Origin of the sequence: Plantibacter sp. CFBP 8804 (assembly GCF_014841225.1) — a bacterium.
Taxonomy (GTDB): Bacteria; Actinomycetota; Actinomycetes; order Actinomycetales; family Microbacteriaceae; genus Plantibacter; species Plantibacter auratus.
This window is the reverse complement of sequence record NZ_JACYTU010000006.1, coordinates 112556-168965: the sequence shown is the minus strand read 5'-3', so window position 1 is coordinate 168965 and position 56410 is coordinate 112556. Positions and strand designations below refer to the sequence as shown.

Below are 56410 nucleotides of genomic sequence, written 5' to 3'. Positions count from 1 at the left end.
ACATCGACTACTGGATCGACCTCGCCAGACTCCTCGAGCGGGGCACCTTCGACGCCCTGTTCATCGCGGACGTCGTCGGCATCTACGACGTCTACCGTCACTCCTCCGCGCCCGCGCTCATCGACTCGGCGCAGCTGCCCGTCGGCGATCCGATCATCCAGGTGTCGGCCATGGCGAAGGCGACCGAGCACCTCGGCTTCGGCGTCACCGTCGCGTCCACCTACGAGCTGCCGTACGCCCTCGCCCGCCGCTTCTCCACGCTCGACCACTTCACGAAGGGTCGCGTCGGCTGGAACGTCGTCACCTCCTACCTCGACTCCGCCGCCCGCAACCTCGGCCTCACCACCCAGATCAAGCACGACGACCGGTACGGGATCGGCGAGGAATTCCTCGACGTCACCTACAAACTGTGGGAGGGCTCCTGGGAGGACGACGCGGTCGTCATCGACCGGGAGAACGGCGTCTACACCGACCCCACCAAGGTGCACCCCATCAACCACCGGGGCGAGCACTTCCAGGTGCCCGGCATCCACCTCTCGGAACCGTCGCCGCAGCGCACCCCCGTCATCTTCCAGGCCGGCGCCTCGGCGCGCGGTCGCCAGTTCGCCGCCACCCACGGTGAAGCGGTGTTCATCAACGGCCTCGTCCCGGAGCTGACGCGCAAGACGACCGACGACATCCGCGACCGCGCCGAGGCCCTCGGACGCCCGCGCGACAGCGTGAAGATCCTCACCCTCGCCACGGCGATCGTCGCCGAGACCGACGAGGAGGCGCAGGCGAAGTACGAGGAGTACCAGCAGTACATCTCGCTCGACGGCGCCCTCACCCTCTACGGCGGCTGGTCCGGCCTCGACCTCTCGTCCTTCGACCCCGACAAGCCGCTCAAGTACGTCGACACCGACGCCGCCCGCTCGGCGCTCGCGATCTTCACGCTCGCCGACCCGGAACGCGAGTGGACACCGCGCGACATCGCCCACTACATCGGCATCGGCGGCATCGGGCCCGTGTTCGTCGGCAGCGCCGCGACGGTCGCCGACGAGATCGAGCGGTGGATCGACGTCGCCGGAACCGACGGTTTCAACCTCGCCTACGTCATCACGCCCGGCACGTTCGAGGCCGTCGTCGACCTACTCGTACCTGAGCTGCGTCGCCGCGGCCGGGTCTGGGACGAGTACCCGGAGGGGACGCTGCGCGGCCGACTGAACGGCACCGGCTCCCCCGTCGTGCCCGAGTGGCACCCGGCCCACCAGTACCGCGGCGCCTACGTCGGGCAGCCGTCCGCCGCCGACGACACCGCACCCTCCCTCTTCGACACCGACAACGCCGACGAGACCAACGCCTACGCCCCAGAGGGAGCCTCAGCATGAGCATCGACACGATCAGCACTTCGACAGGCTCAGTGACCGGGCAGCCGGTCCCCGAAGGGCGCACCCACTGGTCCGGCACCGCCGACGACGCCGAGCTCGCGCACTGGGACGCCGTCGCCTCCGAGGTCGCCGCCAAGCTCGCCGTCGACGTCCTCGAACGCGACCGCGCGAACCTCGACCCCACCACTGAGCTCGACCTCCTCCGCGAATCGGGCCTCGTCAACCTGCTCGACCCCGCCGAGTTCGGTGGCGGTGGCGGCCACTGGGAGAGCGCCTTCCGGGTCGTCCGCATCCTGTCGCGCGTGGACGCCTCCATCGGCCAGTTGCTCGCCTACCACTACATCAACGCGGGCAACATCGGCTTCACCGCCGACCCGGCCACGCAGGCCGAGTGGCACCGCAAGACCGTGGAGGGCCGGTGGATCTGGGGCGACTCCGTGAACCCGACGGACCCCGACCTCTCGCTCACCCAGGACGGCGACGCGTTCCGCCTCAACGGCCTCAAGCGCTTCTCGACGGGCGCCTCGGCCGGCGACGTCATCCTCGTCAACGCGGTCGTCCGCGGTGGCGACCACGACGGCACGATCTTCCAGTTCGTCCTCGACCACGACCGCGCGGGCATCACCTACCTCGGCGACTGGGACGCGCTCGGCCAGCGGCTCTCCGCCTCGGGTTCCGTGCGGTTCGAGGACGTGCTCGTCGAGCAGGCGGACATCCTCGGCACCGTCGGCGACGAACCGTTCTCCTCCCTCGTGACGCCGGGCATCCAGCTCGTGTTCGGCAACCTCTACCTCGGCATCGCGGAGGGTGCGCTCGCGCAGGGCACGGAGCTCGTCCGGGCACGGAAGAACGCCTGGTTCCTCAGCCGCGCCGAGACCTACCGCGACGACCCGTTCGTGCAGCGCGTCGTCGGCGAGTTCGTGTCGTCGATCGCCGCCGTCGAGGCGCTCGCCGACCGCACGAACGCCCGCTTCGACCGCATCATCGAGCGGGGAGCGGACGTGACCGCGGAGGACCGCGGCGCCATCGCCATCGAGATCGCCAAGCTCAAGGTCGTCTCCACCGAGCTCGGCATCGAGGTCGCGAACCGCATCTTTGAGGTCACCGGCTCCAGCTCGGCGAAGGCCTCCGTGGGGCTCGACCTGTTCTGGCGGAACGTGCGCACGCACTCCCTCCACGACCCGGTCGACTACAAGAAGCTCGAGGTCGGTGCGAACCACCTGAACGGCGAGCTGCAGCCGATCTCGCTGTACACCTAGGCCTTCGCGCCACTCCCGCCCTTCGACAGGCTCAGGGACCAGAACTCCCGCTCAGGGACCGAACCAGCCCTCGGTCACTGAGCACCTCCACCGGTCCCTGAGCACCTCCACCGGTCCCTGAGCCTGTCGAAGGGCCAACCACACGACCAGCCCACCGCCGCCTCCGGAACGGAACCAGATGACCTCCGCACCCTCCACCACCGCCCGCCCGGTCGGCTTCGCGGCCGCCCGCGAGCTGCTCCTGCCGCTGTTCGCCGAGATCCAGGCCGGCGCCGTGGAGCGCGAGCTCGAGCACCGGCTCCCGCGGGAGGAGGTGCGGAAGCTCGCCGCCGCCGGCTTCGGCGCGCTTCGGGTCCCCGCCGAGTTCGGTGGTTCGGGGCTCACCTTCCCGGAGTTCACGGAACTCCTGATCGAGCTCGCCGCGGCGGACTCGAACCTCCCGCAGATCTTCCGCGGCCACATCGCCCTCGTCGAGGACCAGCTGGTCGCGGCCCCCAGCGATCGACGCACCGCCTGGCTCGAGCGGTTCGTCGCCGGTGAGATCGTCGGCAACGCCTGGAGCGAGGTCGGCTCGGGCGCGCTCGGCGTCTCCGGAACGGTCGTCACCGAGCGCGACGGTCGCTACGTCGTGAACGGCCGCAAGTTCTACACGACGGGCAGCATCTACGCCGACTGGACAGACGCCACCGCGCGACTCGTCGTCGAGGGCCAGCCCGACACCGAGGTCACCGTGCTCGTCCGCACGAACCAGCTGGGCGTGACGATCGCCGACGACTGGGACGGCTTCGGGCAGCAGCTCACCGGCACGGGGACGATCGTGTTCGAGGACGCCGTCGTCGACGCCGACCAGCTGCACCCCTTCACCGACCGGTTCCGATACCAGACCGCGCTCTACCAGCACGTGCTCATCGCCGTGCACGCGGGGATCGCGGCGGCGGTCGAGCGCGACGCCGGGGAGCAGATCCGTGCGCGCACCCGCGTGTACACGCATGGTCTCGCGCCGCTCGTGAAGGATGACGGGCAGATCCAGGCGGTCGTCGGCGAGATCTCGTCGATCGCGTTCGTCGCGAAGCAGACCGTGCTCGGGGTCGCCACAGCGATCGAGCGGGCATCGGAGACCGCCGCCGACCGGGATTCCGCGGACGACCTACAGGCGAACATCGAGGCCGAGATCCGTTCCGCCCAGGCGCAGGTGGTGCTCTCGGAGCTCGTCCCACGGTCCGCGACGCTGCTGTTCAACACGCTCGGCGCCTCAGCCGTCAGCCGCACGAGCGCCCTCGACCGCCACTGGCGCAACGCCCGCACGGTCGCGTCGCACAACCCCGTGATCTACAAGACGCGCATCGTCGGCGACTGGTCCATCAACGGAACGCCGCCGCCCTTCGTCTGGGCCGTCGGTACGGCCAAGCCGCAGTAGCCCGCCGCGGCACGAGACCAGGGCATCGGCCCGAGAGCAGGACATTCCGCGTCGAGACGTACTGCTCTCGGGAGGATGTCCTGCTGCCGAGCGGGTGCGGGTCAGCGGCCGGCGAAGGCGCCGCGGTAGGCGCGCAGCGGGTGCGTCTCCGGGAGGGTCGGCTCCGCCCCGAAGAGCTTCTCGCGGAGCGTGCCAGGCGCGTACTCCCGCTGGGCGAGCCCACGCTCCTGCAGCACCGGCATGACCTCGTCGACGAAGACCTCGTAGGAGTCGGGGATCATCCAGTTGGCGACGTTGATCCCGTCGATCCCGGCCGCTCGCCACTCGGCCAGGTGGTCGGCGATCTGCTCCGGCGTGCCGACGACGCGACCCCGCAGCTTCGCGGTGAGCTTGGCGAGGTCGCGCACGGTCGGCTCACGGTCCGGCGAGAGGGCCTGCAGCGCCTCGAGCATGCTGTGCCCGCCCTGGGTCTCGACGTCCTTCAGCGGGGTGTCCGGGTCGATCGGATTCCCGGTCGCCTGGTCGGTGCCGAGGTTCGAGTGCGCGAGGAACGCGTCGGCCGACAGGAGGTCGTCGTACTCGGCCTCGATGCGCTTCGCCTCCTCCTCGGTGCTGCCGACGATGAACGACATCGCCTGCCAGAACTTCACGTCGCGCGGGTCGCGGCCGGTCTCGGCGACGAGCGCGCGCGTCGACTCCGCGGACGCCCGCGCGGCCTCGATGCTCGGCGCCATCATGAACTGCACCTCGGCGTAGTTCGCGGCGAACGCCTTCCCCGCACCGGACGAGCCGGCCTGGAACAGGAGCGGCGAGCGCTGCGGCGACGGCGACGACAGGTGCGGGCCTTCCACGCGGTACCGTTCGCCGACGTGGTCGATCCGGTGCACCTTGGTGGGGTCGGCGAAGACGCCGCTGGCCTTGTCGGCGAGGAGCGCGCCGTCGTCCCACGACCCCTCCCAGAGCTTGCCGACGACCGCCACGTACTCCTCGGCCCACGCATACCGCTCGTCGTGCTCGACGAGGCGGTCGAGCCCGTAGTTGCGCGCCGCGTTCTCGAGGAAGCTCGTGACGATGTTCCAGCCGACCCGCCCACCGGACGCGTGGTCGATCGTCGAGATCTTCCGGGCGAAGGTGAACGGGTGCTCCTGCAGGATCGACGAGGTGAACGCGAGGCCGAGGTGCTCGGTGCTGATCGCGAGCGCCGACAGCAGCATCGACGGGTCGTTGCTCGGCAGCTGCATGCCCTCGCGGGCGTTCACGTCGAAGGACGCCCCGGCACCGCCGTAGACCCCGACGACGTCGGCGAAGAAGATCGTGTCGAACCGACCCCGCTCGAGCGTCTTCGCGAGGTCGACCCACAGGTTCACGTCGTCGAAGGTGTGCTGCTTCGCCTCCGGGTGGCGCCAGAGGCCGTGCTGCATGTGGGAGCCGGTGTTCATCACGAAGGCACCGAACTGGAGGCGGGAGGGCTGAGCGGCGGTCATCCCCTCACGCTACCGGCAGGGGCTCAACCGAAGGTGCCCTCCAGGTAGACGTCCCCCTCGGGGCCGGAGGTGTGGATCTGGTAGTCGGCGGGGTACCCCGACGGACTCGTTCCGGCGAGCGCCGGGTCCTGCAGGATGGCGACGATCGCTGCAGCCTCCTCCGGGGTCACGTCGTTCACGTAGAGCTTCGGTTGGGCGTTGACCTCGATCTCGACACCGGGATAGGCCTCGACGACGGCGAGGATGGCGTCGACCATCGGCACGCTCAGCTCGGCCGGGTCGTCCGCCATGGAGAAGCGTTCCGGCACACGGTAGTGCGCGCCGTCCGGGTAGATCCCGCGGAGTTCCCGGACCGCCGCGGGAAGGGCGTCCATGGAGAAGACGGTGATGAGCGGTGCCCCCTCCGTGACGGCGATCGACACCTGCAGCCGCTCCGTCAGCATCAGCCGCTGCAGTTCGTCGGCGATCTCATCGATGCTCTGATCGCTCGGCACGAGCTGCACCCGCCACGGTCCCCGTGGTGGATCCTGTTGCTGGGCGGCCGACGTCGGGTCCGGCTCGCGCTGGATGACGACGATCGCGATGCCCTCGAGGTCCTCCCCGGCACGCTTCGCCGCGTCCGCCGCGCCGAGCACCTGCCCGACGCCGGCATCGAGCGACATCGTCACCGTCGCGCCGTGACCGACGACCTCGATGTCGGCGATCCCGTCGATGTCCGCGAGCGCCCGAGTGAATCCGTCCTCGGCTTCGGACCGTTGCGCCGCGGCGACCTCACGCGCGGGCGGCGGGCGGAACGCACCGGTCGACGCCACGATGACCGCGACGACGACGAGACCGGCGAGCACCGCAGTTACGACCCGCACCCCTCGCCGGCCGATGGCGAAGGAGAGGAGCATGATGAGCGCGGCGACGATCAGCACGGGGGCACCGTAGACGACGAGTCCGAAGACGAGTATCGCGAGTGCTGATCCGAGATTGCTCACCAGCCCACCAGCGGCTCCGCTGGCGAGCAACCCCACGGGCGGTATCCCGAAGACCACAAGGAGACCGAAGCCGATCCCGGCGACCATGACCGCCGTCAGGCCGCTCACGTAGGCGAGCCCTCGCGAGGGGGTCCTCCGACGGACGACCTCCATCACCGGTTGGACGATCACGAGCATGACGCCGACGGCGAGGAGGATCCACCCGCCGAGCGAGCCGAGCATCTGGTACCAGAGCTCCGCCCCCGACGGCCCGCCGAGCACGAGCGGCGCGTCGGGGCCGTACGACCCGGTCGACTGATCGACGCGCATGGCGGTGCCGACGATGTTGAAAAGCGTCATGACGACGCCCCCGATGGCGATGATGAGGACGGCCGAGACGACGAGGTCGACGGAGCGGATGAGATACGCGATCAGGAACGCGACTCGGGGCGACCGGCGGACAGGATCCTGGGGATCCGCGGATGCGTCGTCGGGGTCGGGCGAGGTCGCCACGGTCGAGGTCGCGTGGACGGATCCGGCGGCGCTGGCCTCGGCGTCATCGCGCTCAGGCGATGTCCCGGCTGCGCCCCCGTCGCTCATGGCTCCCCGCTTCCGATGCGTCTCGATGACGCTCCCCCGGTCGTCAGTCTGGCACGACCCTTTCGAGATGCTGCCGCGACCGGGCCCGTCCCGGGTCAGCGCGCGTCGAGCGCCCGGAGCTGCCGCTGGAGGGCGACCTGCCGGTACGAGGTGTCGATCAACTCAGCGATGAGTGCCCAGTCGACGTCGTCGAGCGTGCGGCCGTCGTCGCCGTCGAGACCGGCGTCGAACGCGAGCTTGCCCGACGGGCCGTCGTACTTCGGCGACCAGAACCGGTCGTCCTCGAGCCAGGCGCCGCGCTCCTCCTCGGCCGGCGTGAACGTGATGCTGTGCGGGATGCGCATCTCCGACCCGACGGTCACGAACACGCGCTTGCCCGCCTTGAACCGCGGGCGTCCGTGGCCGAACGTCTCGACGGCCTCCGGATAGGCGAGGCACAACCGCCTGACGCGTTCGACGAACGGGTCGTCGGGATCATGCACGATCGGATGCTCCATGCGCCGACGCTACTCCGCGCGGGCGTCACGCGACAGTGCTCACCGGATGCGGTGCCCCGGGTGGGCGGCGTCGTACGCCGAACGCGACGCCGCGATCACCGGCCGCTGCTCGAGCGACCAGTCGACGAGCGTCTTGATCAGGTGGGAGAGCCCAGCACCGGACGAGGTGAGCGCGTAGGACACCTGCGCGGGAACCGTCGGGTACACGGTCCGGTCGACGAGGCCGTCGCGTTCGAGGCGGCGGAGGGTCAGCGTCAGCATGCGTTGGGAGATCCCGTCGATCGCCCGCTGGAGTTCGCGGAACCGGCGGTCGCCCGACGCGAGCTCGACGACGACGAGGACCGACCAGCTGTCGCCGATGCGGTCGAGGACGTCCCGGATGCCGCAGTCCGGGTGGTCCTCCTTGCCGCAGGGTTCGAGGTCGGCGGTTACCGCGGTGTGCGTGAGTGACATGGAAGTGCCTTCTTGTGGGGCCGGAACAGGGGACGCAGACTCGTCCGAGTCATCAGTCCGAACACCGAAAGGCCCTGAAATGATCCTCGTCACCGGAACCACCGGCCAACTCGGCAGCGCGATCCTCGATGCGCTCACCGCCCGTGGGGCTGCACCGCTCGCGAGCAACCGCAGCGGACAGGACGGCACGCGACGGATCGACTTCGACGACCCCGACACCGTCTCCTTCGTCGGGGTCGACACGCTCGTCCTCGTATCGGCGGGTGAAGCCGAGGACGACGTCGTGATCGCCCGACACGAGACGGCGATCACCGCGGCCGAGCGGGACGGGGTTCAGCATGTCGTGTACACGAGCCTCACCTCGGCCGGAGACCACCTCGCGTTCGCGCTCCCGCACCGGTGGACCGAGCGTCGGCTGCAGCACAGCAGCCTGGCCTGGACGATCCTGCGGAACGGCCTCTACGCCGAACTGTTCGGGTCGCTCCTGGCGTGGTCGGGCGACTCGCTCGGTTCGGCATTCGGCGACGGGGCGCTCGCCGCCGTCGCACGAGCCGGCCTCGCCGAGGCCGCGGCCGTCGTCGCAGAGTCACCGTCGGACCACGTCGGTCGCAGTTACGACCTCGTGGGCGAACCGATCACGGCCGCGCAGGTGGCCGATCGCTTGGCCGTTCCGCTTCGCAGCGTCTCCCTCGCCGAGCAGCGGTCGACGCTGGCTGAGGCCGCGCTCAAGCCATTCCAGCCCGCCATGCTCATGTCGATCTTCACCAGCGTCCGGCACGGATTCCTCGACGGCACGGGTGACGACCTCCGAACCCTGCTCGGACGCGAACCAGCGGACACGGTCGCGGTCGCTGCCGCCTCGCTCCCGCCCCGCTGAGTCGCCCGGATCTGCACGAATCCGAGCCGAAACCGTGCAGTTCCGGGCGACTCAGCGCTCAGGCGGCCGGCAGCGCAGCACCCCGCAGCGGGACGGCGCGACGCCAGGTGGCCATCCGCCAGACCCACTCGACCGGCCCGTAGCGGAAGTGTCGCAGCCAGAGGCGGCTGAGTACCGACTGCACCGCGATGAGCGCGACCGCTGCGACGCTCACCGCGGCCAGGTCGTCGATCTCCCGGAAGGGGACGACCAGCCCGACGACCGCGAACACGGCGCTCGCGGCGAGGTAGTTGGTGAGGGCCATGCGACCGAGAGGTTCGAAGACGGCCGCGAGCACCCGACGCACCGGCGTCTGCCAGAGCAGCGCGAATCCGGTGACGTACACGACGGCGAGGATCCCGCCCGCGATCCCTCCGGCGGTCGTGAACCGTGGGTCGCCGGGTTCGGTGGTCTGCCAGACGACGGCCGGGAATGCGAGGGCCGCCGCCACGAGGAAGGTGATCCACACGGGCCGCCGCCCGGCGTCGAGCACCTTCGGCAAGCCGTGCGCCGCCGCCCCCGCACCGGCGAGGAACAGTCCGGGCAGGGTCGCGAGGCCACCGCCCGTGAGCGCGTAGGCGGCGATCGTGAGCACGACGCCGGACCCGAGCAGCGCCCAGCGCGGCAACCACAGCATGAGGGGGAGCATGAGGATCCCGCAGATCGCGTACTCGCGGAGGATCTCCCCCGGGTACAGGAACCCGTGCGCGACACCGATCAGGAGCAACGCTCCGAGACGCAGCAGCATCGGGACGAGCGCGCCGGTGCCGCGACGGCGGGCGCCCTGGATCACGAGCATCGCGCTCAGCCCGAAGAGGAAGGCGAAGATGGGGACGAACCGCGTCTGCACCGCGAACTCGAGCACGGTGTCCATGAGCGTGGACTGTCGCTGGTCGAACGGGATGTCGCTACCGAGCCGGGTGATGTCGGGGACGTTGACGAAGAGGATGCCGACGAGTGCGAACCCGCGGAGGGCGTCGATGAGGTGCCAGCGACGCGAGGTGGCGTCGCCGGTGGACGGGACCGGCGGCGTGGAAGAAATGTTGACCTGAGGCATATCACCAGTTCAGCAGGCGTGGCGGAAGCCCGCATGCACCTGGAGGATGACGTCCTGCCATCCGGGATGGAGATCGCCCTCAGGCGGCCGGCGCCTTCGGGCAGTGCAGCTGCGTGCGCGGGCCGGTCGTGCGATCGACGATGTGCTCCGACATGGCGTGGCCGCAGATCGGGCACCCCGACTGCGCGGCCGGCGGCAACGGCTCCTCGTTGTAGGGACCGAGGGGCGGCGGACCGAGCACCTTCCACATGCGGCCGTTCACCCAGCCGTACAGACCACCGGCCTCGCGCACGGACTCCCGGAAGGATCGTTTCTCGCTCATATTGATGAGTGTACTAATCATTTGGGTACGATGGGACCGTGACCGCCAACGAATCCACCACCGTCGCCACGGCCGACGACCTGCTCCAGCTCGAGAACCAGGTCTGCTTCGCGCTCGCCGTCGCGTCGCGCAGCGTCATCTCGCTCTACAGGCCGATCCTCGAACCGCTCGGTCTCACCCATCCGCAGTACCTCGTGATGCTCGCCCTCTGGCAGCACAGCCCGCGCTCGGTCAAGGACCTCGGCGGAGCGCTGCAGCTCGAGCCGGCGACGTTGTCCCCGCTCCTCAAGCGCCTCGAGACCGCCGGGCTCGTCCGACGCGACCGCAGCCGACTCGACGAACGCGTGCTCGACGTCTCACTCACCACCGCCGGCCGTGAGCTGCGCACTCAGGCGGAGGCCATCCCGCACCGGGTCATGAACGAGCTCCGGATGGACGCCGAGCATCTCACCCAGCTCCGCGAGATGCTCCACGCGGTGATCGGGGCGGCCACCACCGCGCCCGCCGTCACGGGTGTCGATCCGCTCTGACCGAGGGCTCGCCGCCAGGCGACAGCGTCAGGCCGGCGACGAGGTCGTCGTCTCCGGCGCGGTCGCGGTCCGCGGGTTCCGGATACCGACGAACGACACCACGCCGCCGACGAACATGAACACGGCGGTCGCCAGGACCACCCGCGGGAACCCGTCGACGCCGAGCGCGCCACCGGCGATGATGCCGACCAGGGCGATCGAAACCAGGCCGGCCACGCGCGACACCGCGTTGTTGACCGCCGATCCGATGCCGGCATGGGCCGGGTCGATCGATCCGAGGATGCCCGCGGTGAGCGGCGCGACCGTGATCGCGAGGCCGAGACCGACGAGCAGGATGCCCGGGAACAGCTGCACCCAGTAGTTCAGGTCCTGCTGCGCACCCATCATCAGCAGGAAGCCGACGCCGGCGATGATCGGCCCGACCGTCATGAACAGCCGCGGTCCGTGCTTGCCGGCCAGCTTGCCGAACCACGACGACAACGCGAGCATGACGAGCGTCGGCGGCAGCGTCGCGATGCCGGCCAGCGTGGCGCTGAAGCCCGCCGTCTGCTGGATGAAGACGGCGATGGCGAAGAAGCCGAGCGAGAGGGCGCCGTAGATGAAGACGGTCGCGATGTTGCCGTAGCCGAAGTTCCGCACGCGGAAGAGCGACAGCGGCAGCATCGGGTCGGGGTGGCGGCGCTCCCACCAGAGGAACGCGACGAAGGACACGACCCCGCCGATGAGCGGCACGAGCAGCATCGGGCTCGACCAGCTGTAGCGCTCCTGCTCGATGAGCGCGAAGACGGGACCACCCAGCCCGACGGCGCCGAGCACCGCACCGACGACGTCGATCCGCGGGCGGTGTTCGGGCTCGGGTACGCGGTCAGTACGCATCATGAGCCACAGGGTGACGAGGATCGGGATGATGTTGATGGCGAAGATGAGGCGCCAGGACAGCGTGTCGACGAGCACCCCGCCGAGCAGCGGGCCGGTGATGCCCGCGGCCCCCGTCCATGCCGTCCAGGTGCCGATCGCCTTGCCCTGCGCGACGCCGCTGAACGTCGAGATGATGATGGCGAGCGAACTCGGCACGAGCAGCGCGGCCGCGCCACCCTGGAGCAGCCGGGCGATGATGAGCACCTCGGCGGTCGGTGCGACCGCGCACAGGATCGAGGTGACGCCGAAGCCGATGAGCCCGATGCGGAGGATGCGGATGCGCCCGAACGCGTCGGAGAGCGAGCCCGCGAGCAGGATGAGCGAACCGAGGGTGATCAGGTAGGCGTCGACCACCCACTGCTGCACGATGAGGCCGCCGCCGAGTTCCTTCGTCATCGCGGGGAGCGCGACGTTCACGACCGAGCCGTCGAGGAACGCCACGAACGAGGAGAGGATCGCGATCGTGAGCACGAGGCGCTGCTGGCGGGTCATGGGTTCAGGGTAGCCCCGCGGACCGACGCGTCGAACGCGATCCCGAGGAAGCTCGACAGGCGTCGAAAAGCCGTCGACGCCCGACGCCCGACGCCACGTCCTTCCCAGCCGATCCCCGCTCCGCGTTCGTAGACTGGAGCCCATGGACGACCTGTGGTGGCTCCCCTCGCTGATCGTGTTCGGGGGCGTCGGCATCATCGTCTGGTTGCTCGTCACCCTGCTGCGTCGGCGCAACCCGAAGACCCCTGTCGCCTCCATCGACGACCTCCACCGCCGCGCGGGCATCGCCCTCGTCCGCACCGACGACGCGGTCCGCGAGGCCGAGGACGAGGTCGGATTCGCCGAAGCGGAGTTCGGACGCGAAGCCGCCCGAGGGTATGCGGCCGACGTCGCCTCGGCACGCTCGGCGCTCGGGGAGGCGTTCCGGCTCCGTCAGTCGCTCGAGGACGAGATCGCCGACACGGAGGCGCAGCGCCGCGCCTGGAACGAGCGGATCATCAGCGTCTGCGAGGACGTCGAGCGCACGCTGAGCGCCCGGCTGCGCGGCTTCGACGAACGCCGTGGCGCGGAGCGATCGGCGCCCGAGCTCCTCGACCAGCTCGAGCGACGCATCGACCGCGCGCGCGAACGACTCACCACCACCGGCCTCGCGATCGCCTCGGCCGCCGATCGCTATGCGGCGAACGCCGTCGAGGACGCCCGGGTGCTCCGCCGGACCGCGCAGGACGCAGTCGACCAGGCGACGGCCGATGCGGCGAAGACGAAGGATCGGATCGACACCGCCCAGCCGGCCGCCGCGTCACTGCACGCCCTGGGGCGCGAGCTGCAGCAGGCGGAGGACCGGCTGGACGCCGTCGAGCGTTCGCTCGCGGGCATCGCTGCAGCGGAGACCGAACTCGCCGCAGCGGGGCGGGAGCTCCGCACGGTGATCGCCGAAGCGGAGGCATTGGGCGCGACGGTGGAACGCGCGGAGACGGCCGCCGTCATCGCGGCTGCCGTCGAGCGGGCGAACCGCGCGCTCCTGGAGGCGGAGTCGACCACGTCCACGGACGGCGACCGCGTCCTGCCCGATCCGATGCGACATCTGGAGGCGGTTCGCGCCGCCGACATCGATCTCGACGCGGCCCTCGCGACCGCCCGGAGCGCACAGCAGCGCCTCGACAACGCACGCGAGGCGATGCGCGGGGCACTGTTCACCGCGGACAGCAACATCCGCGTCGCCGTCGACGTCATCTCCGCGCACCGAGGGAGGGTGGGTGCCGACGCGAGGACGCGCCTCGCCGAGGCACAGCGGCAGCTCGCGCTCGCGGAGGCGGCAGCGGTCGACGATCCGGTCGAGGCGCTCGACGCCGCCCGCCGGGCATCGCGGATCGCCCAGGACGCCGATGCATTGGCGCGATACGACGTCGGGTGACGGTGGCCACCTGACAGGTGGCGGCCGACACTCAGCATTCATGTTCTAGAATACGGGCACTGCTGTCGCGACGTACTCACCGTGATCGCGAAGCCCTCGCCGCCGACTCCCGAGAGGACCCCGTGCCCAGCTCGTCCGCGCGCCCGCCGCGCTCCGCGTCCCCGATCTTCACGACGCTCACCCACGGGTTCGACGCGCGGGCGGCGTCCTCTCCTCCGGAACAGACCCCTCTGGCCGGAGCACCGACCCACCACGGGTCGCCGATCCCCTCACCCGACTGCCCGATCTTCGATCAGCTCGCGGGCCGACGCCTCGCCCGCCGCCGGAGCAACGTCGTCCACCCCGCCTGACCCCGCCCTTAGACAGGCTTAGGGACCGGTAGAGGCGCGCGGGGCACCCCGCCGCTGAGCGCCGGATTCGGTCGCCGAGCCCCAGCTCCGGTCATTGAGCCCCGGCCCCGGGCGTTGGGCCCCGGGCGTTGAGCCCCAGCCCCGGTCTATGAGCCCCAGCCCCGGCCACTGAGCCTGTCGAAGCACCGCGGGAGGTGCGGAGCGCCGGTCGACGTGCCGCAGTGTAGGGACGATCGCCCGCCCGTGCAGCGCGTTTACGTTTCATCTCGAACGGTGACGGTCCGCGGTAACGCAACGGGCGTCCCTCCGCACGCCTGTGGAAACTGGCTCCGTGCACGCACCAGTGCACCCACAGACAGAGCCGAGGACCATCATGAGTGAGCACACGGGACCAGAACCGAGCGAATTGCGGGCGTCGATCGCCTCCGGCAAACGGAAGCGCCGGAACCTGCTGATCGGCGGTGTCGCGGTCGTCGCCGTCGCCGCGATCGCCGTCGTCGTCTCGGTCGTGGTCGGTGGCCAGAACGGTGCCGCCGACGCGGCGACCGGTTCCGACGCACCCGCCGAGCGCCTCAGCGTGAAGATCGCGGTGTCGGAGGACACGCAGTTCCAGGACGCCGTCAAGGAGGTCGCCGCCGAGAAGGGCCTCGACGTCGAGTGGGTGAACGTGAAGGACTGGGTCCTCCCGAACACCGAACTCGTCGCCGGCACCGTCGACGCGAACGCCTTCCAGCACATCCTCTACCTCTCGGCCTTCAACGCGGAGAACGACGCCGATCTGACGCCGGTGTTCTCGACCGTCATCACGCAGTGGGGCGTCTTCTCGAAGACGCTCACCGACGTCAAGGACCTCGCCGACGGCGCGCGCATCGCGATCCCGGACGACCCGTCCAACGGCGGCCGTGCCCTGAACATCCTGGCCGCGGCCGGACTCATCGAGATCGCAGCGGACGCGGGGAACTTCCCGACCGTCGAGGACGTCACCGCGAACGACAAGAACCTCCAGTTCGTGCCACTGCCCGCGACGAGCATCCCGCAGCAGTTCGACGACCCGTCCCTCGCGGCCGTCGTCGTCGGGACCTCCTACTTCGACCCGAGCCAGGGCATCACGAAGGACGACGCGCTCTTCCTCGACGACTCGCTCTCCGAGAAGAACCTCCCCTACGTCAACGTCATCGCCACCCGCGAGGAGGACAAGGACAACCCGGCCTGGAAGATCCTCGAGGACACCTACGCCGACCCGCGCGTCGCCGAGGCGCTCGACGACGAGTTCGCCGGGAACTCGATCCTCGTGAAGGTGCCGGTGAAGGACCTCCGCGACAAGCTCGCCGAGCTCCAAGCCGAANCCGTCCGGGGTCTCCCGGACGGCCCTCCCGCGAGAGGAGCAGGTGATGAACACAGCAATCGTCTTCGAGGACGTCAGCAAGACGTTCGAGGTGAAGGGCCGTGCCTTCGAGGCGCTGCGCCACGTCGACCTGACGGTCGAGCGGGGTGAGATCTTCGGCATCGTCGGGTACTCCGGCGCCGGGAAGTCGACGCTCCTGCGCACCGTCAACGCCCTCGAGCGGCCGACGAGCGGGCGGGTGGTCGTCGAGGGCCTCGAGATCTCCGCGCTCGCCGGGCAGGCGCTCTACGCCGCCCGTCAGCGGATCGGCATGATCTTCCAGCAGTTCAACCTCCTGGAGTCCCGGACCGTCTACAAGAACATCGCCTACCCGCTCAAACTCGCGAAGGTGCCGGACGCCGAGATCCTCGACCGCGTCGAAGAGCTCCTCGCGTTCGTCGGGCTGAGCGACAAGGCGCTCGCCTACCCGTCGCAGCTCTCCGGTGGGCAGAAGCAGCGGGTCGGCATCGCCCGCGCCCTCGCCACCCGCCCGGAGATCCTCATCTCCGACGAGGCCACCAGCGCCCTCGACCCGCAGACGACCGGCGAGGTCCTCGAGCTCCTCCGGCGCGTGAACGAGGAGTACGGCGTCACGATCCTGCTCGTCACCCACGAGATCGACGTCATCCGCGAACTCGCCGACCGGGTCGCCGTCATGGAGGACGGCGAGGTGGTGGAGCAGGGCAGCGTGTACGAGGTGTTCTCGGCACCACGCACCGCGACCGCGCGACGCTTCGTCTCGTCGGTGCTCCACCACATCCCCTCCGACGAGGTGCTCGCGAAGATCCGGGCCGTGCACCACGGGCGCCTCGTCCAGCTGCACGTCGAGGACCGCGACACCAACCACCCGTTCCTCTCGCGGGTCGCCCGCGACAACGACATCGACTTCAACGTCGTGTTCGGCGGCGTCGACGAACTCCAGGGCCGACTGTTCGGCAGTCTCACGGTCGAGCTGCTCGGACCGGACGACCGCGTGGACGCCGCCATCGCGGGGCTCCGAGCCACGGCGACCGTCACCGCGATCGACCCTGCGCACGCCCTTCGACAAGCTCAGGGACCGGGCGTGGGGCAACACGGACCGATCGCCGCCGGGCACGAACCGCTCGCCGAGGACCCCGACTCCCTGAAGGAGCACACCCATGCGTGACTTCGATCCCGACGCGTTCTTCCCGCGTCTCCTCAAGGCCATCGGGGAGACCGGCCTCATGGTCTCCGTCTCCTTCGCCGTCGCGACGGTCATCGGGATCCTGCTGGGCCTCCTGCTCTATGCGAGCCGGCCCGGCAACCTCCTGCAGAACCGCGTCGTGTTCGGCGTCCTGAACTTCATCATCAACGTCATCCGACCGGTGCCCTTCCTCATCGTCGCGATCGCGCTCATCCCGCTCACGCGGCTCGTGTTCGGCACCGGCCTCGGACCGCTTCCGGCGACGATCCCGCTCATCCTCGTCGCGAGCGTCGCCATCGGGCGCGTCTCCGAGTCGAACCTCGTCGCCGTCTCACCGGGTGCCATCGAGGCCGGCGCGGCCATGGGGGCGAGCCCTGTGCGAGTGCTGTTCACGATCGTCGTACCCGAGGCGCTCGGCCCACTCATCCTCGGACTGACCTACATCCTTGTCGCCCTCGTCGATGCGACGGCCGTGGCCGGGGTGCTCGGCGGCGGCGGCCTCGGTGACCTCGCCATGACCTACGGCTACCAGCGGTTCGACTGGATCGTCGTCGGACTCGTCGTCGTCACGCTCGTCCTGCTCGTGCAGCTCGCCCAGTTGCTCGGCAACGTGCTGGCGAAGCGGGTGCTGCACCGATGAGCACCGACGATTTCGACTCGTTCCTCTCCTCCATCCGCGGCGGCGCCGTGTCGCGTGAGGCCGACCGGCGCCTCCTGTTCGACGAGGTCGCCGAGCTCAAGCACCTGGGCTTCGCCGCTGCCAGAGTGCCCGTCGCGTCCGGCGGCGGCGGGCTCACGCTCGAGCAGCTGTTCGCGCGGCTCATCGCACTCTCGGCGGCGGACTCGAGCCTCGGGCACGTCTGGCGCGGACACATCCTGTTCGTCGAGGCGCTGCTCGCTTCGCCCGACGCCGCCTATCGGGAGCACTGGTTCGCCCGGCTGAGCGCCGGCGACCTCGTCGGGAACGCGCAGTCGGAGCGGCACGCGACCGCACACCTCGAGACCGTCCTCGACCGCGACGACGAACTCCTCACGGTGACCGGCACGAAGTACTACACGACCGGCAGCATCTACGCCGACTGGATCTACCTGTCCGCGCTCGACGGGACCGACCGCGTCGCGGTGACCGTCTCCGCGCACGATCCAGGCACCCGCTCGGTGGACGACTGGGACGGCTTCGGACAGCCGTTGACGGGAAGCGGGACGACCACCTTCGACCGCGTGCCGGTGGACCCGCGCGACCTCGTCGTTCACAGCAGCGACGCGGCGGGGTGGCACCGGACGGGCGCCCTCCAACAGCTCATCCTGCTCGGTGTGGTGGCGGGCATCGCGCAACGTGCCCTTGAGGACACCGTCGACTATGTGCGCGCCAGGCGACGGACCGTCGGCCACGCGGGCGAGCACCTGCCACGCGAGGATCCGCTCGTGCAGTCGATCGTGGGCCAGCTGAGCAGCGTCGTGCACACGGCCCGCGCGCTCGTCCTCGCGTCTGCTCGGACCCTGGAGGAACCGGCCACCGATCCCGACGCCGCGCGTTCGGCGCTCCTGGAGGTCTTCCGCGTCCAGCAGGTCGTCCTCCCGCTCGTCCTCGATGCCCTCAGCCGCCTGTTCGAGGTCGGTGGTGCCTCCGCCGTCGGCCGGTCGACCGCGCTGGACCGGCACTGGCGGAACGTCCGGACGATCGCCTCCCACAATCCCGCCGTGCAGCGTTCGGCGGCACTCGGGCAGTTCGAACTCAACGGCACCCTGCCCGAGTGGCAGGCTCCGGGGGCGCGGCCCGAGACCGAGCCCGTTCCGGCGGATGGAGAGCAGGCATGAGCGAGACGGCGACGATCGACCGGGACCTGGCGCAGCGCTTCGCACCGCTCTTCGACGAGCTCGGGCGGGACGCCGTCGAGCGGGAACGCGAGCGCCGGCTGCCGTATGCCGAGGTGGAGGCGCTGCGTGAAGCGGGCTTCCCCCGCGTGACGCTGCCGCGACGGTATGGCGGCGAGGAGGCCACGCACGGCGAGCTGTTCGAGCTGCTCGCCGAGCTGGCCAGACGCGACCCGAACCTCGCGCAGCTGTTCCGATCCCACTTCTCCTACATCGACCGCACCCTGCACGCGCCGGCGTCCGCGGACCGCGAGGCGCGCCTGGCCCGGCTGGCCGACGGAGCCATCGTCGGCAACGCGAGCCACGAGCGGTCGACCGCGAAGGTGGGCTCCCTCGCCACCCGGCTCACCGAGACGCCGGGCGGTCTCCGACTGAACGGGACCAAGTTCTACAGCACGGGGACGCTGTTCGCCGACCTCGTCGGGGTCGCCGCCGAGCAGGACGGCGAGTTCGTCTCGGTGCTCGTCGAGACGGAGGCCGCGGGTGTCGATCGGATCGACGATTGGACCGGGTTCGGACAGCGGCTGACGGGCAGCGGCACCACCGTCTTCACGGAGGTCGCCGTCGACGCGTCGGCGGTGACCCGACGCGAGCCGGAACGCCCCTCGCACGGCGGCGCGTTCGTACAGTTGGTCCTGCTGGCGGCGGTGACGGGCATCGGCCGCGCAATCGTCGACGACGCCGGTGCGTTCGTCCGGACGCGGACCAGAACCTACAGCCACGGTGCGGCGTCGACCGCCCAGGCCGACCCGATCGTGCAGGAGGTCGTCGGTGAGCTGTCGGCGAAGTCGTTCGCCGCCGACGCCGCCCTGGCCGCCGCGACGACCGCACTCGGTCGTTCGAGCGCGGCGATCCTCGGTGCCGACCCGGATCTCGTCCAGGAACGGATCGCCGCCGTCGAACTCGCGACGGCGCGCGCGCAGCTGGTGATCCTGCCCGCCGTGCTCGACGCCGCGACCGCCCTGTTCGACGTGGGCGGTGCGAGCGCCGTCGAGACGCACCGGGCGCTCGACCGGCACTGGCGGAACGCCCGCACGATCGCCTCACACAACCCGTCCCGCTTCAAGGCCAGGGCGATCGGCGACCACGTCGTGAACGGGACGCCGATCGCCTCCTGGTGGAGCACCGGCGAGGCGTGACGCCCCGCCGGTCACGCCCTTCGACAAGCTCAGGAACCGGAAGCAGCGCAGAGACCCGGTCACTGAGCTTGTCGAAGTGCTACTTCAGCCCGGAGAACGCCAGCCCGTCGATCACCCGGCGCTGGAGCACGATGAACAGGATGAGTACCGGTGCCATCGCAAGGATCGACGCCGCCATCATCACCGGGTAGTCCGTCGTCTTGTCACTCGAGAGCGTCGCGAGACCGGCGGCGAGCGGCATCGAGTTCGCGTAGGTGGACACCACGAGCGGCCAGAGCAGTTCGTTCCACGACCACAGCACGGTCGTGATCGCGAGGACGCTGATGCTGGGCCTCGCGAGCGGCAGCATGATCTTCCAGAAGATCTGGAACGGCCCGGCGCCGTCGATCCGTGCCGCCTCCTCGAGCTCGGTCGGCAGGTTCAGGAACGCCGTCCGCATGAGGAAGGTGCCGAACGCGCTGAAGAGGCCGGGTGCGACGATGCCGAGCGTGGTGTTCAGCCAACCGAAGCCCTGCACGATCTGGTACTGCGAGATGAGGTACGCCTGCGAGGGCACCATGAGGATCGACAGCGTCACGGCGAGCAGCACCGCGCGCCCCCGGAACCGCATCCGAGCGAACGCGTACCCCGCCATCGTGCAGAGGACGATCTGCGCGAGCGTCCTGATGACCGTGATGACGATCGAGGTGCGCAGCTGATCGAGGAACGGGAGGCGCTCGAACACCGCGGCGTAGTTCTGCCACTGCAGTTCGGCCGGCCAGAACGTGGGGACCACGCTCTGCATCTCCGCGTTCGTCGACAGCGACATGATGATCTGCCAGATGAACGGGAACGCCATGATGAGGCCACCGACGCCGAGCACGATGTGGGCGACGACGTGCGACCCGCGCCGCTGGCCGGGCCGACCGGCGTCGCGGCGTCGCGCGGACGCGGCGGACGGACGACCCGAACCCGGAACGGTGACGGCACGGGTGGTGAGCGGTGCTGTGGCCGTGAGTTGCTCAGTCATTGTTGACCCATCGTTTCTGGAGCCGGAACTGGAGGAGCGTGACGAGTCCGATGATCAGGAAGATCACGATCGCGATCGCCGCCGCATACCCCTTGTCGTTCTGGACGAAGCCCTGGTCGTAGAAGAAGTAGACGAGCGACATGCTCTTCGGGAGCACCGGGTTGGTGCTGCCGAGGATCGCGTACAGCAGGTCGAAGAGCTGGAAGCTCGAGATGACCGTGATGATCGTGACGAAGAAGATGCTCGGGGTGAGCAGCGGCACCGTGATCGAGCGGAACTGCCGCCACCGGGTCGCGCCGTCGAGCTCCGCCGCCTCGTACAGCTCCGGTGCGATGTTCTTGAGCCCGGACGCCAGGATGATCATCGAGAAGCCGAGAGACGACCAGAGGCCGACGATCGCCACGGCGAACATCGCGGTGCCCGGCGTACTGATCCAGTAAGGGCCGTCGACACCGACGAGCGACAGCGTGTAGTTGAGGATGCCGAAGTCACCGTTGAAGATGATGCGCCAGACGATGGCCACGGCGGTCGGCATCGCGACGTACGGCAGGAAGAAGAGCACCCGGTAGAAGCTCGCGAACCGGAGCCCCGGGAGGTTCAACAGGCTCGCGAGGTAGACGGCGATCGGGATGCCGAGGAGCACCACCGCCGTGTAGATCAGCGTGTTGCCGAGGGAGGAGTAGAGCCTCGGATCGGCGAACAGCCGGACGTAGTTCTCGACGCCCGTGAAGGTGGTGCCGCCGAACACGCCCCACTCGGTGAACGAGTAGTAGGCGGTCTGGATCATCGGCCAGATGAAGAAGACGCCGATGCCGGTGAGGAGCGGGAGGACGAAGACCCACGGCCAGGCACCGTCGCCGCGGGCGGCACCCCGCCGGGCCGCTCTCGGTGAGGAGAGCGGCGCCGACGGGGTGCGCAGCACGGTCTGACCGGTCACTTCTTGGCCAGCGCGGCGTTCATCTGCTCGGCGAGATCCTTCGCCACGTCGGCGACCGGCTTGTCGCCACTGAACGCGTCGGGCAGGAGCTCGACCTCGAGCGCGTTCCACGCGGCGGTGTTCTCAGACACCGGCAGTGGCTTCGCGTAGTCGAGGGCGTCGAGGAAGACCTGCAGGTTCATCGTCGGGTAGGAGTCGACGAACGACTGCTGCGTGCCGGTGAACGCGGGGATGACGGCGCCGAGGTCGCCCTGCTGCTGCTGGGCCTCCTCGCTCGCCAGGAACACCTGCAGCGCCTGTGCGGCCTGCTTGTTCTTGCTCGCCGATGCGACGACGTTGGAGACACCGTGGATGACCGTCGCCTGCTCCTCGCCGGTCGGCAGCGGGAAGGCCTGGGCGGTGGCGGCGACGTCGGACTCGCCGACGAGCGGACGCAGCCAGCTGCCACCCCAGTACATGGCGAGTTTGCCGGAGGTGAACCACTGGTCGGCCGGCGTGTCAGTCAGCTGTTGGATGCTGGGTGATGAGCCGTTCGCGATGAGGTCGGTCCAGAACTGGAGCCCTTCCTGGGCCTCGGGGCTGTCGTACTCGGACTCGGTCTGGTCGTCGTTGATGACCTCGCCGCCGGCCTGCAGGATCGTGTTGTAGTAGGTGGTCTGGCCGTCCATGCCGCCGGCAGCGCCGTAGACACCCTGATCCTTCAGCTTCGTCGAGATCTCCTGCGCGGCGGTGTCGAAGTCGTCCCAGGTCCAGCCGTCGGCGGGCAGCGCGACGCCGGCCTGCTCGAAAAGGGCCGTGTTGACCCAGACGCCGATCGTGTCGAAGTCCTTCGGCACGCCGTACTGGGTGTCGTCGAGCGAGTACAGCTCGTTCAGTGCCTCGGGGTAGTTCTTCGGGTCGATGTCGCCCGCCTTGACGGCGCCGGTGATCGGCTCGATCTTGCCGTTCGCCGCGTAGACCTGGAAGTTCGGGCCGTTCAACCAGAAGAGGTCGGGCAGGGTGTCGCTCGAGGCCTGCGTCTGGAGCTTCGACCAGTACGAGGCCCAGGGTGTGACGTTCACGTTGACGGTGATGTCGGGGTAGACCTTGTTGAAGGCCTCGATGTTGGCGTCGATCGCCTCGACCTGGGCCTGGTCCCAGACGCCGTAGGTGATCTCGGCCTTGAGGTCCTTCGGAGCGGCGGCGTACTCGCCACCGGTGGCGCCCCCGCCACCGGTGCTGCAGCCGGCGGTGAGCGCGGCGGCGGCGAGGAGGCCGATGCCGCTGAGGACGGCACGGCGGCGGTTGCGACCGCCGGGTGCGGTGTTGCGGTTCATGAACGGCGAAGGCATGACTGGAGTCCTTTCGAGGTGCGCTACCGGGCGGCGGCGTCGAGGGAGTGCGGTGCGGTGCTGGCGGTGAGGGAGGAGAAGTACTCGACGAGTGCGGGGTCGAGTGGCGGGATGTCGAGCGGGATCGAACCGTTGCGGAGCGAGTGGGCGGCGAGGGCACCGGCGGCGACGGCCTGGCGTGCGGCGACCGGCGACAACGTGGTGGGGGTGCCGTCGGCGACGAAGGCGAGGAACTCGTTCATCGTGTCGAGGTCGGCGTCGGCATGGCCCTCCTCGACGCCCGCGATCGGGTACTCGACGTCGCCCTCGGTGCTCCAGGTGCGACGACGGTTCCAGACCTTGACGGTGCCACCTGCGGTGTCGCCGATGTTCTCGAGCCGACCGTGCGTCCCGATGACGGTGTAGTTCCGCCAGTAGTCGGGAGTGAAGTGGCACTGCTCGTAGCTGGCGGTGATCCCGTGCTCGAGGGTCATGAGCATCATCGAGACGTCCTCGACGTCGACCACGGGGTTCAGGCCGCGCTGCGCCTCGGGCGGCCAGTTGTCGTAGGAGAACCAGTCGGCCATGGTCTGGCCGCTGCGGTCCTCGTGATCGTCGATGTCGCCGTAGACCGCGAGGTCGCCCATCGCGACGACGCGCTGCGTGTACGCGCCGGCGAGGAAGTGGACGACGTCGATGTCGTGGCTCGCCTTCTGCAGGAGCAGGGTGTTCACGCGCGAGCGGTCGGCGTGCCAGTCCTTGAAGTAGTAGTCGCCGCCGTTGCCGACGAAGTGACGCACCCAGACGGACTTGACCGCGCCGATCTCGCCGCGCTCGATGACCTCATGCATGAGCCGGACGACGGCCGCATGCCGGAAGTTGTGCCCGACGTAGAGCGGCGTCCGCGACTCGTAGGCGGCCTGGAGGACCGCGTCGGCGTCGTCGAGCGTGATCGCGAGCGGCTTCTCCAGGTAGACGGCGATGCCGGCGCGCAGCAGGTCGACCGCGATCTCCTTGTGGGTCCAGTCGGGCGTCGTCACGATCGCCGCGTCGATACCGCCCTGCGCGATGAGCGCCTCGTGGGAGTCGAACACCTCGATGTCGTCGCCGAACAGCTGCCGTGCCCGACCGCGACCGATCTCGGTGGTGTCGACCGCCGCGACGACCGATGCGGACGTGGGGCTCGTGGCGACGTGTTCGGCGATGTAGGCCCGCTGGCCGGTGCCGATGACGGCGACCCGGAGGCCTTCTGGGGTGGTGGCTGGTGCAGTGCTCACTCGATCACATCCGCTTCCTTGCGTGAAGTTGATTCATATGATGCCAAAACGATCATGAAATGACAATAGGCGATCACAGCGCTGACGCAAGTGCGGAGCGGCCGATGTGGAGAGGTTTTACCGCGCGGAAACATGGGGAGCGGGGTCGCACTTCGACAGGCTCAGTGACCGGGAGGGCGGCTCAGTGACCGGAAGGGCGGGTCAGTGACCGGAAGGGGGATGGCTCAGCGGCCGAGAGGAGGGGTCAACGACCGGGAGGGTGCGGCACTTCGACAGGCTCAGTGACCGGAACGCGGCTCAGTGACCGGAAAGCGGCTCAATGGCCGGAGGGGGCGACTCAGTGAACAGCAGGGCGACTCGCCGGTCGGCGACCGCAGAGGACTCAGGCAGCGATGATGAGCTCGACGCCGGCCGCGGCCAGGGCGTCGGCGAGCGTCGGATCCACCGGCTGGTCGGTGACGAGCACGTCGATGCGGTCGAGCGGGCAGATGCGGGCGAAGGTCGCCTTCGTCATCTTGGTGCTGTCGGCGACCACGATGACCCGCTTCGCGACCTTGACGAACTCCTGACTCACCGAGGCCTCACCCTCGTGGAGGGTGGTGGCGCCGAACTGCGCGCTCAGGCCGTCGACGCCCAGGATCGCGACGTCGAGGGCGATCTCGGCGAGCGCCCCAGCGACGAGCGAGCCCACGAGTTCATAGGACTGGCGTCGTGCGACGCCACCCGTCACGACGATCTTCACGTGCGAGCGCACGGACAGTTCGAAGGCGATGTTGAGCGCGTTCGTCACGATCGTGACCGAGGCGTCGCCGTCCGAACGGACGAGGTGCTCACTCCGCCCGATCACGCGCGCGACCTCACTCGTGGTGGTACCGCCGTTGAGTCCGACGGCGTCGCCGACGTTGATCAGGGCGGCCGTGGCCTTCGCGATGGCCATCTTGGCGTCGGCCTGGCGGGCGATCTTGTACTGCAGCGGCAGCTCGTAGCCGGTGCCGAGGGCGGCGGCACCGCCGTGGGTCCGCGTGACGAGTCGCTGTTCGGCGAGTGCCGTCAGGTCGCGGCGGGCGGTGGCCGCGGAGATGCCGAGCGCTTCGCCGATCTCCGCGATCGTCACGTTGCCGCGTTCGCTCACGAGCTCGAGCAGGGCGTTGAGTCGCTGTTGCTGCGTCATCTGTCCTGCTTTTCCGGTCGGGTCGGGCGTACTGTGACCATCATATGGGCGCTCAGCCAGCGCCTGTCTGATTGATTCTGACGATTTGCACTGGTATCGATCAGATTCGATCCGGTATGGTTGCGGCAACGCATCGCCACGCTGCGATCGCGTCCCCTCACGTGAAAGGCACGTCATGCCCGAGACCTTCGTCGCCGCCGAACTGGCGTCGCAGCCCGAATCCTGGCGCACCGCCGCCGCCCTCGTGCCGGAGGCCGCCGCCGTACTGCCGCAGCCAGGTGAGCGCGTCGCGGTGGTCGGGTGCGGCACCAGCTGGTTCATCGCGATGAGCTACGCCGTGCTGCGCGAACAGGCGGGGCTCGGCATCACGGACGCGTTCGCGGGCTCGGAGTTCCCCGGCGTCCGCGACTACGACCGCATCGTCGCCATCTCACGCTCCGGCACGACCACGGAGATCGTGCACCTGCTGGAGGCGGTGGGCGACTCGGTCACCACCGTCCTCATCACCGCGGTCGACGACTCCCCCGCGACCGTTCCGGCGGCACACGTCATCGCCCTCCCCTTCGCCGACGAGCGTTCCGTGGTCCAGACCCGCTTCGCCACCACGACGCTCGCGCTCCTCCGCGGCTCGCTCGGACACGACGTCGAGGCACTCGCCGTGGAAGCCGAGCGGGCGCTGCAGATCCCGATCGACGAGTACCTCGCCGCCGACCAGGTCTCCTTCATCGGACTCGGGCACGCCGTGGGCCTCACCTTCGAGGCCGCGCTCAAGACCCGGGAGGCGGCACAATTCTGGGCGGAGTCCTACCCCGCCATGGACTACCGCCACGGTCCTATCGCGATCGCGCAGCCCGGCCGACTCGTCTGGTCCCTCGGCCCGACACCCGCCGGCCTGCCGGAGGACGTCGCGGCCACCGGAGCGACCTTCGTGCAGCACGACCTCGACCCCATCGCCGGGCTCGTCGTCGCCCAGCGCTTCGCGGTCGCGTTGGCTGAGGCCCGCGGCCTCGATGCTGACCACCCCCGTTCGCTCACGCGCTCCGTCATCCTGACGCCGTGACCGAGCGGGCGGTCCTCGGCATCGATGTCGGCGGGACCGGGATCAAAGCCGCACTGACGGATGCCGACGGCACGGTCCTCGGGCGCTGGCGCGAGGCGACGCCTTCGGGCGACACCTCGGGTGTCCTGACTCGCGACATCGTCCTCGGACTCGTCGCCGCCGCGAGCCGCGTCGCGGCCCCAGCGGCCGTCGGGGTGGTCGTGCCCGGCGTCGTCGACGAGGAGCACGGCGTCTGCATCCACGCGGTCAACCTCGGTTGGCGCGACCTCGCCTTCCCCGAGCTCCTCCGTCCCGCGCTCGACGTCCCGCTGGCCTTCGGGCAGGACGTCCGCGCCGGGGCGCTGGCGGAAGCGGTCTCGGGCGCTGCAGCCGACGTCACGGGCACGATCGCGTTCGTACCGGTCGGAACCGGTCTGGCCTCGGCGCTCGTCATCGACGGCGTCCCCTTCGCCGGCGGCGGCTGGGCCGGCGAGATCGGCCAGCGCGTGATCCAGGACGGCCCGCATCGTGGGCTCCGGGTCGAGGAACTCGCCTCAGCGGGCGGCATCGCACGACGTGCGGGCGCCCGCGACGCGAAGACCGTCGCCGACGCCGTCGCCAGTGGTGACGCCGCCGCGATCGCCATCTGGAACGACGCCGTCGATGCACTCGCCGAGGCCCTCGCCGGCATCACCGTCGTCGCCGCACCCACCGCCATCGTGATCGGCGGTGGGCTCGCCCTCGCCGGAGCCGCCCTCTTCGAACCGCTCGAGCACGGACTCCGCGAGCGGCTCGACGTCGTCCGTGTCCCGCAGCTCCTGCCCGCTCGTCACGGCGACGAGGCGGCCACGGTCGGTGCGGGGATCCTCGCGCGCCGACTGGTGGCAGCCCGATGACGACCACGCCCGCGCCGCGTCGCGTCGTGGTCGTCACGCCGAACCCGGCTGTGGACATCACCTACACGGTCGCCGAGCAGCAGCTCGGGGTCACGCAACGCGTCCAGTCCGTCGTGCGGCGTGCCGGCGGGAAGGGCGTGAACGTCGCTCGCGTCCTCGAGACACTCGACGTCCCGACCCTGCAGGTGCTCCCCCTCGGTGGCGCCTCCGGCACCTGGCTCGCGGACGCCCTCGCGGCCGACGACCTCCCCACCCGGGTCGTGGAGCTCCGCGCCGAGACACGCTCGACGGTCGCGGTCGTCGACGGCATCCACCATCCGACCCTCTTCGCCGAAGCCGGTCCGGTCGTGACACCCGAGGAGTGGGCCACCCTGACGACCGAGCTCCGACGCGCACTCCACGACGCGAGCGCACTCGTCATCTCGGGCTCGCTCCCGCCGGCCACGCCCGACGCCGTCGTCGAAGCCCTCGTCCGAACCGGGCACGACGCCGGCGTCCCCGTGATCGTCGACGTCAGCGGCACGGCGCTCCTCGCCGCGGCCCGCGCCGGTGCGACGATCCTCAAACCCAACCTCGACGAGGCCCTCGAGGCGACGGGCGCCGCCGACCTCGCATCGGCTCGCGCGGCACTCCTCGCGCTCGGCGCCCGCGCGGTCGTCATCTCCCGTGGGGCCGACGGCCTCACCGCCGGCGACGCCGATGGCGCCCACGAGGTCCCGGCCGTCCCCGGGGTGAGCGGCAACCCGACCGGTGCCGGCGATGCCGCCACGGCCGGCCTGGTCGCAGCACTCCGCGCGGGAGCCACACGTCCCGAGGCACTCCGCACGGCGGCGGCGGCAGGCGCGGCGGCCGTGCTCGAACCGATCGCCGGCGCGATCGACCTCGCCGCCTTCCACCGATTCCTCGACGCACCCGCCGCATCCGACCCCATTGGAGCAACCGAATGACCACCGCCCTCGACTTCACCGCGCTCCTCGCCAACGCCTCGGCCTCGAACGCCGGCATCGCGGCGTGCAACGTGGTCCTCCTCGAGCACGCCGAGGCGATCGTCGCCGGCGCCGAGGAGGCCGGGCTGCCGGTCATCCTGCAGATCAGCGAGAACTGCGTGCGGTACCACGGGTCGCTCGCCCCCATCACACTCGCCTCGCTGGCCATCGCCCGCGCAGCGACGGTCCCGGTCCTCGTCCACCTCGACCACGTGGAGTCGGCCGAGCTCGTGCGCGAGGGCGTCGAGCTCGGCGTGGACAGCGTGATGTTCGACGCCTCGACCCTGCCGTACGACGAGAACGTCCGCGCGACGAAGGAGATCGTGGACTTCTGCCACGCGCGCGGTGTGGCCGTCGAAGCCGAACTCGGCGAGGTCGGCGGGAAGGACGGCGTGCACGCTCCGGGTGCGCGCACGGTGCCGTCGGAGGCCGTCGCGTTCGTCGCAGCGACCGGCGTCGACGCCCTGGCCGTGGCCGTCGGCACCTCGCACGCGATGACGAGCCGAGAGGCCGCGGTCGACCACGCGCTGATCGCGCAGCTCCGACGCGAGGTGCCCGTCCCGCTCGTGCTGCACGGCTCCTCCGGGCTCCCCGACGACGAACTCCGCGCGGCGGTCCGTTCCGGGATGACGAAGATCAACCTCTCGACGCACCTCAACGGCTTGTTCACCCGGGCGGTGCGCGACGTCCTCGACGAGCAGCCGAAGCTCGTCGACCCCCGCACCTACGTGCGGGCCGGTCGCAGTGCGGTCGCGGCCGAGACTGCGCGGATCCTGCACCTCCTCGCGACGGACTGAGCACTCCCAGGAATACCACAGCAACACGCAACGCTGAGCTGTTAATATATATTGTGTTGGAGTTCTTCCAGCACCTCCACCGGTAACCGATCGTCCCCCGCGATCACCCTCCGGCCTCCCGAGCCCGATATCCCTTCGGGTGCGCGGGAGATACGGCCACCCCTCCCCTAGGTGCGGTGGCCCGAAGCTCTGCGACACCGCCGGTCGATGCTCGGGTCTGACCTCGGGCATCGACCCGCGCAAGCACGGACGCCGGGCATTCCCAGGTTGCTCTCAGCTTGGTCGCGTACGTTCGTTCCTCGAGTGCCGATGTCACAACCGGCTTCCGTGTGCAGAGTCCACACCTCCACGGATACGCCGATGCTCCCGACACGACACCACCAGCCGCCCTCCAGAGCGGCGAAGAACGATCCACCGGACGGCCCCAGCCGACCAGCGCAGCCGAATCTCGGCGCAGCTGCATACCGGACGGTCTCGTCGCTCCGTCCATGCGACCTGCACCGATCGTCATCGCATTCCCCCTCTGGAACCGGCCCATCCATCATCCGTAACACCAGAATCGAGAACCACCATGTCCATCACTCAGACTCGGACCCCAGCGTCCTCCAACCGTTCAGCGGGCACCGCCGTCCACGGCCGCGGTCACTCCACCGAGAAGCTCACCTACCGCTTCGGTCTCCGCACCCGCGAGACCGGTGCGGAGCAGCGCGGCTCCAGCAGCGCGGCCAACCGCCGCGGCTGAGCCGCCTCACCGTTCCACCCGACGCCCCCGCACGGCCGACCGTGCGGGGGCGTCGTGCGTGCGGAACCGGTGCCGATCACGGCCACTCCGGAGTTCGGACGATCGTACGGACGACCACGGCCTCCCAGGTGGGAGAATCCCCACATGGATCCCGTCGCGCTCATCTCGTGGATCGTCGTGTTCGTCGTCGTCACCGTCATCGTGTCGGGCCTGTCCGGCCGAGCGGGTGTCTCCGCCCCGGTGGCCCTGGTGCTCGTCGGCGGCGTCGCGTCGTTCATCCCCGCCGTTCCGACCGTCGAGATCGAACCCGACCTGATCCTCTACGGCCTGTTGCCGCCGCTGTTGTTCGCGTCGGCGATCCGGATCTCCCTCATCGACATCCGTGCCCGTAACGACGGCATCATCCTGCTCTCGGTGGGTGCGGTCGCGTTCACCGTCGTGTCGGTCGGGTTCGCCAGCTGGCTCCTCATCCCGTCGATCACCCTCGCGGCGGCGTTCGCGTTCGCGGCGGTCATCGCGCCGACCGACGCCGTCGCCGTGAGCGCGATCGCCGGACGACTCGGGCTCCCCCGCCGTGTGCTGACGATCCTCGAGGGCGAGAGTCTGCTCAACGACGCCACCGCACTCGTGGCACTCAACGCCTCGATCCTCGCCATCACGAGCGTCGTCAACCCGGTCATGATCGCCGGCGAGTTCGTCATCGAGGTCGTCGCCGGCGTCGGCGTCGGTCTCGCGGTCGGCTGGGTGCTGTCCGAGGTCCGCCGACGCCTGCGCGCCCCAGTCCTCGACACCTGCCTCTCCCTCATCACCCCGTTCCTCGCATTCCTCCTGGCGCAGGCGATCCACGGTTCGGGTGTGCTCGCGGTCGTCACCGCCGGGCTACTGCTCGGCTACCGGGCACCCATCGTGCAGTCGGCCGAGGCGCGCATCGCCGAGTCGCTCAACTGGCGCACCATCCAGTTCCTCCTCGAGAACGCCGTCTTCCTGTTCATCGGGCTCAACCTGGCCGGCATCCTCGAGGGGGCGATCCAGACCGGTCCGGGGCTCTGGCCGACCGTGTTCATCAGCATCGGGGTCCTCGCGGCGCTCATCGTCTCGCGGTTCGTGTGGGAGATGACGGTCACGGCGATCTACCGGCTCGGGCCGAGACGGCTCCGTGAGCGGAGCTGGTCGTGGGGCAACGGGATCGCCGTCTCCGCAGCCGGCGTCCGTGGCGTGGTGACCCTGGCGGCCGTGTTCCTGCTGCCCGAGGACACCCCGTCGCGCGAGTTCCTGCAGTTCCTGGCGTTCGTCGTCGTGGTCGGCACGCTCCTGTCGGGGCTCGCGCTCCCCCGGATCATCCGCGCGCTGCACCTCCCGCCGCCGAACCACAGCCAGGAGCGCGTCGAGCAACTGATGCTCATGGCGGAGGTCCAGACGGCCGGCTTGGACCGCCTCGACGAGCTGACGACCGAGGCGGACGAGGAGCAGGTGCTCAACCGTCTGCGGACCAATGCGAGCTTCGTGGCCAATGCCCTCGAGCAGTACACGGGTGACGGCTCGGAGCTTCGCACGGTCGCGTTCGCCCGACTCCGCCGCCAGATGATCGCGGCGGAACGCGAGGCGCTCCTCTCGGCGCGCGCCGAGGGTCGCTACCAGGAACCGGCGGTCGCCGCGGTCCTGGCGGCGATCGACGCCGAGGAGGCGACACTCAAGGCGATGACGCCGAAGCCGCCGCGGTCATAGCACCCCGGACGCGCTGCCCGCACGCCCCAGCCGAACGACCGGTACCGGAAGATCGGTCGGGCAGGATGAGGGCATGATCATGTTGTTCCCGGCCGCCATCTTCGCGGTGCTCTACGTCGTGAGTCGACGCCACGACGCCCGCCGCCTGCGCAACGGGGTCTTCCTGGTCTCCGCGATCGCCTGCGGACTGGTGGCGCTCCTCTCGGAGGCCTCACGCACGACGCCGTTCACCGTGCTCCTCGCCGCGTTCGGCACGGTCCTGCTGGTGGGCGTGCTCGGGGTCCTCCTCATCGGCAACGGCATCACGATGCTCCGCCTCGAAGGACGCAGCCTGGGCAACCTGCTCTCGCTGTTCGCCGGGGTCGCGATCCTCATCCTGCCCGTGCTGGCCGTGCTGCTGGTCCTCGGAGCGCACCCGCAGTCCCTACCCTCGTGGCTGACGATCATCCTCGTCGCGCTGGGTCTCCTGCTCGGGTTCGCGTGCTTCTACGCGGCGGCGACGTTCGCGGCCTTCGGCGTGTACTCGCTCGTCTACAGCCGCTACCGCCACACGCGCACGCCCGACGCCCTCGTCGTCCTCGGTTCCGGCCTCATCCACGGCGAGGTCCCGCCGTTGCTGCGCAGTCGCCTGGACCTGGCCCTCCGCATCTATCGGGCCACGTCACCGGGGAGGACGCGACCGATCCTGATCCCATCCGGCGGCCAGGGCGACGACGAACCACGCCCGGAGGGGACGGCCATGGCCGAGTACCTCGTCGCGAACGGCGCGGACCCGTCCGACGTGCTCCCCGAGACCACGTCCACGAACACGCGCGAGAACCTGTTGCTCTCCCGGGACCTGCAGCAGTCGGCCGGACGGGACGGCGAGACGATCGTGGTGACGAACAACTACCACGTCCTCCGCGCGGCGCTCCTCGCACGTTCGATCGGGAGCGACGCGCAGGTGATCGGCTCCCCGACGGCCGCCTACTACGTGCCGAGCGCGTTCCTCCGCGAGTACGTCGCCATCATGGTCGAGCACCGTCTGCTCAATGCGCTGGCGATCGCAGGCGTCGCGGGCCTGATCGCCCTCGCGGTGGTCTGGTCGCTCCTGCCGATCTGAGCCGCCCTCCCACCCGAGGACGACGACGCCCTCAGCGCACGACGGGCCGTCCTCCGAATGGAACGGAGGACGGCCCGTCGGTCGCGTGATGCCCGACTCAGTCGGGTGCGGTGTCGTAGACCTCGCGGGCGTCGTCGGTGGCCTCGGAGGCCGGCCCGGAGTCGGGCTGGTGATCGGTCGAGCCGTCGGCGTCGCCACCGTCACCCTCGGCCAGCGGCGCGTCGAGTTCGGTCGAGGGCTCCGGCGTCTCGACGGCCTCCTCGGTCGCCTGCTCCTCATCGGGAGCCGCGTCTTCCGAGCCGGTGCCGTCGACGGTCTGACTCGACCCGTCCGAGCCCGGTCCGGCGGTCGTCTGGTCGGAGCTCACGAGCTCTGCGGTGTCGATGTCGGCACCCTCCCAAGCTTCCTGGTCCGCTCCGGCCGCACCGGTCGCGAGGTCGTCGCTTGAACGCTGGTTCTGCTGATCCGTCATGATGCACTCCTCTCCGCGGAACGCGTCGCGCTCCGTGTCCTCGGACTCTACGACGTGATCCTCCACGGTCTCCCGGGGTTGACAGCCGCCGACGGGCGCCCGGGCCGGTCGCGATAGCGTGGGGACATGAGCCTCCCCGTCACGGACACGCGCGTCACCTATCCCTCCGGAGCCCTCGTTTCGACGGGCACGGTGCTGCACGTCGAACCCGTCGGCGACCACCTCGCCGTCGTGCTCGACGAGACGGCCTGCCACCCGGTCGACGCCGCGTGGCCCGACCAGCCCGCCGACACGGCGACCATCACCTTCGGTGCGGGCACGAGTGCCGTGGAGGTCGCCGTGACCGACTGCGTCGTCGCCGCGACCGACGGCACTCAGTTGTACCTCGGCGCCGACATCCCCGTGAAGAAGGGCACCGAGGGGTGGGCCTTCCTCGTCGCCCACCTGGTCTCCGCCGAGGCGACCCCGAGCGCCGTCGAGGGCGAGACGGCCCGCGTCGAGGTGGACGCGTCCACCCGACACGCGCTCTCCGCCGGACACACCGGTTGCCACCTCGCATCACTCGCCCTGAACGCCGCGCTCGCCGACGCCTGGCGCAAGGAGGTCGTCCCCGACGCCCTCGGGGCCCCCGATTTCGACGCCCTCGCCTGCGAGTCGTCGCGGATCGCTCCGAACGCGTCGACCGATCGTTACCGCATCGGCAAGTCGCTCCGGCGGAAGGGGTTCGACCCGGCCGCCCTCGACGACCTCGACGCGCTGGCGTCGCGCATACGGAACACGCTCGACGGCTGGTTGGACAGCGGCGCCGCCGTCCGGATCGATCGCGAGGGCGAGCTGCTCACCGATCGGCGCAGCTGGCACTGCGAGTTGCCGGGCGGCCCGGCGGTCATCGCCTGCGGCGGCACCCACGCGGCGTCGCTGAGCGAGTTCTCGAGTATCGCCGTCTGGCTGGAACGCGAAGAGGTCGACGGTGCCGTAGTGCTATCGATGGTCAGCACGGTCGTCCCGGCCGGCTGACCGATGGCTCGGCGGCTGACCGGCGGCTAAGCGGCGATGCCCGTGGAGGCCGCGCCGCCGACGCCGGCGAGCAGACCGCCGATGACGAACACCCAGAGCAGCACGAGTGCCGCCCAGACGAGCAGGAACAGCCCGTTGAGCACGACGCCCGTGATGGCCATCGCGCGACCGGCGGGCTCACGGCGGAGCCCCATGAGGCCGAGGACGAATCCGACGACCGGGAGCACGAAGGTGAACCCGAAGAACAGCGACACCAGGCCGATGACCATGCTGGAGATGCTGAGCCCCTTCGGCGGCGACGCCGGGTAGGGGTAGGGCGCGGGGTATACGGGCGCATACGGCTGCGCGTACGGTTGCATGCCGTACTGCTGCGGGTAGGGCTGCTGCTGCGGGTAGGGCGCCTGCTGGGCGTACGGCTGCACCCCGTACTGCTGGAGCTGCTGTTGCGGGTACGGCTGCGGCGGAACCGACTGCTGCGAGTGCGCCTGCTGCGGCGCAAGGGGCTGCGGCTTCGATCCGTCCGGTGTGCTCATGCCCGCCAGCCTATCGACCAGCCCGCGCTCGGTGCCCGACCCCTCGCCCCGACGGCAGCCTCCAGCTCTCTGAGAGCTCACGCTCAAGGGCGGTGAGGGGCCCGGAAAGCGACTACCGTATTCGTGCGGTCCTCGCAGTGAACCCGGAACACGGACCGCGCCACACCCAGAAGGAGCACCGTGCAGAACGACGCGATCGCCGAGGAACAGGACCATCTCGATCGGCTGCACGACGTGATCCGGTCGCAGTCGGACCTCGAGGAACGACGCTCCGAACTCGCCCTCCGCGCCTTCGACGGCGACGACGACTCGAGCTTCTCGGAACGCGACGCCCTGGTCGCCCACCACCGCCAGCGGATGGTCGAGCTGCGTTCGTCCAGCTACGGACTCCTCTTCGGCCTCCTCGAACGCGAGACCGACGAACGGCACCACATCGGGCGCATCGGCCTGCGCGACCCGGAGAGCGGCGACCAACTCCTGTTGGACTGGCGCGCACCGGCCTCGCGCCCGTTCTACACCGCGACACCACTCCGCCCCGAAGGCCTCCGCCTGCGCCGCCGCATCGGTACGGCCGGTCGCCGCGTCACGGAGGTGCACGACGAGGTCCTCGACACGACCATGCTCAGCGAGGACGAGCCGAGCGGCATCGGCGAGTCCGGTGCGCTGCTGGCGGCCCTCGGTCGCGCCCGGACCAAGCACATGGCGGACATCGTCGACACCATCCAGGCCGAGCAGGACGCGATCATCCGGGCACCCCTCCCCGGCACGCTCCTCGTCCAGGGCGGTCCGGGCACCGGGAAGACCGCCGTCGCCCTCCACCGTGCCGCGTACCTCCTCTACGAGCACCGCGAGCGACTCATGCGCAGCGTCGTGCTCATCGTCGGACCGAACTCGACCTTCCTCGACTACATCAGCCGTGTGCTGCCGTCCCTCGGCGAGACCGCCGTCGTCCTCGTCACACCGGCGACCCTCGTGCCGGGACTCGACGCACACGCGGAGGACTCGCTCGAGGCCGCCGAGCTCAAGGGCCGGCTGCGCATGGCCGACGTCGTCGCCCGGGCCGTCCGCGAGCGCCAGGTGCCGCTCGACGAGCCGGTCACGATCCGCATCGCCGGTGACGGCCCGCTCCGCGTCACGCCGGGCGTCCTGCGCCGGATCAAGGCCGGCATCGAGCGCTCGGGCACGCCGCACAACGAGGCGAAGCTGCGGTTCGACCGCGCCGTGCTGACGCACCTCATCGGGCTCGAGGCGAAGCGCGACGGCTTCGAGCCCCGCACTGGCGAGGACGCCGACGAGCGTCGACAGGAGCTGAGCGAGGAGCCCGAGGTCGAGGAGCTGCTCGACACGATGTGGCCGATCCTCGAACCGGCCGAGATCATCGACCGCCTCTTCACCGATCCCGAGCTGCTCGCTCGCGTCGCGCCCGACCACACCGAGGAGGAGCGTCGCCTCCTGCTCCGCGAACCCTTCGCCGGAACGGACGGCGCAGGTGAGACCGACTGGGCGGCCCGGCTCACGCCCGGCGACATCGCCCTCGTCGACGAGGCCGCCGAGCTCATCGGCGAGGACCAGCGCCCCGAGCTGGAACGCCAGCGCCGCGCCGCCTACGAGCGCCGGCACGACGTCGAGTACGCGCGCAGTGTGCTCGAGATGATCGGTGACATCAGCATCGACGACGAGGCCCAGGACGACGACTACCTCCGTTCCGCCCAGGACCTCGCCGACCGCCAGACCGTGGAGGACGACCGCAGCCCCGCGGAACGCGCCGCGAGCGACCGCACCTGGGTCTACGGGCACGTCATCATCGACGAGGCGCAGGAGCTCACCCCCATGCTGCTGCGGGCCGTCCTGCGACGCGGCCCCAACCGCTCGATGACGCTCGTCGGCGACATCAACCAGCAGAGCACCTCCGCCACCCGCTCCAGCTGGCAGGAGCTGCTCGGCCCCCAGCTCCCGCGCTGGACCGAGGAGCTGCTCACCGTCAACTACCGGACGCCCGAGCAGATCATGGCGCTCGCCGATCCCGTCCGGCTCGAACTCGACCCGGACTCCCCGGCGCCCGTGTCGATCCGACGCGGCGAGGAGGAGCCCGTGCAGCTCACGGTCGAACCCGCCGCGCTGGCCCCGACGGCGGTCCGCGCCGCCGTCGACGCGATCACCGCACACGCCGGTATCGCGGGCGTCATCGCACCCCGCGCGCTCCTGGCGGAGATCGACACCCTCCTCGCCGACGCCGGAGCCGATCGCGCGCGGGTGTGGACCGGCACCGCGCGTGAGAGCAAGGGCCTCGAGTTCGACAGCGTCGTCCTCGTGCAGCCCGACGCGCTGGGCGGGACAGGCCACGCGGCCCTGTCACTCCGGTACGTCGCGCTCACCCGTGCCACCCAACGGCTCACGGTCGTCGACTCGTCGAGCTGACCGTCGGCATCCGGCGACGCACCGTCGTCCGGACCCCTCCAGAGCACCGGGCGACGGGAAGGACCGTAGGCTTGGGCTCTGCCAACAGAATGTGAGGCTGGGATGAAGGTCATCAGCTACAACCTCCGCAAGAACAAGGCCAGCGGCGAGCTCGTCGCACTCACCGAAGAGTTCGGCCCGGACGTCCTCGCGTTGCAGGAGGCCGACACCCTGCAGCTGCCCGCCGAGCTCGGCGGCCTGCACCTCGCCGACAGCACCCACCGCAACCGGCTCGGCCTCGCGATCTACTACCGCCGCGACCGGTTCACCGCCGAGTCGACGCAGACGTTCGCGCTGAAGAAGTCGCTGCACGACATGGTGCTCGCGCCGGCGCACGAGCGGCTCATCGGCACTCGCCTCACCGACGTCGAGGCCGGGCGCGAACTCATCGTCGCCTCGTTCCACGCGGCCCCGCTCACCGCGCTCAACTCCCTGCGTCGGCACCAGATCAAGGCCGCGCACGAGCAGCTGCACGCGATGGGCGACGTCCCGACGCTCATGGTCGGCGACTACAACTACCCGCTCTTCCAGAAGGGCCTCGGCACCAAGATGCAGGAGAGCGGCTACGACCTGAGCCTCAGTGACCGCAGCACCTACACCCGCTACAAGATGTTCCGTGGGCACTTCGACTTCGCGACGTCCGTGGGCCTCAAGATCGACCGGGTGCAGACGCTCCGCCGCGGTATCTCGGACCACCTGCCGATCCTCGTGGACGCCAGCTACGGCTTCGCCGTGCCCGAGGACGACGACGCGCCGGAGTCCGCCGCCCGCTGACCGGGTCGCCTGCCCCTGCGCGCGCCCCGTCCGGTTCGCAATTCAGGATGCGCTCGGCGCGGCGCCCCTCTGCCGCAGCGTGTCACGCGGGAAACGCCGCGCTCGTCCTGAGTTGTGAACTCGGAAGCGACGTCAGATGAGGCCGCGGAGGAACTCCTGGACGCTCGTGCCGGCCTCGCGGGCGCGACGGACCAGGCGCTCGTGCTCGTCGGACGTGAGGTCGAGGGTGAGCTGGTGCCACGTCGGCTCGACGTCGAGTGAGAACAGCGCGCCGTCGTCCTCCGCGTCGAAGACGGGGGCGGTGCGCTCTTCCTCCACCTCGAGGTCGGCGAACAGCTCCGGCTCGGTCGTCTCTGTGGCGGTGTCAGCGACGGCGTCGGCCTCGGGGGTCGACGGGGTCACCGCAGCTCCGGCGCCGGTCCACCCTGGTCCCTCCGGCACCGGCGTCTTGCGCTGGAACGCCTCGGCGGCCGTCCGCGCGCGGATGTCGGCGGCCTCGTTGAGTCGGTGACCGACGTGCCCCTTCACCCACTCGAACCGGTAGCGCCGCCCGGCGATGGCGGCGTCGATCTCCTGCATGAGCTCGAGGTTCATGACGGGCTTGCCGTCGCCCTTCTTCCAGCCCTTCTTCTTCCAGCCCGGCATCCACTTCGTGATCGAGTCGATGACGTACTTGCTGTCGCAGAGGATGTGCAGGTCCTCGTCGAGGTGCTCGGTGGCGCGGAACAGCTCGAGGACGGCGCGCAGCTCGCCCATGTTGTTCGTGCCGTGCGGCCATCCCCCGGCTGCCCAGCAATCGTCGTCGACATACCAGGCCCAGCCGGCGGGTCCGGGGTTGCCGAGGGCGGAGCCGTCTGCGGCAGCGGTGATCGTCATGAGCGCCTTTCGATGAGTGCCCTCCATCGTATCGACGCACCACCGACGCCCCGACGCCGGTCCCGCGGTGCCGGGGCGGGCCGGCCGACGTCAGGCGCGCGTGAAGACGCTGAGGGTCACGGCGACCGTGACCGCCGTGTATCCGGGCAGGTCGGCGATCGCCTGCTCGAAGACGTCGTCGTCGAGGTGGTGGGCGCTCGGCCCCATGCGGACCTCGTCGCGCACCTCTTCCGGCATCAACTGGACGGCGTAGTCGAGCGTGTCGCGGGAGCGGAGCTCGAACCCGTCGAGCTGCGCGTCCAGTCGGGCGTCCTTGCGCTCGGCGATCCCGATCATGCCGAGCCGATCGCGCAGCTCGGCCAGGTGACCGGGTTGCGGCGTCACGACGGTGAGCAGGCCGTCCGGGCGGAGCACCCGACGCATCTCGGGACCGTTGCGTGGGCCGAAGATGCTCAGCAGGTGGTCGACCGAGGCGGTCCGGAGCGGGAAGGGTGCCCAGGCGTCGGCCGTGGCGGCTGCCGCTCGTCCGTGCGCACGCGCTGCGCGACGTGCTGCGAGCGGCGACAGGTCGAACCCGAACCCGCGCCAGGCCGGTCGGGCGTCGAGGATCCGGCCGAGGTAGTAGCCGGTCCCGCCGGCGATGTCCACGACGAGCGGGGCGCTGTCGTCGTCGACCGAGCCGTCCGGGAGGAAGCGCGCGAGCGGCAGGGTCGTGGCGACGTGGTCCGCGATCGGCTCGTAGTGCTCGGCCTCGAGGAACGCTGCGCGGGCCGCGACCATCTCCTGCGTGTCGCCGGTCTTCGGCGTCCGACCGCCGACGACGAGCGAGGCGTACCCCTGCCGGGCGATGTCGAAGCTGTGACCGGCGGGGCAGCGCAACACGCGGTCGCCGAGCTCGAGGGTCGCGGTGCAGATCGTGCACGCGAGATCGGGGGCGACGAGGCTCAGCCGATCGTGCTGCGGGACGTCAGCGAGGATCGGCATGCCTTCGAAACGCTCCGCTTCCAGCTGCTGTGTCCGTCGCCGCCGCGATGCTTCCGGTTGTCGCACTTCACCCACACGGTGAGTCTAGGCGCGTGCCGCATGGTGCGTGCGCCGGAACATTCGAGCGGCGATCGGTCGCGGCGGGGCTTCGGCACCGCGGTGACTCGATCAGCTCGGTGACTCAGTCCTCGAGCGCGCTCCGCAGACGCTCGACGTCCTCGTGTGCGGCGTCGCTCGCACGCTGCGCCCGGTCAGCCTCTCGTTGGCGTCGGGCCCACTCGAGATCGGCGTCGGCGATGTCCGCGTCGAGCTCCTCGAGCCGCCGCGCGAGGTCCTCGCGGTCACGCTGCAGTCCCGATCGCCGGACCGCCGACTCGTCCAGGAAGGCGGTCGCCTCCTCACTCGCACTGGACGCTGCCTCCTCGTCGCGCTCGGCCGCCTCCAGCCGGGCCCGAAGGCGTCGGCGTCGGTCGTCGTCTTCGCTGGAATGGTCGCCGTCTCCGTCGCCCCGCGTCCCAACGGACCCGTCGGCGGTGGAGCGCCTACCGGGGGAACCGATCCCGCCGACGACACCACCCCAGCCCGCTCCGCTCGAGGTCGGGGCGTCGGTCAGTCGACCGGAGGACACCTGCGCGGCGAGGTCGGCGTCGGCACTCGCCGCCTGCAGGCTCTGGCGGACGGTCTCGATCACCGCTCCGGAGAGGGACGCCCCCTCTGCCGCGGCGGCCTCGACAGTGGCGGTGACGAGCGTCGCGATCAGCGAGCGACGTTCGGTGCCGAGCGTGCGGAGCGCTGTGGCGTCGCCGGAGCGTTGAGCGTCGCCGAGCGCTGAGCCGAGCAGTTCCAGCTCGCGGAGCAGGTCCGGGTGGTGCGCCGTCAGCACGTTGAGCGCCCAGGCGGCGACCGACGGTTTTCGGAGCGCGAGGATCGCCGTCGCCAGCTCGTCGTCCCCGTCGTCGCGCGCTGCGACGGCCAGGCGTTTGCGCTCCGCCACGAAGCCACTGAGCGGGACGCGCAGCAACTCGACGGCTGCGGACGCGAGGCCCGTCGGGGCCGGCGTCCCGGTGTCGCGGTCGTCGGGCACGGTGCCGCTCCCTCGCATCATTTCACGTCAGGCTAGCGCCCTCTTGCGCCAGAACGGCGTCCGACTGTCGCCTTTTCAGGGGGTGCTACCGACAATGTGGACATGGATGCCAGACCTTACCCCGACACGGTGGAGCCGCCTGTGACAGCGGGCTTCACCGACCTCAAGACCCTCCTCAGGACCGTGGACTTCCCGATCTCCCGCCGTGAGCTGCAGTCGATCGCGGTCCGATCCGGACTCGACCGGGGGACGCTCGCCGCGCTCAACACGCTCACCGAAGAGCACTACGCCGGCTCGTTCGGCATCCTCCGCGAACTCCGCCACCACGGCGAGCTCCGTCGCTCCGCCTGACCACCCCGCCCGACACCTGGTGGACTCCCCAGCGCGGTGCGCTGACGTGAGCGCGGGTCACAGACGCGGGCGCGGGTCTCCGGAGGGGCGCGCTCACGCGTGCGGGACGCGGTGACGTCAGCGCACCGCGCTGGCGATTCCGCCAAGCGTCTTGCAACGCAGAAACCCCCGGCGAACCGAGGGTTTCGAGCTGAGATCCAGTGCGGAGACGGCGGGATTTGAACCCGCGGTCCCCTTACGGGGACTCCACCTTAGCAGGGTGGTGCACTAGGCCGAACTATGCGACGTCTCCATGTGCGCTCGCAAGCGGACGCACGACGACCAGCATAACCGGAGATGGGCGTGGTGACGAATCCCCGGGTTCGAGACGCCCTTCGACACTTCGACAAGCTCAGTGACCGGGACTCTGGTTCCTGAGTCTGTCGGAGGACAGGGACCGGGGCGGCCACTTCTGCGCTCGCTGAAAGACCGGCGTCGGAGCGGGACCGGGACGCCTACTGGTCGTCGAGGGTACGACCGCGGGAGCAGGTGCGCTGGTCGGCGGTCTGACCCGTCACGGACGACGGAAGGACCACTGCACCACCGGCGGAGGGGTCGGTCGCATCGGCAGGCGGGGCCGTCGCCGCAGGATCGCCACCGGCATCCGCACCCTCGGCGGGATCGACCGCGGTCGGGTCGGTCGGGTTCGCCACCGCACCCGCGCCGGTCGCGCCCGAGAGCTGGATGGGCTGGTCGTTGCCGAGCGCCTCGAACAGCGCGGCCGCCGCATCGTCGATCGGCTCGACCCCACCCTCGACGGCCGCGTTCGGATACTGCACGAACGCGATGTTCGCGAGGTCGACCTCACGGAGCGTCATGGCGATCGCGATCATCGTGTCGAGGCTCGTCAGGCTGTCGGACAGCTGCATGTTCTTCGCCGCCGCTTTGGCCAGGGAGTAGAGGATCCCAGGGTTGGTCAGCGTCTCGGCGCTCTTCACCTGCTGCATCATCGCCGACAGGAACACCTGCTGGTTGCTAATGCGACTGAGGTCGCTGCCGTCGCCGACACCATGTCTGGTGCGGAGGAACTGCAATGCCTCGTACCCCTCGAGCGTGTGTTCACCGGCTGAGAGGAAGGTGTTCGTGTACTCGTCCTCGATCGGGTCGGCGACGCACACCGTCACCCCGCCGAGCGCGGTCGACATGGCCATCACGCCACTGAACTGGACCTCTGCGGCGAACGGGATCTCGAGGCCGGTGAGCTGCGACACCGTCAGCGCCGTGCAGGCGAGTCCGCCGTAGCTGAGCGAGGTGTTGATCTTCTGCCGGCTCATCGAGTCGAACGAGCCGCCGGACGGGTCGGGACAGGACGGGATGGGGACGAACATGTCGCGCGGGAAGCTGACGACGGTCGCGTTGCTGTGGTCCTCGGAGATGTGCACGAGCATCGTGACGTCGTTGAGGTTGCCCGTCTCCTCCTCGGCATCACCGAAGACGGGGTCCTGACCGGCGCGCGAGTCGCTGCCGACGATCAGGAGGTTGACACCACCCGGATACGCCCCGATCGCGGGCAGGTCGGTGACCGCCTCACCCTGCGAGTCGACGAGCGCGACGCCGGGCTTCACGGTCGCGGCGACGTCCCAGAGGGCGATGCCGGCGACGATGCCACCGCTGACCAACGCGACCGCGAGCGTCGAGGCGACGATCTTCAGGCCGGTCGTGATCGGGTTCGAGCGCTTGAGTCGTCCGTGGCGGGCGATGGTCGCGAGCTTCTTCGGGCGAGGCCCACGAGCTGCCGTTCGGCGAGCCGGGGCGTCGCCGGCGGGCTCGTCGATGTCGGTCGAATGCGGGGGCATTCGTCGATTCAACCACGGGTTCATGTGAAGCGCACAGCCCGGGGCCCTGGGCTCCGAGGTGCGGGAGCCTCTCGGGGCGGTGAAAGGAGTGCGGAGGGCGTGGGATTCGAACCCACGAGACATTTCTGCCCACCAGTTTTCAAGACTGGCTCCATCGGCCGCTCGGACAGCCCTCCTGATGGTCGATCGCCCGCGATGACGCAGCTGACGACCAGGATCGAGTGTATCGGATGGGACCAGCGGCGAAGCGGCCCCATCCGATCACGCGGAGACTACTGGTCTTCCTCCGGACGACCGGCCGTGCAGGTGTTCTGCGCGGCGTTCTGGCCCGTGATCGTGTCGGGCAGGGCGACAGGGCCGGCAGCGGACGGGTCCGCGGGCGCTGCCGGGTCCGCCGTCGCAGCGGGGTCGGCCGCCGCGTCGGTCGTCGCCGGGTCTGGCGTGACCGGCGCGTTCGGGTCGGTCACGACGTACTTGCCGGTGGCGGACAGGGCGACGGCCTGGTCGCTCTGCAGCGCCGTCCACAGGACGTCGGCATCGGACGTCGCCTCGACCCCGCCCTCGACCGTGGCCGTCGGCGTCTGGACGAACGCGACCCGGTCGAGCGGGATGTCCTTGAGCGCTGCGGCGATCGACACCATCGTGTCGATGTTGTTCAGGCTGCTCGACAGCGTCACGTTCTTCAGCGCGGCACGGGCGATCGAGTAGAGCTTGATCGGGTCGGAGAGCGTGTCGCTGCTCTTCAGCGTACGGACGAGCGAGGAGAGGAACACCTGCTGGTTCGAGATGCGAGAGAGGTCGCTGCCGTCGCCGACGCCGTGACGTGAGCGGAGGAATGCGAGGGCGGACGCGCCCGAGAGGTCGTGGGTGCCGACGTCGAGGTTGATGCCGCTCCAGGCGTCGTTGAGGGGTTCGGTGACACACACCGGCACGCCGCCGACCGCGTTCGACATCGAGATGACGCCGTCGAAGCCGATCTGCGCGGCGAACGGGATGGAGAGGCCGGTGATGCCCTCGACCGTGGAGACCGCGCAGGCGAGCCCGCCGTCGGCCCCGCCGTACATGAGGGCGGTGTTCATCTTGTCGCGACCGTTGCCGCCGTCGGCGCAGTCGCCGATCTGCACGTACATGTCGCGCGGGAAGCTGACCACGGTCGCGCTCGAGTGGTCTGCCGAGATGTGCATGAGGATCGTGACGTCGTTGAGGTTCTCGTCTCGCTCGCCGTACGCCTGGTTGCCGTCGCCCGAGTCGCTGCCGACGAGGAGCAGGTTGACGCCGCCCTCGATCGCCCCGATGTTGGGCGGCGGAGCACCCGGCGTCTCGTTGTCGAGGTGGGCGACGGGCTTGACGCTGTTGGCGAGGCCGAGGGCTGCCACGCCGGCGACCGCGATGCCGCTCACGCCAACGACGGCGGCCGTCGCGGCGACGATCTTCGCGACGGTGACGAACGGGTTCGACTTGCGGAGTCTGCCGTGACGGACGGCGGCGCGCGGTTTGGACGCGTCGGCGTTGCGGGTCATGGATCTCGCTCTCGTCTCAGGAACAGGGGTGGCCGGAACCCAGGAGACCGGGCTGCGGCGAGTCGTCCGGTGACCCCTGGAGCAGGCGCGCACCGACGCCCCGTGCCCACCGGAAACGGCGAATCGGCACGGAGCTTTGGACGATGCTAACCCGAAATGCTCCTCAGGAGCTGAGAGAGACCGTCGTCGGTGACCGTGCCGGTGACCTCCGACGCGACTGCGAGGACCTCCTCGGGCGCCTGGCCCATGGCGACACCGCGTCCTCCGGCGGCCGCCCAGCCGAGCATGTCGACGTCGTTGCGGCCGTCGCCGACGGCGACCATCTGCGAGCGCTCGAGCCCCAGCCACTCCCGGACACGCTCCAGCGCGGTCGCCTTGTTGACGCCCTTCGGCGCGATGTCGAGCCACGCCGTCCAGCCGATCGCGTAGCTCACCTGGCTGAGCCCGATCTTGTCGACGATGCGGAGGAACTCCTCCTCGTCATGACTCGGTGAGACGACGACGACGCGCGTGACGGGGCTCGTCACGAGCTCCTCGAACGGCACCTCGATCGCGTTCTCGAGGTTCCAGTCCTCCATGCCGACCGTGTACTTGCGGAAGCCGTCGGGGTACTCGACCATGTAGCTGCCCTCGGAGAGGTGCGGCTGGATGAGCCCGAGGACCTCGGTCGGGTCGAAGGTCTCCATGAAGAAGCGCTCGTAGGAGTCGGGCTTCGACTCGTCGCGCTTCATGATGAGCGCACCGTTCGCGCAGACGACGTACTGCGGCGTCAGCTCGAGCTCCTCGAGCACCGGGCGCGTGCTCTCCCAGCTGCGACCGGTGGCCAATGTGACGATGTGGCCGAGCGAGACCACGCGGCGCACCTCGTCAGCGACCGACAGGCTGAGCGAACCGTCCTCGTGCAGCACGGTGCCGTCGATGTCGAGGGCGATGAGCAACGGGGTCGCGGTGGTGGTCGTCTCGTCCGTCATCGGATCGGCCTCGCGACCTCGATGCCGCCCAGATACGGACGCAGCACCTCGGGGATGACGACGCTGCCGTCCTCCTGCTGGTGCGTCTCGAGGATCGCGACGATCCAGCGGGTGGTCGCGAGCGTTCCGTTGAGCGTCGCGACCGGCGTGGTCTTGCCCGACTCCGTGCGGTACCGGGTGTCGAGGCGACGCGCCTGGTAGGTGGTGCAGTTCGAGGTGCTGGTGAGCTCGCGGTAGGAGTCCTGCGTCGGCACCCAGGCCTCGACGTCGAACTTGCGTGCCGCGCTCGACCCGAGGTCGCCGGCGGCCGTGTCGATGACCCGGTAGCTGAGGCCGAGCGACTGCAGCATCGCCTCCTGGTACGACAGCAGGCGCTCGTGCTCGGCGGCGGCGTCCTCCGGCTTGGTGTAGACGAACATCTCGAGCTTGTTGAACTGGTGCACCCGGATGATGCCGCGGGTGTCGCGCCCGTAGGACCCGGCCTCCTTGCGGTAGCAGGTCGACCAGCCGGCGTAGCGGAGCGCGCCCTGCTCGAGGTCGAGGATCTCGTCGGAGTGGTACCCGGCGAGCGCCACCTCGCTCGTACCGGTGAGGAAGAGGTCTTCGCCGGCGATCTGGTAGACCTCGTCGGCGTGCTCACCGAGGAAGCCGGTGCCCTTCATGATCTCGGGGCGCACGAGCGTCGGCGTGATGAGCGGGACGAAGCCGGCCTCGATCGCGCGGTCGAGCGCGAGGTTCATGAGGGCGATCTCGAGGCGGGCGCCGATGCCGCGGAGGAAGTAGAAGCGCGAGCCGCTGACCTTGGTGCCGCGCTGCATGTCGATGGCGCCGAGGAGTTCGCCGAGCTCGAGGTGGTCGCGCGGGGTGAAGTCGAAGGAGGGGCGTTCACCGACCTCGCGGAGCGTGATGAAGTCGGCTTCGCCGCCGGCGGGCACGCCGTCGAGCACCGGGTTCTGGATGCGACCGGCGACGTCGGCGAAGTAGGCCTCGGCCTCCGTCGCGACCTGCTGGGCCTCCTTGACGCGGGCGGCGAGCTGCTGCGCCTGGGCGACGAGGGCGGCCTTCTCCTCCTTGGGGGCCTTGGCGACCTGCTTGCCGAACGCGTTCTGCTCGGCACGGAGTTCCTCGAACCCGGTGATCGCGGCGCGGCGTGCGGTGTCGGCGTCGATCGCCTGGTCGACGAGGTCGACGGAGGACCCTCGCTTCTGCTGCGACGCTCGGAGGACTTCTGGCTGTTCGCGGAGGAGTACGGGATCGATCACCCGGCAAGTCTAGCGATCGAGGTCGGTGACGAGGCCCCGGGACAGTACCGTTGGGCCATGCCGACTCCCCCGCACGCCGCGCTCGTGTACAACCCGGTGAAGGTCGACGCCACGAGGCTGCGGAGCGCGTTGGAGGCACGGTCGCAGGAGGCGGGATGGGCGGCTCCGCACCTGTACGAGACGAGTGTCGACGACCCCGGTGTCGGTCAGGCGCGGCGCGCGGTCCTCGACGGTGCTCAAGTGGTGCTCGTGGCCGGCGGCGACGGGACCGTGCGGGCCGTCGCCGAAGGCCTTCGCGGGAGCGGTGTGCCCCTGACCCTCATCCCCTCGGGCACCGGCAACCTGCTCGCGAGGAACCTGAAGCTGCCGCTCGGCGACCAGCTGGCCGCGATCGGGACGGCGTTCACGGGCGACACGCGCGCGATCGACATCGGCGTCGCCATGATCACCCGCGCCGACGGGTCGGAGGAGGAGCACGCGTTCGTCGTGATGGCCGGCATGGGCATCGACGCGATGATGATCGCCACGGCGAACCCCGACCTCAAGAAGTCGCTCGGCTGGCTCGCCTACGTCGAGTCCGGTCTCCGCTCGATCGCCACGGCCGCGCCGTTCCGCATCCACTACCAGTTGCGCGGGCACCGTCAGCATGCGGCGACCGTGAGCTCGGTGCTCGTCGGGAACTGCGGCACGCTGCAGGGCGGGGTGCAGCTCATGCCGGACGCCGAACTCGACGACGGGTTCCTCGACGTCGCGGTGCTGCAACCGAAGGGTGCCTTCGGCTGGCTGCTCGTGTGGCGGAAGGTGACGTGGGAGAACCGGGTCCTGCGGCGGACTGCCGTGGGGCGACGGATGATCCGTTTCACCGAGGGCCGGGGTGGGAACACCGTGACGAACCTGCGTGCTGAGGCCCTGACCGTGCGGGTCGACGAGGCCCAGGACCTCGAGCTCGACGGCGACGCGTTCGGCATGGCGACCATGGTCGCGTTCGACGCGCACCGCGGCGGGCTGCTCGTCAAGCTCCCGTAGCCACCATGCGTCCCCCGTCCTGGCTCGGTGGGGTGCCAGCGCGGTGCGCTGGCGTGAGCGCGGGTCATCGACGTGAGCGCGGGTCTCCGGAGGGGCGCGCTCACGTCGCTGCCCCGCAGTGACGCCGATGCGTGCATGGTGACGTCAGCGCACCGCGCTGACGGACGAACAGCGACCCGAAACACCCGGATGTCTGGCGGACCAGACAGCCACAGCCCGGTCGCTCTCGCCGCGCGGGCCCCGGGAGGAGTGGACTGATCACATGACCGACATGCCGACCACCACCCGGACCATCCGTGCCGCTCGCGGCACCACCCTCACCGCCAAGAGCTGGCAGACCGAGGGCCCGCTCCGGATGCTCATGAACAACCTCGACCCCGAGGTCGCCGAGCACCCCGAGGACCTCGTCGTCTACGGCGGCACCGGGAAGGCCGCGCGCAACTGGGAGGCCTACGACGCGATCGTCCGCACGCTCGAAGGACTGGAGGCCGACGAGACCCTGCTCGTGCAGTCCGGCAAGCCCGTCGGCGTCTTCCGCACGCACGAGTGGGCACCGCGCGTGCTCATCGCGAACTCCAACCTCGTCGGCGACTGGGCGACGTGGCCCGAGTTCCGCAAGCTCGAGGCCGAGGGTCTCACCATGTACGGGCAGATGACCGCCGGCTCGTGGATCTACATCGGCACGCAGGGCATCCTCCAGGGCACCTACGAGACCTTCGCCGCCATCGCCGACAAGCGGTTCGGTGGAACCCTCGCCGGGACGCTGACCCTCACCGGCGGAGCCGGCGGCATGGGCGGGGCACAGCCGCTCGCCGTGACGCTCAACGAAGGCGTCGTGCTCATCGTCGACGTCGACCCGAGCCGCCTGGAGCGACGCGTCGAGCACCGCTACCTCGACGAGATGACGGACGACCTCGACGACGCCGTCGAACGCGTGCTCGCCGCCAAGGCCGAACGACGCCCGCTGTCGGTCGGCCTCGTCGGCAACGCCGCGACCGTCTTCCCCGAACTGCTGCGGCGCGGGGTCGCCATCGACATCGTCACCGACCAGACGAGCGCTCACGACCCGCTCGCCTACCTGCCCGAGGACACGGCGCTCGCCGACTGGCAGACCGAGGCGGCGGCCGACCCGGTCGACTTCACGCGCCGCTCGCGACTCGCCATGGCGAAGCAGGTGCAGGCGATGGTCGACTTCCAGGACGCCGGCGCCGAGGTCTTCGACTACGGCAACTCCATCCGCGCCGAAGCGAAACTCGGCGGTTGCGAGCGCGCCTTCGACTTCCCCGGCTTCGTGCCCGCCTACATCCGGCCGCTCTTCGCCGAGGGCAAGGGCCCGTTCCGCTGGGCGGCCCTCTCCGGCGATCCGGCGGACATCGCCGCGACCGACCGCGCCATCCTCGAACTCTTCCCCGAGGATGAGAAGCTGCGCCGTTGGATCACCTCGGCCGGCGAGAAGATCGCCTTCGAGGGACTGCCAGCCCGCATCTGCTGGCTCGGCTACCAGGAGCGCCACCTTGCCGGCCTGAAGTTCAACGAGATGGTCGCCTCGGGTGAACTGAGCGCACCCGTCGTCATCGGCCGCGACCACCTCGACTCCGGTTCCGTCGCCTCCCCGTACCGCGAGACCGAGGCGATGGCCGACGGCTCCGACGCGATCGCCGACTGGCCGCTGCTCAACGCCCTGCTCAACACGGCGTCCGGCGCGACCTGGGTGTCGATCCACCACGGCGGTGGGGTCGGCATCGGCCGCTCCATCCACGCCGGTCAGGTGATCGTCGCCGACGGGACGCCGCTCGCCGCCGAGAAGATCGCGCGCGTGCTCGTCAACGACCCGGGGACCGGCGTCATGCGTCACGTCGACGCCGGATACGAGCGGGCGGCCGAGGTCGCCCGCGAACGCGGCCTGCGGGTGCCGATGTGGGAGGGCGAGTGACCGACGGCCTGATCGCCCACGGTCGGCTCGCCGGGCTCGACGAGATCACCGGCGTCGGGGTCGATCCGGCGCGCGGCGGGTACTCCCGGCACGTCTGGACGCCGGCCGAGTCCGAGCTGCGCGAGTGGTTCACCGCTCGCGCCACCCGACTCGGTCTCGACGTCGAGACGGACCGGAACGGCAACCTGTGGGCGTGGTGGGGTAGGCCTGGGCCCGACGCGGTCGTCACCGGCAGCCACCTCGACTCCGTCCCAGGCGGCGGCGCCTTCGACGGGCCACTCGGCGTCGTCTCAGCGCTGGACGCCGTCGCGCGTCTGCAGACCACCGGGTTCCAGCCGTCGCGTCCCGTCGCCGTCGTGGTGTTCGCCGAGGAGGAGGGGTCCCGGTTCGGGGTCGCCTGCCTCGGATCCCGGCTCCTGTCCGGGGCGATCACCGCGGACGCCGCCCGAGCACTGACGGACGCGGACGGGGTCACCGTGGCGGAGGCCGCAGCGGCCGCCGGGCTCGCTCCCGAGCACCTCGGCCGCGACGACGAGGCGCTCGGCCGCATCGGACTCTTCATCGAGTTGCACGTGGAACAGGGTCGCGGCCTCATCGACCTCGGCTCGCCCACCGCCGTCGCCTCGTCGATCCTCGCCCACGGCCGCTGGCGCCTCCGGGTGAGTGGTCAGGGGAACCACGCCGGCGCGACCGGCATGCGCGAGCGCCGTGATCCCGTGGTCGCCGCGGCACGGGCCGTCCTCGCGGTCGAGCAGGCCGCCCTCGCGACGGACGACGCCCGCGCCACCGTCGGCCGCCTGCGCATCGTGCCGGGCGGAACCAACGTCATCGCCTCCGAGGTCGACGCCTGGGTGGACGCCCGGGCCGCCACCGACGCCGGCACGCGCGCCCTCGTCGCGGACATCGAGGGCCGGGTCCAGGAGGCCGTCGCCGATTCCGGGTGCACGGTCGAGCTGATCGAGGAGTCGTGGTCGGGCGTCGTCGAGTTCGACCCAGAGCTCGCCGCGCGGCTCGCCGGCACGCTCGGCGGGGTCCCGCTGCTGCCGACGGGCGCAGGCCACGACGCCGGCGTCCTGAGCGGCGCGGTGCCGACCGCGATGGTCTTCGTCCGGAACCCGACCGGTGTCTCGCACTCACCGGAGGAGTTCGCTGAGACGGCCGACTGCGTCGCCGGCGTCGAAGCGCTCGAGGCCCTGCTCCGGAGCGTCCTGTGACGGTCGCGAGCGTCGACGCCGGCGCGGCGGATTTGCGGATTCCCATCTGGGCCGCGACGGCGATCATCGACGGTCGCCCGACCGGCCGCGTGCGCTTCACGGCCGACGACTCCGGACGGATCACCGCCGTCGAGCGCGGCGTCGAGCCGCAGGCGGGCGACCGACGCCTCGGAACGGTCATCCCCGGCATGGGGAACGCCCACTCCCACGCGTTCCACCGTCTGCTCCGCGGACGCACCCACGCCGACGGCGGCGACTTCTGGCAGTGGCGCGAGGCGATGTACGCGGCGGCCGCCAGCCTCGACCCGGACCACTACGGCCGGGTCGCTCGCGCCGTGTTCGGCGAGATGCTCGTCTGCGGCTGGACGGCGGTCGGCGAGTTCCACTACGTGCACCACCAGGCCGATGGCACCCCGTACCCGACCGCCCACGCGATGGAACTGGCGGTCGCCGAAGCCGCCGCCGACGTCGGCATCCGGCTCACCCTCCTCGACACGGCCTACCTCGCGAGCGGCCTCGGGTCCGCCGGGGGTCCCGCCGCTCCGCTGCTCACCGAACAGCTCGCGTTCGGCGACGGCGACGCGTCCGGCTGGCTCGCCCGCTGGCATCGACTACGCGACGCGCTCTCTGGCTCGGTCGGCGCCACCGGGCTCGTCACGCTCGGCGCCGCGCTGCACTCCGTGCGCGCCGTGCCCGTCGAGGCCATGCGCACGATCCTCGCCGGCCTGCCCGCCGACGTCCCGCTGCACGTACACCTGTCGGAGCAACCGCAGGAGAACGTCGACACACTCGCGAAGACGGGCAGGACGCCCACCGGGGTGCTCGCCGCGCTCGGTGCGCTCGCCCCGCGCATCAGCCTCGTCCACGCGACGCACCTGACCGACGCGGACATCACGGCGATCGGGCGATCCGGCGCGACCGTCGTGATGTGCCCGACGACCGAGGCCGACCTCGGCGACGGCATCGGACCGGCCCGCCGCCTCGCGGACGCGGGGGCCCGGATCGCCGTCGGCTCCGACCAGAACGCGGTGGTCGACCCGCTGCTCGAACTACGTGGACTCGAGGCCGGGGAACGGCTCGCCTCCGGCAGACGCGGTCGGTTCTCACCCGCCGAGCTCCTCGAGGCGGGCACCGACAACGGATATCGTTCGCTCGGACTCGGGCGGCACACACTGGATGTCGGCGACCCGCTCGACCTCGTCGAGGTGTCGACGTCGAGCCTCCGCACGACCGGCATGGACCCGGCACAACTCGCCCTCGTCGCGACCGCGTCCGACGTCGTGCGGGTCGTCGTCGGCGGGCGGCTCGTCGTGGAGCGAGGTCGGCTGCTCGCGACGTCACGGGAGTCGACACCGGAAGAGCTCCTCGCGGTGGCGCTCGCCGAGCTGGCAGCATCGAGGGATACGCCCCGGACAGCCACCTCGTCCCCGACACCTGATCACCCCTCGCAGGAGATGCAGCCATGACCAGCGAACTCATCACCGGCATCGCCGAGCTCACGACCAACGCCGGCTCCGGGCCGGGCGACGTCGACGGCAACCGGATCACCGATGCGGCGCTCGTCATCGAAGACGGCCGGATCGCGTGGCTCGGCGCAGCGGGCGACGCGCCCGACGCCGACGCGCGGACCGACGTGGGCGGGCGCGCCGTGCTGCCGGGTTGGGTCGACACGCACACCCATCTCGTGTTCGCGGGCGACCGCTCGGCGGAGTTCGAGGCGCGCATGGCCGGCGGCCGGTACGCGGCGGGCGGGATCGCGACGACCGTGGCGGCCACTCGAGCCGCCTCGGAGGAGCAGCTCGTCGCGGGTGCGCGGCGGTTGCGGGCGGAGGCGCTCGCGCAGGGGACAACATTCCTCGAGGCGAAGACGGGATACGCGCTCGATGTGGAGGGCGAGGCACGATCCGCTCGCGCGGCGGCCGAGGTCGCCGACGTCGTCACCTTCCTCGGGGCCCATCTCGTGCCGGCCGGTGTCGACCGCCGCGACTACCTCGACCTCGTGACCGGACCGATGCTCGCGGCGGTGGCTCCGTTCGCGTCCTACGTCGACGCGTTCTGCGAGGTCGGCGCCTTCGACGTCGAGGAGTCGCGCGAGGTGCTGCTCGCCGGTCGCGCCGCAGGGCTGGGTGTCCGGGTGCACGGGAACCAGCTCGGCGAGAGTGGCGGAGTGCGCCTCGCGGTCGAGTTGGAGGCGGCGAGCGTCGACCACTGCAACCACCTCTCGGACGCCGACGTCGACCTCCTGGCGGGTTCGTCGACGGTCGCGACCCTGCTCCCGGCCTGCGACCTGTCGACGCGCGAGCCGTTCCCGCCGGCGCGCGCGCTCATCGACGCCGGTGCTTCGATCGCGCTCGCGACCAACTGCAACCCGGGCACCTCGTACACGACGTCGATGGCGTACTGCGTGGCGACCGCCGTGCTGCAGATGCGGCTGACGATCGCCGAGGCTGTGTGGGCGGCGACGCGTGGGGCCGCGGTTGCGGTCGGTCGCGAGCACGGGGCCGACGCCGTCGGATCGCTCCGCATGGGTGGTCTCGCGGACCTGCAGGTGCTCGACGCCCCGTCGGTGTCACACCTCGCCTACCGGCCCGGTGTGCCGTTGACGGTCGGCGTCCGGCAGCGCGGCGAGCGCGTCACGGCCGGGACGACGCAGCGGTGAGCGATGCGGCGGAGGGTCATGCACTCGTGCTGCTGCCGGCCGACCGGCATCGGAGCTACCGCTGGCGGAACGGGCTGGGGACCGCGACGGAGATCGCCGTCGAGGCCGTCGGGCTTCGGACCGATGGTGGGCGCGGCGACGGTGACACGCCGGCCGCCCCGGGGTGGACGCTGAGCATCGCGACGGTCGAGTCGGACGTCGCCTTCTCGTCGTTCCCCGGCGTCGACCGTCAGCTGATGGCGTTGTCGGCGGGCGGACTCGGACTCGTGATCGACGGTGAGCCGGTCGAGTTGGACCGGTGGCAGGTCGCCGCCTTCGACGGGGCCTCGGCGGTGTCGTCGCGGGGCGTGGTCGGGCCGACGCTCGATCTCAACCTGATGGTGTCGCGGGACCGGTTCCGTGGATCGCTCGAGGTCGGCGTCGTCGACGGTTCGAGGCTGGTGACGCCGACGCCGGGAGCCACCACATTCGTCGTGTTCCTCGATGGACTGCTGTCGGCGACGGGGCCAGGTCTCGGCCCTGGTGCCCTCCAACGGCACGACACCCTCCGACTCGAGGCCGGCACCCTGTCCCTGACCGGCGACGCCACGATCGCGCTCGCTCAGGTCCTCTCCCACTTGTGAAGGGTGCCAGCGCGGTGCGCTGACGCGAGCGCGCTCCGCAGCCGCGAGCGCGGGTCTCCGGAGAGGCGCGCTCACGTCACAGACCCGCGCCCACGCCGACTCGGCAAGTCTCGCGCCAGCGCACCGCGCTGACCTGAGACCTCCCCACCGGGTGCCGGCGCGGTGCGCCCACGCGAATGACGCACACCCGGTGTGAGCGCTCCCCGCGCACGCGAGCGCGGGGCTCCGGAGAGGCGCGCTCACGTCACAGACCCGCGCTCACGTCAGCGCACCGCGCTGACGCACTCCCCAGCGGCGACGGCTACTTCGTGCGGTCGAGGACCGCGAAGCGGAAGGTGTAGGTGGCGTCGAGCGTGTCCTCGAGGCCCGTCACGTTCTTCTGCGCGAGGACCGTCTCGGTGCCCTGGAGCAGCGGGATGATCGGAGCCGCGGTCGCGGTCAGTGCCTGGATCTGCTCGATCGCCGCGATGCGCGCCGCCGGGTCGGTCGCCGTCGCCTCGGTGTCGATGAGCGCGTCGACGGCCGGGTCCGAGTACCCGTTGGCGACGGAAGCCCCGGTCGTCGAGTACGCCGATCGCAGGAAGTTGTCGGGGTCCGGGTAGTCCGGGAAGAACCCCAGCTGGTACGCCGGGTAACCCGACTCCGGGTTCAGCTCCTTCACGTAGCTCGTCCACTCCGTCGACTGCAGGTCGACGGTGAACAGTCCGGACTCCTCCAGCTGCGACTTGATGAGCGCGTACTCCTGGTCGGAGTCGGGGCCGTAGTGGTCGCTCGTGTACTGGATCGGCAGGGCGACCGGAGTGCTGACGCCCGCGGCCGCGAGGATCGCCGCGGCCTTCGCCGGGTCCGGCGCGTCACCGTACGCGGTCTGGAACGCGGGCGTCGCACCCGTCTGCCCGTCGAGCACGACCGAGTACGCCGGCGCGTAGGTGCCCTTGTAGACCTGATCGGCGATCTCCTCACGATCGACGAGCGACGCGACCGCCTGCCGGATGGCGAGCTTCTGCGCGTCGTTCGCGCCCGGCTGGGTGTTCAGGTTGAACGTGAGGAACCGCACCGAACCGCCCGGCCCCTCGACGACCTGCAGGTCGGAGTCGCTCCGGAGGTCGGCGACGTCCGTCGCGGTCAGTGAGCGGTAGGCGATGTCGACATCGCCCTTCTCCAGGTCGAGCCGCAGGTTCGACGCCGTCGTGTACGGCTTGAGCACGACGTGCTGCGTCTTCGCGCGCGTCCCGGAGTAGCGCGAGTTCGCCTCGAGGGAGAGCAGCCCGCCCGCCTGGTAGCTGTCGACGGAGTAGGGGCCGGAGCCGATCACGTCGTCGTCGCTCAGCAGCTTGTCCGCTGGGAAGACCTCTTCGTCGACGATCGGCCCGGCCATGCTCGTGAGCACGTAGGGCCAGGTCTGGTCGTTCGGCACCGTGAGGTGGAAGACGACCTGGTTGTCGTCACCCTCCTCGACGCTGTCGAGGTTCGCGAGCAGCGGCGACGGACCGTTGTCGGCGGCGATCTCACGGACGCGGGTGAAGGAGTAGACGACGTCCTCGGCCGTGAGCGCGTGGCCGTTGGAGAAGGTCAGCCCCTCCTTGACCGTGCAGACGTAGGTGGACTCGTCGGTGAAGTCGCACGATTCCGCCGCGTCGGGGGCGGGGACGACGTCGCCCTCGTCGTAGCTGAGGAGGTGCTGGTAGATCTGGTTCTGCGGCGTGAAGGAGCCGCGATCCCAGGCACCGGCCGGGTCGAGCGAGACGATCTGATCGGTCGTGCCGATGACGAGCGCGGTGGTCGTGGTGGTCCCGCCCTGGGCCGTGCAACCGGTGAGGGCGGCGACGACACCGAGGCCGATGGCGACCGTGGCGAATCTGGCGGATCGGTTCATGGAGCGGTTCCTTCGGGTGACTGCGGGGGTGCTGATGCTGATGGCGCGACGGGGACCGCGTGGGCGGCGAGCGCGAACCTCGGGTGCGGTTCGGCTCCGTCGACGAGCTCGGCGATGAGGCGTCCCAGCACCGGGCCGAACTTGAACCCGTGACCGGAGAATCCCGTCGTGACGATGATGCTGTCGATCCGGTCGATCACGAAATCCTCGCTGGGGCTCAGATCGTAGAGGCAGCTGATGGTATGGGGTGCGGACGCGTCGACGCCGGGCACCCATTCGGCGACGTAGGCGGTGAGCCGCGCGAGTTCCTCGGGTTCGGCGAGGCCGTCGCGTTCGTCGGGGTGGACGTGG

Annotated in this window: 51 protein-coding genes, 2 tRNA genes and 1 pseudogene (2 of these 54 cut by a window edge); 29 read left to right on the top strand and 25 right to left on the bottom strand. The window is 70.4% G+C overall.

Annotated elements, in window-relative coordinates; all coding sequences use genetic code 11:
- From IFU11_RS12975 to IFU11_RS12965, 3 genes are all read left to right on the top strand, one after another.
- On the top strand, nt 1-1367 hold the 3' portion of the coding sequence (locus IFU11_RS12975; RefSeq protein ID WP_192019189.1) for an LLM class flavin-dependent oxidoreductase. 103 nt of this gene lie to the left of the window's left edge; 1367 of the gene's 1470 nt are visible here — the last part of the coding sequence; its start codon lies off the left edge, out of view; its stop codon occupies nt 1365-1367.
- Nucleotides 1364-2626, top strand: coding sequence for an acyl-CoA dehydrogenase family protein (locus IFU11_RS12970; protein ID WP_192019188.1), 1263 nt, complete (start codon nt 1364-1366; stop codon nt 2624-2626). Before IFU11_RS12975 ends, IFU11_RS12970 begins: the two co-directional genes overlap by 4 nt.
- A 178-nt stretch (nt 2627-2804) precedes the next feature.
- Entirely contained in the window at nt 2805-4043 is a 1239-nt protein-coding gene (locus IFU11_RS12965) for an acyl-CoA dehydrogenase family protein (RefSeq protein ID WP_192019187.1), read from the top strand.
- 101 nt (nt 4044-4144) lie between these two features.
- Here the strand turns inward: IFU11_RS12965 and IFU11_RS12960 are convergent, their stop codons facing one another.
- The 4 genes from IFU11_RS12960 to IFU11_RS12945 form a co-directional block, all read right to left on the bottom strand.
- Nucleotides 4145-5527, bottom strand: coding sequence for an LLM class flavin-dependent oxidoreductase (locus IFU11_RS12960; RefSeq protein ID WP_192019186.1), 1383 nt, complete (start codon nt 5525-5527; stop codon nt 4145-4147).
- A gap of 23 nt (nt 5528-5550) precedes the next feature.
- Nucleotides 5551-7089, bottom strand: coding sequence for a hypothetical protein (locus tag IFU11_RS12955; protein WP_192019185.1), 1539 nt, complete (start codon nt 7087-7089; stop codon nt 5551-5553).
- A 95-nt stretch (nt 7090-7184) separates the two neighbouring features.
- Entirely contained in the window at nt 7185-7586 is a 402-nt protein-coding gene (locus tag IFU11_RS12950) for an MmcQ/YjbR family DNA-binding protein (RefSeq protein WP_137244098.1), read from the bottom strand.
- Between the two features lie 39 nt (nt 7587-7625).
- On the bottom strand, nt 7626-8039 hold the full coding sequence (locus tag IFU11_RS12945) for a winged helix-turn-helix transcriptional regulator (protein WP_192019184.1): 414 nt from the start codon (nt 8037-8039) through the stop codon (nt 7626-7628).
- 79 nt (nt 8040-8118) lie between these two features.
- Here IFU11_RS12945 and IFU11_RS12940 point away from each other — a divergent pair, with 79 nt between their 5' ends.
- A complete protein-coding gene (locus IFU11_RS12940; RefSeq protein WP_192019183.1) occupies nt 8119-8916 on the top strand; it encodes an NmrA family transcriptional regulator in 798 nt (265 codons plus the stop codon).
- Between the two features lie 58 nt (nt 8917-8974).
- On the opposite strand, the gene IFU11_RS12935 is transcribed toward IFU11_RS12940, so the two are convergent.
- Complete coding sequence (locus IFU11_RS12935) at nt 8975-10012, bottom strand: DUF418 domain-containing protein (protein WP_192019182.1); 1038 nt, start codon at nt 10010-10012, stop codon at nt 8975-8977.
- A 79-nt stretch (nt 10013-10091) separates the two neighbouring features.
- Entirely contained in the window at nt 10092-10334 is a 243-nt protein-coding gene (locus tag IFU11_RS12930) for a hypothetical protein (RefSeq protein WP_064296841.1), read from the bottom strand.
- A 38-nt stretch (nt 10335-10372) separates the two neighbouring features.
- On the opposite strand from IFU11_RS12930, the gene IFU11_RS12925 reads away from it, so the two are divergent.
- Entirely contained in the window at nt 10373-10864 is a 492-nt protein-coding gene (locus IFU11_RS12925; RefSeq protein WP_079706494.1) for a MarR family winged helix-turn-helix transcriptional regulator, read from the top strand.
- A gap of 27 nt (nt 10865-10891) precedes the next feature.
- Here the strand turns inward: IFU11_RS12925 and IFU11_RS12920 are convergent, their stop codons facing one another.
- A complete protein-coding gene (locus IFU11_RS12920) occupies nt 10892-12274 on the bottom strand; it encodes an MFS transporter (RefSeq protein WP_124767546.1) in 1383 nt (460 codons plus the stop codon).
- Nucleotides 12275-12416: 142 nt separating this feature from the next.
- Between IFU11_RS12920 and IFU11_RS12915 the strand changes: the two genes are divergently transcribed.
- The 7 genes and pseudogenes from IFU11_RS12915 to IFU11_RS12885 all read left to right on the top strand — a co-directional run bounded on the left by IFU11_RS12915 (nt 12417) and on the right by IFU11_RS12885 (nt 19601).
- Nucleotides 12417-13688 carry a hypothetical protein gene (locus tag IFU11_RS12915; RefSeq protein ID WP_124767547.1) on the top strand — a complete coding sequence of 424 codons (1272 nt, stop codon included), beginning with the start codon at nt 12417-12419 and terminating at the stop codon, nt 13686-13688.
- A gap of 122 nt (nt 13689-13810) precedes the next feature.
- The gene (locus tag IFU11_RS12910; RefSeq protein ID WP_192019181.1) at nt 13811-14038 is read left to right on the top strand and encodes a hypothetical protein; all 228 of its coding nucleotides are present in this window, start codon (nt 13811-13813) and stop codon (nt 14036-14038) included.
- A gap of 373 nt (nt 14039-14411) precedes the next feature.
- Nucleotides 14412-15383, top strand: a pseudogene (locus tag IFU11_RS12905) (MetQ/NlpA family ABC transporter substrate-binding protein); the annotation flags it as partial.
- A gap of 46 nt (nt 15384-15429) precedes the next feature.
- Nucleotides 15430-16569, top strand: coding sequence for a methionine ABC transporter ATP-binding protein (locus IFU11_RS12900; RefSeq protein WP_192019180.1), 1140 nt, complete (start codon nt 15430-15432; stop codon nt 16567-16569).
- Entirely contained in the window at nt 16562-17227 is a 666-nt protein-coding gene (locus tag IFU11_RS12895; RefSeq protein WP_071260563.1) for a methionine ABC transporter permease, read from the top strand. Before IFU11_RS12900 ends, IFU11_RS12895 begins: the two co-directional genes overlap by 8 nt.
- The gene (locus IFU11_RS12890) at nt 17224-18405 is read left to right on the top strand and encodes a hypothetical protein (RefSeq protein WP_192019179.1); all 1182 of its coding nucleotides are present in this window, start codon (nt 17224-17226) and stop codon (nt 18403-18405) included. Before IFU11_RS12895 ends, IFU11_RS12890 begins: the two co-directional genes overlap by 4 nt.
- Complete coding sequence (locus IFU11_RS12885) at nt 18402-19601, top strand: acyl-CoA dehydrogenase family protein (RefSeq protein WP_192019178.1); 1200 nt, start codon at nt 18402-18404, stop codon at nt 19599-19601. The genes IFU11_RS12890 and IFU11_RS12885 overlap by 4 nt, the downstream gene beginning before the upstream one ends.
- Nucleotides 19602-19680: 79 nt before the next feature.
- Here the strand turns inward: IFU11_RS12885 and IFU11_RS12880 are convergent, their stop codons facing one another.
- The 5 genes from IFU11_RS12880 to IFU11_RS12860 all read right to left on the bottom strand — a co-directional run bounded on the left by IFU11_RS12880 (nt 19681) and on the right by IFU11_RS12860 (nt 25305).
- Nucleotides 19681-20610: a carbohydrate ABC transporter permease gene (locus IFU11_RS12880; protein WP_192019177.1), complete on the bottom strand. Its 930-nt coding sequence runs from the start codon at nt 20608-20610 to the stop codon at nt 19681-19683.
- On the bottom strand, nt 20603-21547 hold the full coding sequence (locus IFU11_RS12875) for a carbohydrate ABC transporter permease (protein ID WP_371742781.1): 945 nt from the start codon (nt 21545-21547) through the stop codon (nt 20603-20605). Before IFU11_RS12875 ends, IFU11_RS12880 begins: the two co-directional genes overlap by 8 nt.
- Nucleotides 21544-22878, bottom strand: a complete 1335-nt coding sequence (locus IFU11_RS12870) for an ABC transporter substrate-binding protein (RefSeq protein ID WP_228501925.1) — start codon at nt 22876-22878, stop codon at nt 21544-21546. The genes IFU11_RS12875 and IFU11_RS12870 overlap by 4 nt, the downstream gene beginning before the upstream one ends.
- A gap of 23 nt (nt 22879-22901) precedes the next feature.
- Nucleotides 22902-24134: a Gfo/Idh/MocA family protein gene (locus tag IFU11_RS12865; RefSeq protein WP_192019176.1), complete on the bottom strand. Its 1233-nt coding sequence runs from the start codon at nt 24132-24134 to the stop codon at nt 22902-22904.
- Nucleotides 24135-24516: 382 nt separating this feature from the next.
- Complete coding sequence (locus IFU11_RS12860; protein WP_079706484.1) at nt 24517-25305, bottom strand: DeoR/GlpR family DNA-binding transcription regulator; 789 nt, start codon at nt 25303-25305, stop codon at nt 24517-24519.
- A 175-nt stretch (nt 25306-25480) separates the two neighbouring features.
- Between IFU11_RS12860 and IFU11_RS12855 the strand changes: the two genes are divergently transcribed.
- From IFU11_RS12855 to IFU11_RS12825, 7 genes are all read left to right on the top strand, one after another.
- Nucleotides 25481-26365, top strand: coding sequence for an SIS domain-containing protein (locus IFU11_RS12855; protein ID WP_192019175.1), 885 nt, complete (start codon nt 25481-25483; stop codon nt 26363-26365).
- The gene (locus IFU11_RS12850) at nt 26362-27240 is read left to right on the top strand and encodes an ROK family protein (protein ID WP_192019174.1); all 879 of its coding nucleotides are present in this window, start codon (nt 26362-26364) and stop codon (nt 27238-27240) included. Before IFU11_RS12855 ends, IFU11_RS12850 begins: the two co-directional genes overlap by 4 nt.
- Nucleotides 27237-28187, top strand: a complete 951-nt coding sequence (locus tag IFU11_RS12845) for a 1-phosphofructokinase family hexose kinase (RefSeq protein WP_192019173.1) — start codon at nt 27237-27239, stop codon at nt 28185-28187. The genes IFU11_RS12850 and IFU11_RS12845 overlap by 4 nt, the downstream gene beginning before the upstream one ends.
- Nucleotides 28184-29023 carry a class II fructose-bisphosphate aldolase gene (locus IFU11_RS12840; RefSeq protein WP_192019172.1) on the top strand — a complete coding sequence of 280 codons (840 nt, stop codon included), beginning with the start codon at nt 28184-28186 and terminating at the stop codon, nt 29021-29023. Before IFU11_RS12845 ends, IFU11_RS12840 begins: the two co-directional genes overlap by 4 nt.
- A gap of 571 nt (nt 29024-29594) precedes the next feature.
- A complete protein-coding gene (locus IFU11_RS12835) occupies nt 29595-29765 on the top strand; it encodes a hypothetical protein (protein WP_153303529.1) in 171 nt (56 codons plus the stop codon).
- Nucleotides 29766-29909: 144 nt separating this feature from the next.
- A complete protein-coding gene (locus IFU11_RS12830) occupies nt 29910-31490 on the top strand; it encodes a cation:proton antiporter (protein ID WP_064296856.1) in 1581 nt (526 codons plus the stop codon).
- Between the two features lie 73 nt (nt 31491-31563).
- Nucleotides 31564-32592, top strand: coding sequence for a YdcF family protein (locus IFU11_RS12825; protein WP_192019171.1), 1029 nt, complete (start codon nt 31564-31566; stop codon nt 32590-32592).
- Between the two features lie 97 nt (nt 32593-32689).
- Here IFU11_RS12825 and IFU11_RS12820 read toward each other — a convergent pair whose 3' ends face one another.
- Complete coding sequence (locus IFU11_RS12820; protein WP_192019170.1) at nt 32690-33064, bottom strand: hypothetical protein; 375 nt, start codon at nt 33062-33064, stop codon at nt 32690-32692.
- A 126-nt stretch (nt 33065-33190) separates the two neighbouring features.
- On the opposite strand from IFU11_RS12820, the gene IFU11_RS12815 reads away from it, so the two are divergent.
- The gene (locus IFU11_RS12815; RefSeq protein ID WP_192019169.1) at nt 33191-34081 is read left to right on the top strand and encodes a metal-dependent hydrolase; all 891 of its coding nucleotides are present in this window, start codon (nt 33191-33193) and stop codon (nt 34079-34081) included.
- A 26-nt stretch (nt 34082-34107) separates the two neighbouring features.
- Here IFU11_RS12815 and IFU11_RS12810 read toward each other — a convergent pair whose 3' ends face one another.
- Nucleotides 34108-34614, bottom strand: coding sequence for a DUF4190 domain-containing protein (locus IFU11_RS12810; RefSeq protein WP_192019168.1), 507 nt, complete (start codon nt 34612-34614; stop codon nt 34108-34110).
- Nucleotides 34615-34794: 180 nt separating this feature from the next.
- Here IFU11_RS12810 and IFU11_RS12805 point away from each other — a divergent pair, with 180 nt between their 5' ends.
- Both IFU11_RS12805 and IFU11_RS12800 read left to right on the top strand, forming a co-directional pair.
- Entirely contained in the window at nt 34795-37032 is a 2238-nt protein-coding gene (locus IFU11_RS12805) for a HelD family protein (protein WP_192019167.1), read from the top strand.
- A gap of 102 nt (nt 37033-37134) precedes the next feature.
- Nucleotides 37135-37845 carry an endonuclease/exonuclease/phosphatase family protein gene (locus tag IFU11_RS12800; protein ID WP_079706474.1) on the top strand — a complete coding sequence of 237 codons (711 nt, stop codon included), beginning with the start codon at nt 37135-37137 and terminating at the stop codon, nt 37843-37845.
- A 132-nt stretch (nt 37846-37977) separates the two neighbouring features.
- On the opposite strand, the gene IFU11_RS12795 is transcribed toward IFU11_RS12800, so the two are convergent.
- The 3 genes from IFU11_RS12795 to IFU11_RS12785 form a co-directional block, all read right to left on the bottom strand.
- Nucleotides 37978-38721, bottom strand: a complete 744-nt coding sequence (locus IFU11_RS12795; RefSeq protein ID WP_192019166.1) for an RNase H family protein — start codon at nt 38719-38721, stop codon at nt 37978-37980.
- Between the two features lie 90 nt (nt 38722-38811).
- Nucleotides 38812-39705, bottom strand: a complete 894-nt coding sequence (locus IFU11_RS12790; RefSeq protein ID WP_192019165.1) for a putative RNA methyltransferase — start codon at nt 39703-39705, stop codon at nt 38812-38814.
- A 181-nt stretch (nt 39706-39886) separates the two neighbouring features.
- On the bottom strand, nt 39887-40789 hold the full coding sequence (locus IFU11_RS12785) for a hypothetical protein (RefSeq protein WP_192019164.1): 903 nt from the start codon (nt 40787-40789) through the stop codon (nt 39887-39889).
- A 102-nt stretch (nt 40790-40891) separates the two neighbouring features.
- Between IFU11_RS12785 and IFU11_RS12780 the strand changes: the two genes are divergently transcribed.
- Complete coding sequence (locus tag IFU11_RS12780) at nt 40892-41140, top strand: DUF2795 domain-containing protein (protein ID WP_192019163.1); 249 nt, start codon at nt 40892-40894, stop codon at nt 41138-41140.
- Nucleotides 41141-41343: 203 nt separating this feature from the next.
- Here the strand turns inward: IFU11_RS12780 and IFU11_RS12775 are convergent.
- From IFU11_RS12775 to serS, 6 genes are all read right to left on the bottom strand, one after another.
- A tRNA-Ser gene (locus IFU11_RS12775) sits at nt 41344-41432 on the bottom strand.
- A 202-nt stretch (nt 41433-41634) separates the two neighbouring features.
- Nucleotides 41635-42975 (bottom strand): LCP family protein, encoded by a 1341-nt coding sequence (locus IFU11_RS12770; RefSeq protein WP_192019162.1) that lies wholly within the window; start codon nt 42973-42975, stop codon nt 41635-41637.
- Between the two features lie 91 nt (nt 42976-43066).
- A tRNA-Ser gene (locus tag IFU11_RS12765) sits at nt 43067-43151 on the bottom strand.
- Nucleotides 43152-43247: 96 nt separating this feature from the next.
- Nucleotides 43248-44495, bottom strand: coding sequence for an LCP family protein (locus IFU11_RS12760; protein ID WP_192019161.1), 1248 nt, complete (start codon nt 44493-44495; stop codon nt 43248-43250).
- 146 nt (nt 44496-44641) lie between these two features.
- The gene (locus IFU11_RS12755) at nt 44642-45466 is read right to left on the bottom strand and encodes an HAD family hydrolase (RefSeq protein WP_086475291.1); all 825 of its coding nucleotides are present in this window, start codon (nt 45464-45466) and stop codon (nt 44642-44644) included.
- Nucleotides 45463-46728: a serine--tRNA ligase gene (gene serS / locus IFU11_RS12750; protein ID WP_137244123.1), complete on the bottom strand. Its 1266-nt coding sequence runs from the start codon at nt 46726-46728 to the stop codon at nt 45463-45465. The genes IFU11_RS12755 and serS overlap by 4 nt, the downstream gene beginning before the upstream one ends.
- 57 nt (nt 46729-46785) lie before the next feature.
- Between serS and IFU11_RS12745 the strand changes: the two genes are divergently transcribed.
- The 6 genes from IFU11_RS12745 to IFU11_RS12720 all read left to right on the top strand — a co-directional run bounded on the left by IFU11_RS12745 (nt 46786) and on the right by IFU11_RS12720 (nt 54183).
- Complete coding sequence (locus tag IFU11_RS12745) at nt 46786-47754, top strand: diacylglycerol/lipid kinase family protein (protein ID WP_079706466.1); 969 nt, start codon at nt 46786-46788, stop codon at nt 47752-47754.
- A 262-nt stretch (nt 47755-48016) separates the two neighbouring features.
- Nucleotides 48017-49687, top strand: coding sequence for a urocanate hydratase (gene hutU / locus IFU11_RS12740; RefSeq protein WP_192019160.1), 1671 nt, complete (start codon nt 48017-48019; stop codon nt 49685-49687).
- Nucleotides 49684-50901: an allantoate amidohydrolase gene (locus IFU11_RS12735; protein ID WP_192019159.1), complete on the top strand. Its 1218-nt coding sequence runs from the start codon at nt 49684-49686 to the stop codon at nt 50899-50901. Before hutU ends, IFU11_RS12735 begins: the two co-directional genes overlap by 4 nt.
- Nucleotides 50898-52367, top strand: coding sequence for a formimidoylglutamate deiminase (locus IFU11_RS12730; RefSeq protein WP_371742780.1), 1470 nt, complete (start codon nt 50898-50900; stop codon nt 52365-52367). The genes IFU11_RS12735 and IFU11_RS12730 overlap by 4 nt, the downstream gene beginning before the upstream one ends.
- Complete coding sequence (gene hutI / locus IFU11_RS12725; RefSeq protein ID WP_192019158.1) at nt 52364-53560, top strand: imidazolonepropionase; 1197 nt, start codon at nt 52364-52366, stop codon at nt 53558-53560. Before IFU11_RS12730 ends, hutI begins: the two co-directional genes overlap by 4 nt.
- Nucleotides 53557-54183 carry a HutD/Ves family protein gene (locus IFU11_RS12720; RefSeq protein WP_192019157.1) on the top strand — a complete coding sequence of 209 codons (627 nt, stop codon included), beginning with the start codon at nt 53557-53559 and terminating at the stop codon, nt 54181-54183. Before hutI ends, IFU11_RS12720 begins: the two co-directional genes overlap by 4 nt.
- Before the next feature lie 301 nt (nt 54184-54484).
- Here the strand turns inward: IFU11_RS12720 and IFU11_RS12715 are convergent, their stop codons facing one another.
- Both IFU11_RS12715 and IFU11_RS12710 read right to left on the bottom strand, forming a co-directional pair.
- Nucleotides 54485-56059 carry an ABC transporter substrate-binding protein gene (locus tag IFU11_RS12715; RefSeq protein ID WP_192019156.1) on the bottom strand — a complete coding sequence of 525 codons (1575 nt, stop codon included), beginning with the start codon at nt 56057-56059 and terminating at the stop codon, nt 54485-54487.
- Nucleotides 56056-56410: the final stretch of an FAD-dependent oxidoreductase gene (locus IFU11_RS12710; RefSeq protein ID WP_192019155.1), read on the bottom strand. The gene runs 872 nt beyond the window's last position; 355 of the gene's 1227 nt are visible here — the last part of the coding sequence; its start codon lies beyond the right edge, outside the window — the gene reads right to left on this strand; its stop codon occupies nt 56056-56058. Before IFU11_RS12710 ends, IFU11_RS12715 begins: the two co-directional genes overlap by 4 nt.

Coding starts and splice junctions, on each gene's coding strand:
- IFU11_RS12970 (WP_192019188.1), top strand. CDS start 1,364: ATGAGCATCGACACGATCAGCACTTCGACAGGCTCAGTGACCGGGCAG.
- IFU11_RS12965 (WP_192019187.1), top strand. CDS start 2,805: ATGACCTCCGCACCCTCCACCACCGCCCGCCCGGTCGGCTTCGCGGCC.
- IFU11_RS12960 (WP_192019186.1), bottom strand. CDS start 5,527: ATGACCGCCGCTCAGCCCTCCCGCCTCCAGTTCGGTGCCTTCGTGATG.
- IFU11_RS12955 (WP_192019185.1), bottom strand. CDS start 7,089: ATGAGCGACGGGGGCGCAGCCGGGACATCGCCTGAGCGCGATGACGCC.
- IFU11_RS12950 (WP_137244098.1), bottom strand. CDS start 7,586: ATGGAGCATCCGATCGTGCATGATCCCGACGACCCGTTCGTCGAACGC.
- IFU11_RS12945 (WP_192019184.1), bottom strand. CDS start 8,039: ATGTCACTCACGCACACCGCGGTAACCGCCGACCTCGAACCCTGCGGC.
- IFU11_RS12940 (WP_192019183.1), top strand. CDS start 8,119: ATGATCCTCGTCACCGGAACCACCGGCCAACTCGGCAGCGCGATCCTC.
- IFU11_RS12935 (WP_192019182.1), bottom strand. CDS start 10,012: ATGCCTCAGGTCAACATTTCTTCCACGCCGCCGGTCCCGTCCACCGGC.
- IFU11_RS12930 (WP_064296841.1), bottom strand. CDS start 10,334: ATGAGCGAGAAACGATCCTTCCGGGAGTCCGTGCGCGAGGCCGGTGGT.
- IFU11_RS12920 (WP_124767546.1), bottom strand. CDS start 12,274: ATGACCCGCCAGCAGCGCCTCGTGCTCACGATCGCGATCCTCTCCTCG.
- IFU11_RS12915 (WP_124767547.1), top strand. CDS start 12,417: ATGGACGACCTGTGGTGGCTCCCCTCGCTGATCGTGTTCGGGGGCGTC.
- IFU11_RS12900 (WP_192019180.1), top strand. CDS start 15,430: ATGAACACAGCAATCGTCTTCGAGGACGTCAGCAAGACGTTCGAGGTG.
- IFU11_RS12895 (WP_071260563.1), top strand. CDS start 16,562: ATGCGTGACTTCGATCCCGACGCGTTCTTCCCGCGTCTCCTCAAGGCC.
- IFU11_RS12890 (WP_192019179.1), top strand. CDS start 17,224: ATGAGCACCGACGATTTCGACTCGTTCCTCTCCTCCATCCGCGGCGGC.
- IFU11_RS12885 (WP_192019178.1), top strand. CDS start 18,402: ATGAGCGAGACGGCGACGATCGACCGGGACCTGGCGCAGCGCTTCGCA.
- IFU11_RS12880 (WP_192019177.1), bottom strand. CDS start 20,610: ATGACTGAGCAACTCACGGCCACAGCACCGCTCACCACCCGTGCCGTC.
- IFU11_RS12870 (WP_228501925.1), bottom strand. CDS start 22,878: ATGCCTTCGCCGTTCATGAACCGCAACACCGCACCCGGCGGTCGCAAC.
- IFU11_RS12860 (WP_079706484.1), bottom strand. CDS start 25,305: ATGACGCAGCAACAGCGACTCAACGCCCTGCTCGAGCTCGTGAGCGAA.
- IFU11_RS12855 (WP_192019175.1), top strand. CDS start 25,481: ATGCCCGAGACCTTCGTCGCCGCCGAACTGGCGTCGCAGCCCGAATCC.
- IFU11_RS12845 (WP_192019173.1), top strand. CDS start 27,237: ATGACGACCACGCCCGCGCCGCGTCGCGTCGTGGTCGTCACGCCGAAC.
- IFU11_RS12840 (WP_192019172.1), top strand. CDS start 28,184: ATGACCACCGCCCTCGACTTCACCGCGCTCCTCGCCAACGCCTCGGCC.
- IFU11_RS12835 (WP_153303529.1), top strand. CDS start 29,595: ATGTCCATCACTCAGACTCGGACCCCAGCGTCCTCCAACCGTTCAGCG.
- IFU11_RS12830 (WP_064296856.1), top strand. CDS start 29,910: ATGGATCCCGTCGCGCTCATCTCGTGGATCGTCGTGTTCGTCGTCGTC.
- IFU11_RS12825 (WP_192019171.1), top strand. CDS start 31,564: ATGATCATGTTGTTCCCGGCCGCCATCTTCGCGGTGCTCTACGTCGTG.
- IFU11_RS12820 (WP_192019170.1), bottom strand. CDS start 33,064: ATGACGGATCAGCAGAACCAGCGTTCAAGCGACGACCTCGCGACCGGT.
- IFU11_RS12815 (WP_192019169.1), top strand. CDS start 33,191: ATGAGCCTCCCCGTCACGGACACGCGCGTCACCTATCCCTCCGGAGCC.
- IFU11_RS12810 (WP_192019168.1), bottom strand. CDS start 34,614: ATGAGCACACCGGACGGATCGAAGCCGCAGCCCCTTGCGCCGCAGCAG.
- IFU11_RS12800 (WP_079706474.1), top strand. CDS start 37,135: ATGAAGGTCATCAGCTACAACCTCCGCAAGAACAAGGCCAGCGGCGAG.
- IFU11_RS12795 (WP_192019166.1), bottom strand. CDS start 38,721: ATGACGATCACCGCTGCCGCAGACGGCTCCGCCCTCGGCAACCCCGGA.
- IFU11_RS12790 (WP_192019165.1), bottom strand. CDS start 39,705: ATGCCGATCCTCGCTGACGTCCCGCAGCACGATCGGCTGAGCCTCGTC.
- IFU11_RS12780 (WP_192019163.1), top strand. CDS start 40,892: ATGGATGCCAGACCTTACCCCGACACGGTGGAGCCGCCTGTGACAGCG.
- IFU11_RS12770 (WP_192019162.1), bottom strand. CDS start 42,975: ATGCCCCCGCATTCGACCGACATCGACGAGCCCGCCGGCGACGCCCCG.
- IFU11_RS12760 (WP_192019161.1), bottom strand. CDS start 44,495: ATGACCCGCAACGCCGACGCGTCCAAACCGCGCGCCGCCGTCCGTCAC.
- IFU11_RS12755 (WP_086475291.1), bottom strand. CDS start 45,466: ATGACGGACGAGACGACCACCACCGCGACCCCGTTGCTCATCGCCCTC.
- IFU11_RS12745 (WP_079706466.1), top strand. CDS start 46,786: ATGCCGACTCCCCCGCACGCCGCGCTCGTGTACAACCCGGTGAAGGTC.
- hutU (WP_192019160.1), top strand. CDS start 48,017: ATGACCGACATGCCGACCACCACCCGGACCATCCGTGCCGCTCGCGGC.
- hutI (WP_192019158.1), top strand. CDS start 52,364: ATGACCAGCGAACTCATCACCGGCATCGCCGAGCTCACGACCAACGCC.
- IFU11_RS12715 (WP_192019156.1), bottom strand. CDS start 56,059: ATGAACCGATCCGCCAGATTCGCCACGGTCGCCATCGGCCTCGGTGTC.